The organism is Corynebacterium aurimucosum (assembly GCF_046895345.1).
In the GTDB taxonomy this organism is placed as follows: Bacteria; Actinomycetota; Actinomycetes; order Mycobacteriales; family Mycobacteriaceae; genus Corynebacterium; species Corynebacterium aurimucosum_G.
This window is the reverse complement of record NZ_CP160096.1, coordinates 511,631-568,396: the sequence shown is the minus strand read 5'-3', so window position 1 is coordinate 568,396 and position 56,766 is coordinate 511,631. Positions and strand designations below refer to the sequence as shown.

At 61.0% G+C, this 56,766-nt stretch carries 56 protein-coding genes and 1 riboswitch (2 of these 57 only partly in view); of the genes, 23 read left to right on the top strand and 33 right to left on the bottom strand.

Features of this window, described 5'->3' with window-relative positions; genetic code table 11:
- Positions 1–766 carry the 5' portion of a transcription termination factor NusA gene (nusA, locus tag ABZS45_RS02800; protein WP_412100567.1) on the bottom strand. The gene continues 251 nt to the left of window position 1, outside the view, so 766 of the gene's 1,017 nt are visible here — the first part of the coding sequence; its start codon is at positions 764–766; its stop codon lies beyond the left edge, outside the window.
- Positions 767–769: 3 nt separating this feature from the next.
- Positions 770–1,336: a ribosome maturation factor RimP gene (gene rimP / locus ABZS45_RS02795; RefSeq protein WP_070711403.1), complete on the bottom strand. Its 567-nt coding sequence runs from the start codon at positions 1,334–1,336 to the stop codon at positions 770–772.
- A gap of 37 nt (positions 1,337–1,373) precedes the next feature.
- On the opposite strand from rimP, the gene ABZS45_RS02790 reads away from it, so the two are divergent.
- Positions 1,374–2,213: a hypothetical protein gene (locus ABZS45_RS02790; RefSeq protein ID WP_070711404.1), complete on the top strand. Its 840-nt coding sequence runs from the start codon at positions 1,374–1,376 to the stop codon at positions 2,211–2,213.
- Here ABZS45_RS02790 and ABZS45_RS02785 read toward each other — a convergent pair.
- Complete coding sequence (locus ABZS45_RS02785) at positions 2,210–3,979, bottom strand: proline--tRNA ligase (protein WP_070445637.1); 1,770 nt, start codon at positions 3,977–3,979, stop codon at positions 2,210–2,212. The two genes, ABZS45_RS02790 and ABZS45_RS02785, sit on opposite strands and share 4 nt — an antisense overlap.
- Before the next feature lie 32 nt (positions 3,980–4,011).
- Between ABZS45_RS02785 and yaaA the strand changes: the two genes are divergently transcribed.
- The gene (gene yaaA, locus ABZS45_RS02780) at positions 4,012–4,734 is read left to right on the top strand and encodes a peroxide stress protein YaaA (protein ID WP_070711406.1); all 723 of its coding nucleotides are present in this window, start codon (positions 4,012–4,014) and stop codon (positions 4,732–4,734) included.
- Between the two features lie 71 nt (positions 4,735–4,805).
- Here the strand turns inward: yaaA and ABZS45_RS02775 are convergent, their stop codons facing one another.
- A complete protein-coding gene (locus ABZS45_RS02775) occupies positions 4,806–6,119 on the bottom strand; it encodes a DUF4921 family protein (protein ID WP_307891010.1) in 1,314 nt (437 codons plus the stop codon).
- Between the two features lie 51 nt (positions 6,120–6,170).
- On the opposite strand from ABZS45_RS02775, the gene ABZS45_RS02770 reads away from it, so the two are divergent.
- Positions 6,171–6,986, top strand: coding sequence for a PhzF family phenazine biosynthesis protein (locus ABZS45_RS02770; protein ID WP_144657554.1), 816 nt, complete (start codon positions 6,171–6,173; stop codon positions 6,984–6,986).
- Positions 6,979–8,367 (top strand): protein adenylyltransferase SelO family protein, encoded by a 1,389-nt coding sequence (locus ABZS45_RS02765; protein ID WP_395419819.1) that lies wholly within the window; start codon positions 6,979–6,981, stop codon positions 8,365–8,367. Before ABZS45_RS02770 ends, ABZS45_RS02765 begins: the two co-directional genes overlap by 8 nt.
- A 299-nt stretch (positions 8,368–8,666) precedes the next feature.
- On the opposite strand, the gene mqo is transcribed toward ABZS45_RS02765, so the two are convergent.
- Positions 8,667–10,169: a malate dehydrogenase (quinone) gene (gene mqo, locus ABZS45_RS02760; RefSeq protein ID WP_144657552.1), complete on the bottom strand. Its 1,503-nt coding sequence runs from the start codon at positions 10,167–10,169 to the stop codon at positions 8,667–8,669.
- 299 nt (positions 10,170–10,468) lie between these two features.
- On the opposite strand from mqo, the gene ABZS45_RS02755 reads away from it, so the two are divergent.
- The 6 genes from ABZS45_RS02755 (at position 10,469) to ABZS45_RS02730 (ending at position 15,274) form a co-directional block, all read left to right on the top strand.
- On the top strand, positions 10,469–11,470 hold the full coding sequence (locus tag ABZS45_RS02755) for an alpha/beta hydrolase (RefSeq protein WP_070718057.1): 1,002 nt from the start codon (positions 10,469–10,471) through the stop codon (positions 11,468–11,470).
- Positions 11,471–11,526: 56 nt separating this feature from the next.
- The gene (mtr, locus tag ABZS45_RS02750; RefSeq protein ID WP_070445623.1) at positions 11,527–12,912 is read left to right on the top strand and encodes a mycothione reductase; all 1,386 of its coding nucleotides are present in this window, start codon (positions 11,527–11,529) and stop codon (positions 12,910–12,912) included.
- A 341-nt stretch (positions 12,913–13,253) separates the two neighbouring features.
- Entirely contained in the window at positions 13,254–13,691 is a 438-nt protein-coding gene (locus tag ABZS45_RS02745; RefSeq protein ID WP_070445621.1) for a hypothetical protein, read from the top strand.
- Positions 13,692–13,732: 41 nt separating this feature from the next.
- Positions 13,733–14,131 (top strand): hypothetical protein, encoded by a 399-nt coding sequence (locus ABZS45_RS02740; protein ID WP_070445619.1) that lies wholly within the window; start codon positions 13,733–13,735, stop codon positions 14,129–14,131.
- Positions 14,132–14,438: 307 nt separating this feature from the next.
- Positions 14,439–14,792 carry a hypothetical protein gene (locus ABZS45_RS02735; RefSeq protein ID WP_144657550.1) on the top strand — a complete coding sequence of 118 codons (354 nt, stop codon included), beginning with the start codon at positions 14,439–14,441 and terminating at the stop codon, positions 14,790–14,792.
- A 47-nt stretch (positions 14,793–14,839) separates the two neighbouring features.
- Entirely contained in the window at positions 14,840–15,274 is a 435-nt protein-coding gene (locus tag ABZS45_RS02730; protein WP_239107479.1) for a hypothetical protein, read from the top strand.
- Between the two features lie 122 nt (positions 15,275–15,396).
- Here the strand turns inward: ABZS45_RS02730 and map are convergent, their stop codons facing one another.
- From map to dxr, 5 genes are all read right to left on the bottom strand, one after another.
- Positions 15,397–16,266: a type I methionyl aminopeptidase gene (gene map, locus ABZS45_RS02725; protein WP_070527034.1), complete on the bottom strand. Its 870-nt coding sequence runs from the start codon at positions 16,264–16,266 to the stop codon at positions 15,397–15,399.
- Between the two features lie 69 nt (positions 16,267–16,335).
- Positions 16,336–18,186, bottom strand: a complete 1,851-nt coding sequence (locus ABZS45_RS02720; protein ID WP_412100566.1) for a penicillin-binding transpeptidase domain-containing protein — start codon at positions 18,184–18,186, stop codon at positions 16,336–16,338.
- A 57-nt stretch (positions 18,187–18,243) separates the two neighbouring features.
- Positions 18,244–19,407 (bottom strand): flavodoxin-dependent (E)-4-hydroxy-3-methylbut-2-enyl-diphosphate synthase, encoded by a 1,164-nt coding sequence (ispG, locus tag ABZS45_RS02715; protein WP_070445607.1) that lies wholly within the window; start codon positions 19,405–19,407, stop codon positions 18,244–18,246.
- 77 nt (positions 19,408–19,484) lie between these two features.
- Positions 19,485–20,693 (bottom strand): M50 family metallopeptidase, encoded by a 1,209-nt coding sequence (locus ABZS45_RS02710; protein WP_412100565.1) that lies wholly within the window; start codon positions 20,691–20,693, stop codon positions 19,485–19,487.
- A 14-nt stretch (positions 20,694–20,707) separates the two neighbouring features.
- Positions 20,708–21,874, bottom strand: coding sequence for a 1-deoxy-D-xylulose-5-phosphate reductoisomerase (gene dxr, locus ABZS45_RS02705; protein ID WP_412100564.1), 1,167 nt, complete (start codon positions 21,872–21,874; stop codon positions 20,708–20,710).
- 192 nt (positions 21,875–22,066) lie between these two features.
- On the opposite strand from dxr, the gene ABZS45_RS02700 reads away from it, so the two are divergent.
- Positions 22,067–22,516 (top strand): DUF2631 domain-containing protein, encoded by a 450-nt coding sequence (locus tag ABZS45_RS02700; RefSeq protein WP_070520063.1) that lies wholly within the window; start codon positions 22,067–22,069, stop codon positions 22,514–22,516.
- Between the two features lie 89 nt (positions 22,517–22,605).
- Here the strand turns inward: ABZS45_RS02700 and ABZS45_RS02695 are convergent, their stop codons facing one another.
- The 3 genes from ABZS45_RS02695 to rlmN all read right to left on the bottom strand — a co-directional run bounded on the left by ABZS45_RS02695 (position 22,606) and on the right by rlmN (position 26,191).
- Positions 22,606–24,195, bottom strand: a complete 1,590-nt coding sequence (locus tag ABZS45_RS02695; protein ID WP_412100563.1) for an ABC transporter permease — start codon at positions 24,193–24,195, stop codon at positions 22,606–22,608.
- Positions 24,192–25,013: an ABC transporter ATP-binding protein gene (locus ABZS45_RS02690; protein WP_311520663.1), complete on the bottom strand. Its 822-nt coding sequence runs from the start codon at positions 25,011–25,013 to the stop codon at positions 24,192–24,194. Before ABZS45_RS02690 ends, ABZS45_RS02695 begins: the two co-directional genes overlap by 4 nt.
- 71 nt (positions 25,014–25,084) lie before the next feature.
- Positions 25,085–26,191, bottom strand: a complete 1,107-nt coding sequence (rlmN, locus tag ABZS45_RS02685; protein WP_070643908.1) for a 23S rRNA (adenine(2503)-C(2))-methyltransferase RlmN — start codon at positions 26,189–26,191, stop codon at positions 25,085–25,087.
- Positions 26,192–26,284: 93 nt separating this feature from the next.
- Here rlmN and ABZS45_RS02680 point away from each other — a divergent pair, with 93 nt between their 5' ends.
- Positions 26,285–26,689 (top strand): lipopolysaccharide assembly LapA domain-containing protein, encoded by a 405-nt coding sequence (locus ABZS45_RS02680; RefSeq protein WP_070729840.1) that lies wholly within the window; start codon positions 26,285–26,287, stop codon positions 26,687–26,689.
- 2 nt (positions 26,690–26,691) lie between these two features.
- On the opposite strand, the gene ABZS45_RS02675 is transcribed toward ABZS45_RS02680, so the two are convergent.
- The 5 genes from ABZS45_RS02675 to rpsB all read right to left on the bottom strand — a co-directional run bounded on the left by ABZS45_RS02675 (position 26,692) and on the right by rpsB (position 31,176).
- A complete protein-coding gene (locus ABZS45_RS02675) occupies positions 26,692–27,546 on the bottom strand; it encodes a phosphatidate cytidylyltransferase (RefSeq protein WP_174878629.1) in 855 nt (284 codons plus the stop codon).
- A 130-nt stretch (positions 27,547–27,676) separates the two neighbouring features.
- Positions 27,677–28,234 (bottom strand): ribosome recycling factor, encoded by a 558-nt coding sequence (gene frr / locus ABZS45_RS02670; protein ID WP_010190379.1) that lies wholly within the window; start codon positions 28,232–28,234, stop codon positions 27,677–27,679.
- 70 nt (positions 28,235–28,304) lie between these two features.
- Entirely contained in the window at positions 28,305–29,042 is a 738-nt protein-coding gene (gene pyrH / locus ABZS45_RS02665) for a UMP kinase (protein WP_010190380.1), read from the bottom strand.
- A gap of 245 nt (positions 29,043–29,287) precedes the next feature.
- Complete coding sequence (gene tsf / locus ABZS45_RS02660; RefSeq protein WP_070445567.1) at positions 29,288–30,100, bottom strand: translation elongation factor Ts; 813 nt, start codon at positions 30,098–30,100, stop codon at positions 29,288–29,290.
- A gap of 248 nt (positions 30,101–30,348) precedes the next feature.
- Positions 30,349–31,176 carry a 30S ribosomal protein S2 gene (gene rpsB, locus ABZS45_RS02655; RefSeq protein WP_010190382.1) on the bottom strand — a complete coding sequence of 276 codons (828 nt, stop codon included), beginning with the start codon at positions 31,174–31,176 and terminating at the stop codon, positions 30,349–30,351.
- Positions 31,177–31,570: 394 nt separating this feature from the next.
- Here rpsB and ABZS45_RS02650 point away from each other — a divergent pair, with 394 nt between their 5' ends.
- Positions 31,571–32,077 (top strand): M23 family metallopeptidase, encoded by a 507-nt coding sequence (locus ABZS45_RS02650; protein WP_070445564.1) that lies wholly within the window; start codon positions 31,571–31,573, stop codon positions 32,075–32,077.
- Here the strand turns inward: ABZS45_RS02650 and ABZS45_RS02645 are convergent.
- The 9 genes from ABZS45_RS02645 to rplS form a co-directional block, all read right to left on the bottom strand.
- A complete protein-coding gene (locus tag ABZS45_RS02645) occupies positions 32,040–32,951 on the bottom strand; it encodes a tyrosine recombinase XerC (protein ID WP_070445561.1) in 912 nt (303 codons plus the stop codon). The two genes, ABZS45_RS02650 and ABZS45_RS02645, sit on opposite strands and share 38 nt — an antisense overlap.
- Positions 32,952–32,966: 15 nt before the next feature.
- The gene (dprA, locus tag ABZS45_RS02640) at positions 32,967–34,145 is read right to left on the bottom strand and encodes a DNA-processing protein DprA (RefSeq protein WP_412100562.1); all 1,179 of its coding nucleotides are present in this window, start codon (positions 34,143–34,145) and stop codon (positions 32,967–32,969) included.
- Positions 34,142–35,665, bottom strand: coding sequence for a YifB family Mg chelatase-like AAA ATPase (locus ABZS45_RS02635; RefSeq protein ID WP_070445555.1), 1,524 nt, complete (start codon positions 35,663–35,665; stop codon positions 34,142–34,144). Before ABZS45_RS02635 ends, dprA begins: the two co-directional genes overlap by 4 nt.
- Positions 35,652–36,089, bottom strand: a complete 438-nt coding sequence (locus ABZS45_RS02630) for a YraN family protein (protein ID WP_070711420.1) — start codon at positions 36,087–36,089, stop codon at positions 35,652–35,654. The genes ABZS45_RS02635 and ABZS45_RS02630 overlap by 14 nt, the downstream gene beginning before the upstream one ends.
- A gap of 209 nt (positions 36,090–36,298) precedes the next feature.
- A complete protein-coding gene (locus tag ABZS45_RS02625; RefSeq protein WP_005528899.1) occupies positions 36,299–36,604 on the bottom strand; it encodes a DUF2469 domain-containing protein in 306 nt (101 codons plus the stop codon).
- 87 nt (positions 36,605–36,691) lie between these two features.
- Positions 36,692–37,333 carry a ribonuclease HII gene (locus ABZS45_RS02620; RefSeq protein ID WP_070445549.1) on the bottom strand — a complete coding sequence of 214 codons (642 nt, stop codon included), beginning with the start codon at positions 37,331–37,333 and terminating at the stop codon, positions 36,692–36,694.
- Between the two features lie 5 nt (positions 37,334–37,338).
- Entirely contained in the window at positions 37,339–38,040 is a 702-nt protein-coding gene (gene lepB / locus ABZS45_RS02615) for a signal peptidase I (protein ID WP_070520044.1), read from the bottom strand.
- Entirely contained in the window at positions 38,018–38,713 is a 696-nt protein-coding gene (gene lepB / locus ABZS45_RS02610) for a signal peptidase I (RefSeq protein ID WP_236659254.1), read from the bottom strand. Before lepB (ABZS45_RS02610) ends, lepB (ABZS45_RS02615) begins: the two co-directional genes overlap by 23 nt.
- A 234-nt stretch (positions 38,714–38,947) precedes the next feature.
- Positions 38,948–39,292 carry a 50S ribosomal protein L19 gene (gene rplS, locus ABZS45_RS02605; protein WP_010190405.1) on the bottom strand — a complete coding sequence of 115 codons (345 nt, stop codon included), beginning with the start codon at positions 39,290–39,292 and terminating at the stop codon, positions 38,948–38,950.
- A gap of 173 nt (positions 39,293–39,465) precedes the next feature.
- Positions 39,466–39,580: riboswitch (TPP riboswitch) on the top strand.
- On the opposite strand from rplS, the gene thiC reads away from it, so the two are divergent.
- From thiC to ABZS45_RS02575, 6 genes are all read left to right on the top strand, one after another.
- Positions 39,576–41,378, top strand: coding sequence for a phosphomethylpyrimidine synthase ThiC (gene thiC, locus ABZS45_RS02600; protein ID WP_070445541.1), 1,803 nt, complete (start codon positions 39,576–39,578; stop codon positions 41,376–41,378). Its footprint overlaps the riboswitch before it by 5 nt.
- Positions 41,371–42,021, top strand: a complete 651-nt coding sequence (locus tag ABZS45_RS02595; protein ID WP_412100561.1) for a thiamine phosphate synthase — start codon at positions 41,371–41,373, stop codon at positions 42,019–42,021. The genes thiC and ABZS45_RS02595 overlap by 8 nt, the downstream gene beginning before the upstream one ends.
- Positions 42,018–43,163: a glycine oxidase ThiO gene (gene thiO, locus ABZS45_RS02590; RefSeq protein WP_412100560.1), complete on the top strand. Its 1,146-nt coding sequence runs from the start codon at positions 42,018–42,020 to the stop codon at positions 43,161–43,163. Before ABZS45_RS02595 ends, thiO begins: the two co-directional genes overlap by 4 nt.
- A complete protein-coding gene (gene thiS / locus ABZS45_RS02585; protein ID WP_070445530.1) occupies positions 43,160–43,357 on the top strand; it encodes a sulfur carrier protein ThiS in 198 nt (65 codons plus the stop codon). Before thiO ends, thiS begins: the two co-directional genes overlap by 4 nt.
- Positions 43,358–44,137 carry a thiazole synthase gene (locus tag ABZS45_RS02580; RefSeq protein WP_412100559.1) on the top strand — a complete coding sequence of 260 codons (780 nt, stop codon included), beginning with the start codon at positions 43,358–43,360 and terminating at the stop codon, positions 44,135–44,137.
- 35 nt (positions 44,138–44,172) lie between these two features.
- A complete protein-coding gene (locus ABZS45_RS02575; RefSeq protein ID WP_412100558.1) occupies positions 44,173–45,231 on the top strand; it encodes a ThiF family adenylyltransferase in 1,059 nt (352 codons plus the stop codon).
- Here the strand turns inward: ABZS45_RS02575 and ABZS45_RS02570 are convergent.
- Positions 45,228–47,393, bottom strand: coding sequence for a YhgE/Pip family protein (locus tag ABZS45_RS02570; RefSeq protein WP_412100557.1), 2,166 nt, complete (start codon positions 47,391–47,393; stop codon positions 45,228–45,230). The genes ABZS45_RS02575 and ABZS45_RS02570 overlap by 4 nt on opposite strands.
- A 327-nt stretch (positions 47,394–47,720) precedes the next feature.
- Here ABZS45_RS02570 and ABZS45_RS02565 point away from each other — a divergent pair, with 327 nt between their 5' ends.
- Positions 47,721–48,860, top strand: a complete 1,140-nt coding sequence (locus tag ABZS45_RS02565; protein WP_412100556.1) for an HNH endonuclease signature motif containing protein — start codon at positions 47,721–47,723, stop codon at positions 48,858–48,860.
- A 258-nt stretch (positions 48,861–49,118) separates the two neighbouring features.
- Here the strand turns inward: ABZS45_RS02565 and ABZS45_RS02560 are convergent, their stop codons facing one another.
- The 4 genes from ABZS45_RS02560 to rimM are packed head-to-tail and all read right to left on the bottom strand — an operon-like array spanning position 49,119 to position 53,160.
- Positions 49,119–51,410 (bottom strand): Tex family protein, encoded by a 2,292-nt coding sequence (locus ABZS45_RS02560; protein WP_395419815.1) that lies wholly within the window; start codon positions 51,408–51,410, stop codon positions 49,119–49,121.
- A gap of 40 nt (positions 51,411–51,450) precedes the next feature.
- Complete coding sequence (locus ABZS45_RS02555) at positions 51,451–51,819, bottom strand: hypothetical protein (RefSeq protein ID WP_412100555.1); 369 nt, start codon at positions 51,817–51,819, stop codon at positions 51,451–51,453.
- A gap of 1 nt (position 51,820) precedes the next feature.
- Positions 51,821–52,663: a tRNA (guanosine(37)-N1)-methyltransferase TrmD gene (gene trmD / locus ABZS45_RS02550; protein WP_412100554.1), complete on the bottom strand. Its 843-nt coding sequence runs from the start codon at positions 52,661–52,663 to the stop codon at positions 51,821–51,823.
- Complete coding sequence (rimM, locus tag ABZS45_RS02545; protein WP_412100553.1) at positions 52,660–53,160, bottom strand: ribosome maturation factor RimM; 501 nt, start codon at positions 53,158–53,160, stop codon at positions 52,660–52,662. The genes trmD and rimM overlap by 4 nt, the downstream gene beginning before the upstream one ends.
- 33 nt (positions 53,161–53,193) lie before the next feature.
- On the opposite strand from rimM, the gene ABZS45_RS02540 reads away from it, so the two are divergent.
- Entirely contained in the window at positions 53,194–53,592 is a 399-nt protein-coding gene (locus tag ABZS45_RS02540; RefSeq protein ID WP_412100552.1) for a cupin domain-containing protein, read from the top strand.
- A 23-nt stretch (positions 53,593–53,615) separates the two neighbouring features.
- A complete protein-coding gene (locus ABZS45_RS02535; RefSeq protein ID WP_070729821.1) occupies positions 53,616–54,281 on the top strand; it encodes a TetR/AcrR family transcriptional regulator in 666 nt (221 codons plus the stop codon).
- A 59-nt stretch (positions 54,282–54,340) separates the two neighbouring features.
- Here ABZS45_RS02535 and rpsP read toward each other — a convergent pair whose 3' ends face one another.
- Complete coding sequence (gene rpsP / locus ABZS45_RS02530) at positions 54,341–54,865, bottom strand: 30S ribosomal protein S16 (protein ID WP_070445501.1); 525 nt, start codon at positions 54,863–54,865, stop codon at positions 54,341–54,343.
- Between the two features lie 294 nt (positions 54,866–55,159).
- On the opposite strand from rpsP, the gene ABZS45_RS02525 reads away from it, so the two are divergent.
- Positions 55,160–56,766: the 5' portion of an acyltransferase family protein gene (locus tag ABZS45_RS02525; RefSeq protein WP_412100551.1), read on the top strand. The gene runs 646 nt beyond the window's last position; the window shows 1,607 of its 2,253 coding nt (coding positions 1–1,607); its start codon is at positions 55,160–55,162; the stop codon falls past the right edge of the window.

The following is a 56,766-nucleotide window of genomic DNA, read 5'->3' as shown; positions in this document are numbered from 1 at the left end:
GCATCACGTTGCTGACACGAGAACCCTTCGGGCCGATACACGCACCCTTGGCGTTGAGGCCCTTGGCGTGGCCGCGAACGGAGATCTTGGAGCGATGGCCAGCCTCGCGGGCAATGGCGATAATCTCGACCGCACCGTCGGCAACCTCCGGGACCTCCAGCTCAAAGAGACCGCGAACCAGCTCGGGGTGAGTACGCGACAGCGTGATCTGCACCTTAGCGCCGTTGCGGTTCACGCCCACGACATAGGCCTTGACGCGGTCACCGTGCTCGAGCTTCTCCCCTGGCAGCTGCTCAGCAGACAACAGGAAAGCATGCTGGGAATCGTGTTCGGTGCCCAACTGCACCACAACGACGCCGCGCTTGTTGGCGTGGATATCGCGCTGGACGACACCCGACACTACCGTTCCGGTCAGCTCAGAATAGGAATCATAGGTTCGCTCAGCCTCGTTCTCGCGCAACTTGCGCAGAATGGCATCGCGGACCGCCTGCGCGCCGATGCGCCCAAAGTTGTCCGGGGTGTCGTCGTATTCGCTGATGACCTCTCCGGTCTCCGGATCACTTTCGGTCACAATGACAGTGACGGCGCCGCTGTCGGCGTCGATGTCTACGCGCGACTTCGTACCTTCCGCCTTTTTCTCAGCGGATTCTGCACGGTGGTCCAGGTAGGAATACAAAAGGGCACCCGCGATAGCTTCGAGCAGGTCCTTCACAGGTACGCCGCGCTCGCGCTGAATCGTGCGGAGTGCCTCTAGGTCAATATTCACTTGTTAGTCCTCTCGGGTTGCCGAGTTCTGCTCGGCGAAGTCGAACGTCTGCATAGCCGCCTCCAGCTCCATGGCTGAAGGCTGAGCAAATTCAATTTCTACCACTGCACGGCTCAAGTTTTCCAATCGTTCGATCTGGTAACGCACCTCCTTCTTCACCGTCGTGATAAGCGCCACGGATTCTTCGTCCTCAGACAGGGCGCCGATGCGCGCGACGCGAGTGGTTCCAGGTTCCTCGACAAGCGCATATCCGACCAGCCTTCCTTGGTTGCGGCGCCAATGGCGCGGGGCGCTCAGCGGGAAGTCCACACCTGGCGTCGACACCTCCAAGGTGTAGCCCGCGCCAAAGTTGAGGGTGCCCGCTTCCTCTTGGGCATCGAAAAGCTCGGAAATCTCCTGCGATAGTTCTTCTATGAGATCGGAGCTCGGGCGCTCATCGCCATCGATGCGAATGATGACCTGAGATTTCTTACCAGCTCGCGTGGTCTTCACGTCTTCGATGTCGAGGCCGCGTGCGACGGCGACGGGCTGCAGAATTTCGGTTAGTTGCGCGGGTGTTGGGAATGCCATGCGCTCTAGACTAGGTCACCCGGGTAGGGTCTATCGCGTGAACCGCCGAGTAGTTGTCCCCACCCTGCTTGTGTGCGCTGCCCCCTGGATGGGCGGCTGCCAAGCCACCGACGCGATCGTGGATTATTTTGGCCCCCACGCGGACCCCTCCCTCACCTCGCTTGCTCACACCGCCAGTGCGGATGCTCTCGCCTTGGAAGAACTTGATGCGGATGCCGCTGCCTTGCGCGCAGAGCAAGCTGAGCAGCTCTATGAAGAAATCGAGCGACTATGCGGACGCGATGAGGAAGGAGAGACTCCACGCTCCTGTGCGGTCGACCGTGACGTTGCCCCGCAGGATTCCGCGGACGTCTCCGCCGTGTTTGACGCCGCCTCCTCATTCTCCGAAGAGAACATCAGCAACGTTCCTGAAGAATCCCGCGCCCTTGTTCTGACACAAGCCATTGCGCTTAACGCGTGGAAGAACGAGGAGCTGGCAGACGCTCCCGAACTCACAGAACAGGACCGTGAACTCGGAGTCGAGCTCCTAAAATGGGAATACCAGCAGGTCTATGCCCTCGATTTCGCGCGCTCCTATGTGTCCCCCGACCAAGAAGATCATGTCGATGAGCTTCTGCGCATTCACGAGGACAGAATCCTGCAACTTCAGCTGCAACTGGAAAAGCTCGGTCCCGTGCCGCAGCCCGCGCCCGCATACGATTCACCGGCAGGTAGCCTGCCAAAGGACGCCGACTCAGCGCGCGCATTCATCGACGAGGTCGCACATAACGACACGCTGAAGTGGACCAATGCGGCCATCACGGCGGCACCGGCAACCCCGTGGCAGCACTGGCTTATCACGGTTGCGGCGCAATCGCACCGCTTTCATGCTGCCTAGCCGCGGATGAGTTCCGTGAGGGTCTCCACGATCTGATCGGCGGGAACTTCACGAGTCTCGCCGCCGCGGATGCGCAGCTCAATGATGCCATCAGCGAAAGCGCGGCCCAGGATGGCGATGAACGGCATACCCAAAAGCTCAGCATCCTTGAACTTCACGCCCGGGGAGACTTTGGGGCGGTCGTCGTAAAGCACCTCGATGCCCGCGCGATCCAGATCCTCCACCAGCTTCTGACCTGCCTCCAGGGCAGCGGCGTCCTTGTTCGCTACGGCCACGTGCACCTGGTACGGGGCCACGGCCACCGGCCAGTTGAGGCCCTTCTCATCGTGGCGCTGCTCTGCCAGCACGGCGAGCATGCGCGTAACACCAATGCCGTAGGAACCCATGGTCGGCACGGCGCGCTTGCCGTTCTCATCGAGAATCTGAACGTCGAAAGCCTCGGTGTACTTGCGGCCCAGCTGGAAAATGTGGCCAAGCTCAATGCCGCGCTCCAGAGTCAGAGTGCCCTGACCATTCGGTGCCGGGTCCCCTTCCTTGACCTCGGCGGCCTCGATGAACTCATCCACAGTGAAGTCACGGCCGGCCACCAGTCCGATGACGTGGCGCTGCGGGGCATCCGCACCGGTAATCCAGGAGGTACCAGAAACCACGCGCGGGTCAGCATAAATCTTCACGTCGTGGGCATTCAGGACACGCGGCCCGACATACCCCTTGACCAGGAAGGAGTTCTTCTTGAAATCCCCCTCACCGGCGAGCTCAAACTCGGCCGGCTCCAGCGAGGCCTCGAGGCGCTTTTCATCCAACTCGCGGTCACCCGGAATGAGAACGGCGGCCAGCTCCCATTCCTTCTCTTCTTCCGTGGCTGCGGGGGCGGCCACCTTGATCATCATGCACTTGAGGGTGTCCGCGGCGGTGACTTCGCGGCCGTCGACAGTAATGCCGGCACCCTTAGCCCACTCCACCAGAGACTCAATGGTCTCGGATTTCGGAGTCTCATGCTCCTGTGCCTCCGGCAGGCCGTCGAAGGGGATTTCCTCCGGAGCCTGAGTGACCACGGCCTCCACGTTGGCAGCGTAATCGCCCTCGGTGGCGCGCACGAAGGTATCTTCGCCTACCTCAGACACGGCAAGGAATTCCTCAGAGGCCGAACCGCCCATCGCACCAGAAGTGGCCTTGCAGATCGCGTAATCGATCTCCAGGCGGTCAAAGATGTTCTGGTAGGCCTTGCGGTGGCGGGCATAGGACTCATCGAGCCCCTCATCCGTCATGTCGAAGGAATAGGAATCCTTCATGGTGAACTCGCGGCCGCGCAGCACGCCCGCACGCGGGCGCTCCTCATCGCGGTACTTCGTCTGGATCTGGTACAGCGTGACCGGGAAATCCTTGTACGAGGAGTACATATCCTTCACCGCAGTGGTGAACATCTCCTCGTGGGTCGGGCCCAGCAACATGTCCGCACCCTTGCGGTCCTTCAGACGGAACAGATTATCGCCGTATTCCGTCCAGCGGTTCGACTCCTCATAAGGCTCGCGCGGCAGCAGCGCCGGGAAGAGCATCTCCTGGCCGCCGATGGCGTTCATCTCCTGACGGATAACGTCTTCAATCTTGCGCATGGCACGCAGCCCCAGTGGCAGCCAGGTGTACACACCCGGCGCGACACGGCGCACATAACCTGCGCGAACGAGAAGCTTGTGGCTGGGGACTTCGGCATCAGCCGGATCCTCACGAAGAGTGCGGAGGAAAAGCTCAGAAAGACGTGTAATCATGGTTGCTCAGTCTACATCGCTAGCATGTAGCCATGCTGATCATCCTCCCTCCTTCTGAGACCAAAGCACACGGCGGCAGCGGCGCGGCCCTGAACTGGGACGAGCTTTCCTTTCCCGCGCTGAACCCGATCCGCCGAGAAATCGCTGCAGAGTTGTCGTCCCTCGACGTCGATGAAGCGCTGGAGGTGCTCAAGCTCTCTGAGAAGTTGCGTGGGGAAGCCGAGTCCAACCGCGAGTTGGCTTCCTCCCCCACCATGCCCGCGCTGGAGCGTTTCACCGGCGTGCTCTACGACGCCCTCGACGCCCCCACCCTCCCTCCAGAAGCACGGAAGTACCTAGCCGTGGGCGATGCGCTCTTCGGGTTGCTGCGCGCCGATGACCTCATCCCGCACTACCGGCTCTCCGGTAGTACGAAACTGGGCGGGCGGACGCTGAAGTCTCAGTGGGGTACGGCGATCACGGATGAGCTACGCGCGCTTGTCGACGCTGGCGAGTTCCTCATCGACATGCGCTCGGGCACCTATCAGCAGCTGGGCAAGCTCAAGGACGCCGCCACCGTGCGCGTGGAGTCAGTGCAAGAGGATGGCTCCCGCAAGGTGGTCTCTCACTTCAACAAGCACTACAAGGGGGAGCTCGCTCGCGTACTTGCTCTCAAGGGCGAGAGCGTCTCCACCCTCGAGGATGCCGCCCGCGTAGCCCAAGAGTCGGGCATGAGCACCGAACTGCGCGGCACCGAGCTGGTGCTCGTGGTCTGATTTATCTGTTTATCAATTTATCTACGCCCGCCGATTTATCTATTTATCTGGCTCAGGCGAAGCGGGGCCATTCAAACCAATGGGTTATAGCGCAAACTATTGCGCTTGAGCTCGCACTCAGTGGCGATAGAGATGCCGGAAGCAACCTTTCCGCGCTCGCGAAGGCGGAACATGGCGTCCACGACGCGATCACGCAAACCCCACGGATCAATGGTGTTGATGTAGACCTTCGTGCCGCCCTCAAAGCCAGCCAAGGTCGATACCCTGAGCTTGAGCATGACGCGCCACGGCTGAGGCAGGTCCACGCTGGGCGGACGGTGGTGCCATTCTTCATTGCAGGCCACGTCCGGCCCCACCGCGGCGTGGGCCGCGTGAATCAGATCCGACATTCCACGTACTTCCTCCGGGTTCTGTTCCCACGGTTCACAGCGCGGTGACTTGGAGAAGATCTCCAGTGTGGGATAGCGGTGGCCAAATCCGGCGAAGAGCACCGCATAATCATTTTCTGCGATGACGAGGTTGCGCTTTGCCGCATAGCCCACAGCCCAGTCGTTGTACATGTTGGGGTGCGCACGCAGAATCGCATTTTCCTGGTGAGCGGCCATGCCCAGGGCGTCAATCGCGACGAGCTGCTTATGCAAGTGATCGAAGGACGCGCCCGCCGGTGCCAGCCAGTTCTGAAATACAGCGACATAGGAAGCATAGCGGTTGCGCTGGTAGAGCTCGCGCGTCGATTCCGCAGTGAAGGTTGTGAGCAGGAAGTGCTCATCGGGGCTCAGCGTGCCGGAGGAGGCTAGCTGACCATCATCGACGGCCCCATCCACGAAGTGCCGCGAGGAGATAATGACATCATGTCCGCCGCCGAAGAAACCATCGGCGAGGACGAGCAGAGAATCGTCGTCCAGCGCGGTATCCTTGCCCGCTGCCTTGAGTTTGGTGCGCACCACATTGAGTACGTGCAGGCGCCCAGTCTCGTCGGCCTCGTAGCTTTCCTTGTGACGAGCTAGGTCTGGGTCCATGGTGAAGCCATAGTTCTCGTGCCAATAGTCATAAGACACGATTTCAAAAAGGTTCGGAACGCGGCGAAACAGCGGCTGGGAGTTATCCAGCTCGTGGGGAAAAAGGCCGCGTTGAATCTCCCCCGAGGCCAAGATGCGGGACTTTTCCGGCGGGGTATCCAACATGCGCCCGGAGCAAAAAGCACAGCTGTGCGTCAAGGCATCGGGCCCCAGCGGCTGCGGTTCCTTTGCCGCATGCGCAAGCGGACGGTTGCCGCGTCCTGGCACGGTCCACACCTCTGTTCCGGAGAAAGGGTTGACCTGTTTGACGGTCCCATCCGCCATGGTCTGGATAGGTTCGACGCGGCTAAAAAGTGCTTCGCTCATGCTGCCCAGCGTAGACCTCCCCACCCGCCGGTGCGACTAGACTTAGGCCTCATGCAGCACCGATTCTTTGAAGTAGATGTCTTCGCCACTGGGCCGTTTACCGGTAATCCCCTCGCCGTGGTTGCGGATGCCGATGGTTTGAGCACCGAAGAAATGCAGCGTATCGCACACTGGACCAATTTCTCTGAGACGACCTTCCTGTGCTCACCTACTGATCCTGGCGCGGACTACCGCGTACGAATCTTCACCCCGCACGAAGAGTTCCCCTTCGCCGGTCACCCCACGCTGGGCAGTGCGCGCGTCGCGGCGGAGCTATTAGGAAAGAGCGGGACCCTGATTCAGGAATGCGGTGTCGGGTTAGTCACCGTGCGCCAGGAAGAGGGCCGTTTCGCCTTCGCTACCCCGCCCTTACTGCGCCACGGGGAGCTCAGTGAGGCCGAGCGCTCCGAAGCAGCCGCCGTACTCGGAATCGATGAAGAGAGCATCGTTGACTCCGGCTGGGTGGACAACGGGCCTGGCTGGCGCTTGGTCCAGCTCGAATCTGCTGAAACCGTGCGGCAGCTTCGCCCCACGCCCACCCCCGGCGTCAAGGTCGGCGTGGTCGGCCTCACCGGGGATACGGAGCCGGCCTACGAGGTTCGCGCTATCACCGGGCAATTCGAGGACCCCGTCACCGGTTCCTTCAATGGCGGAGCCGCCCAGTTCCTCCGCGCCAAGGGCGCCGTTCCTGCCCGCTATACCGCGGCACAAGGCAGCCAAATAGGACGCGATGGCCGCGTTTTTATCAACGATGACGGGGACGAGCTCTGGGTAGGCGGCAACGTCCACATTCGCGTGCGCGGAACCCTGGGGTCCCGCGATGACTAAAAAGCCCCTGCCTTTTGAGCTGCACAACGATTTTGCCCAACGCCTGCCACAGATGGTCACGGCAAGCCGCGGGGAAGAACAGCCAGCTCCACGAATCGTGGCGCTCAATGAGCACCTAGCCGCCGAGCTCGGCCTCGACCCAGACTGGCTGCGCAGCGAGGACGGAATAGAGTTCCTCCTTGGCCGTGGAGCAGTCACTCCGCACGCGATGGCCTACGCGGGCTTTCAGTTCGGGCAGTATAACCCGGCAATGGGTGACGGCCGCGCCCTCCTCTTGGGCGAAGCCACCGGCCCCACCGCCGCTCACAACCCCACGGGCCTGTGGGATCTGCATGCCAAGGGCACGGGGCCGACTCCCTACTCGCGCTATGGCTCTGATGGGCGCGGCACGCTGCGCTCAATGCTGCGTGAGTATCTCTTCTCCGAGTCGATGCATGCCCTAGGTGTGCCCACCACTCGGTCGCTGGCGGTTCTTGCCACCAGTCGCCCCATCCAGCGCCAGATGGTGGAAGAGGCAGGGGTTCTCGTGCGAGTGGCCGCGAGCCACATCCGTGTTGGTTCCTTCCACTTCGCCGCGCACTCGCAGGTGCCTGGGCTACTGCAGCGCCTTGCCGCCTACACCAGTGAACGCCACTACCCCGGCGCCGACTTCCGGGAGCTGTTCACGCACGTCATGGAGGCACAAGCCGCGACGGTCGCCGGGTGGATGCAGCTGGGCTTCATTCACGGCGTAATGAACACCGATAACACCACGTTATCGGGCGAAACCATTGACTATGGCCCCTGCGCGTTCATGGAAAGCTATGACCCCAACACCTGGTTTAGCTCTATCGATACGCAGGGACGCTACCGCTTTGGGCGCCAGCCCGACATGTTGGGCTGGAACCTTGCGCGATTGGCGGAGTCACTGCTTCCGCTTATCGACGACTCCCCTGACACCGCCCTCACCTGGGCTCAAGAGGCCATTGATACCTTTGGCGAGCGTTATGAGAGAGCGCGTCACCAGGAAGCACAGCGCTGCCTACAGATGCCCGAAGAGCTTTTCCAGGATTACAACGCTGCCCTCGTGCAGGCCGCCCCGGACCTCACACAAGCCAACCGCAGCCTTGCCAGTGCCGCGGCGGGCGAGCCTGCGGCGGCCTATGAACTCCTCAAGGATAGAAGTTTCGTTGATGCCTACTGCGCAAGTAGCCCCGACGCTGTGCTGCTCGAGCGAACCGTGCCGCGCGTGATTCCTCGGCCGCGGCTGGTCGAAAGCGCTCTGGGCGATGCCGAAGAGTTCGCCCGTCTTCTGCACGCCACCACGCATCCTTTTGATGCTGCGCCGGAGTATGAGCAGCCCGGCGGCACCGAAGGCTATCTCACCTACTGCGGAACCTAAGAACCACGAGCACAAACAGAAGCAAACACACCACCGCCCCGAGGTCTCCGTAGGAAAGGAAACGGAGTCTCGGGGCGGCGGTGCGTCTCTATCTTTCACTGCCACGCTCCCGGTCGGTTTCTCAGGCCGACCGCCCCGCGTGGCTGGGGTTCTCTCTATCTCTCTCGCATGCGCTCTCTCAAACGCACACCATCATTATGGGGCGCTGTCCTTGGTGAAGCGTTCCGGTGCACTGAACGCTTCCTGCCAATTACTGAGAATTACCTGCGAGGGAATCGCCGACGGGGCGAAGAGCGAGATTACTTGGTCTCCAGCTGCAGAGTCTTCTGCGTGTACTCCCACATCTCGTTGTAGAGCTTCTTGTCCTTGGACAGCTTAGTTCCGTAGGAAGGAATCATCTCCTGGATCTTGTCGCCCCACTGAATCATGTTCTCACCGAAGCAGCGCTCCAGTAGCTCAATCATGATGGCTGGGGTGATGGAAGCACCCGGGGAAGCGCCAAGCAGACCAGCGATGCTGCCTTCTGGGTTGTTGATGAGGGTGGTGCCGAACTCCAAGGAGCCGAACTGCGGTGCACCCGCCGGCTTAATCACCTGGACGCGCTGGCCGGCGATGACGGTCTCCCAATCAGCCGGATCCGCGCTCGGGACGTATTCCTTCAGGGTTTCAACGCGCTTATCGAAGTCCTTGAGAACCTCAGTGACCAGGTACTTGGTCAGACCAAACTCCTGTGCTGCCACGCCCAGGTAAGAGGTGATGTTGTCCGGACGGATGGACTTGAACAGGTCCAGGTAGGAGCCCTTCTTCAGGAACTTCGGGGACCAGCCGCCGTAGGGACCAAACAGCAGGCCTTCTTCACCGTCGATGACACGGGTGTCCAGGTGCGGCACGGACATCGGCGGAGCGCCCACAGCAGCCTTGCCATAAACCTTTGCGTGGTGCTGCTTGACCAGCTCCGGGTTCTTGGAGCGCAGCCACAGGCCCGAGACCGGGAAACCGGCGAAACCGGAAACCTCACGGACACCAGCCTTGCGCAACAGGTCGAGTGCGTAACCGCCGGCACCAACGAAAACAAACTTGGCGTGGACAGCCTGGTAGTCACCGGTGTGGAGGTTCTTTGCCACCACGCGCCACTTGGAACCCTCACGTTTGATATCAACGACCTCGTGGCCATAACGGATCTCGGTGCCGGCAGCCTTAGCGGCAGTGAAGAACTGCTTAGCCAGGGCGCCAAAGTTGACGTCGGTGCCCGCATCGGTCCACGAGATGGCAACCTTCTGGGAGTTGAAGTCACGGCCCTGGGACATCAGGGGCAGCTTCTCCTGGAAGGTGGCGTCATCGTCGCTGAACTGCATGTTCGGGAACATGTGGTTATCCTTCAGCGCGTCGAAACGGCGCTTCAGGTAATCCACCTGGATGGAGCCCTGTGCAAAGGACACATGCGGAACCGGGTTGATGAAGGCCTTCGGGTCCGTCAGGATGCCGTTGTTGAGCTGGTGGGACCAGAACTGGCGAGAAACCTGGAACTTCTCATTGATGTTCATAGCCTTGGAAACATCAATGCGGCCGTTCTTTTCTGGGGTGTAGTTCAGCTCGCACAGCGCGGAGTGGCCGGTACCGGCATTGTTCCACGGGGAAGAGGACTCAAGCGCAGGGCCGTCCAAACGCTCGAAGACCATCTGCGTCCAGCTGGGCTCGAGCTCACGCAGCATGGCGCCGAGGGTGGCGCTCATAATACCTGCACCAATGAGTGCGACCTCAACCTCGTCTACTACTTGTGCTGTCTTCTTATCGGAGGACACTGTACTTATTACCTCTTTGAGTCGATGTATTCGTTGTGGTCAAGTGCCCTGCGCATGTGGGTACACAGGGCGCGGTGAGAAAGCGCTCGACGATGCTAGGAAGCAAACCGGCATACAGACCCCCTACGAGAGGTCCGTCAAGCATTAATTCCACTTTACGCCCCTAAATGAGAAATAGGCATTCCTGGGAAAATAAATGCCCGAATATGAAACCACTACCCCTTTTGTGGTGCAGGACAACTGTGGCTAGCGCTCCGCCCCGCCGGACGCACCTGACTGTACGGCCTATCATGAGCTCCATGACATATGACGAACTCGAATGGTCAACAGATCTCCTCGGGCCCGATTTCCAAGCCGCCACCCTTGAACTCGGCGCCGACCCTGATGGCGAGGGCGATGTGTGCGCGACGCTCGTGCGCTACTGTCCCGACACGGATGCCCACGATGACCGCCCCGCCTTGGTGTGGGTCCATGGCATGACGGATTACTTCTTCCACGATCACGTAGCGCGCTATTTCTATGAGCTCGGCTATGCCTTTTATGCTCTCGACTTGCGCAAGTGCGGGCGCTCCCGGAGGGACGGACAAACCTGGCATTACATCAGCGATATGAAGTATTACGATGCCGACCTCAACGCGGCTCTCGACGCCCTCCCCAACCCGCGTGTCGTCATCATGGGCCACTCCACCGCCGGCACCATCATCGCACTCTGGCTTGATCGCCTTCGCCGCCAGGACCGCGAACACTTCACCCGCATCTCCGGTGTCGTCTTCAACAGCCCCTGGTTGGCCATGATGGGAATGGCGGATAAGACTTATGAGGTGCTCAAGCACGTCATCTATGCCGGCGCTGCCATCGCCCCAAAATTCCCGATTCCCGGAGGCGATCTCACTGCCTACGGGGAATCTATCCATTCCGAAGAGCAGGGCGACTGGGAATTCGACCGTCGCCTCAAGCCACTGGGCGGGCACCCGAAATACCTGGGCTGGGTAGCAGCGGTCTTCCATGGCTTCGACGCGATCCATTCCGGCCGCATCAACATGGGACTCCCTCTGCTGACCATGACTTCAGGGCGTTCCGAGCTCAATCAGCCTTATAGCGAATCCTCTAACACCGCCGATGTTGTCGTCGATGTGCGCCAGAGCCAGCGATGGGCCAAGGAGCTCAGCGCCCGTTACACGCTCCACGTTGTAAATAATGGGCGCCACGATCTCTTTCTTTCCCGCCCCGAGCCGCTGCAGGAAGCATTCTCCACCGCCGCGGAATGGTTGCGCGCCGTGGCCCCTCTTGAGACGGATTAGACTCGCCCACCTCGCGCTTTTCGGCCTGCACGGGTTGCGGCTAGGCAGCCTCTAGAATGGTCGGCATGACTTCCGCACAGCACTTTGACCTCGTCATCATCGGCACTGGGTCGGGAAATTCAATCCCCTCCCCTGAGTTCGACGATAAATCCATCGCCGTCATCGAAAAGGGAACCTTCGGCGGAACCTGTCTCAACGTGGGCTGCATCCCAACGAAGATGTACGTCTACGCTGCCGACGTGGCACTCGCCGCGCGCGAGGCAACCCGTCTTGGGCTCAGCGCCCACGTGGATGCTGTGGATTGGGACGGGATTGTGGAGCGCGTATTCCACAACCGCATTGATCAGATCGCCCGCGGCGGCGAAGAGTACCGCCGTGGCGAGGAAACGCCCAATATTACAGTCTTTGATCAACATGCTCGGTTCATCGGACCGAAAACCCTGCAAGCGGGCGATGACATCATCACCGGTGACAATATTGTTATTGCTACCGGCTCACGCCCTGTACTGCCCGAACCCTATGCCAGCTCTTCCGTGCCGGTCCACACCAACGAGGACATCATGCGGCTTGAGAAGCAGCCGCGTAGCCTCATCGTGGTCGGTGGCGGCTACATCGCCATGGAATTTGCCCACGTCTTCGACGGCCTGGGGACGGAAGTGACCGTGGTCAACCGCTCGGAGAAGTTCCTCCGGTTCCTTGACGAAGACTTAAGCTCCCGGTTCAACGACATCGCACGCGAACGTTTCGACGTACGCATTGGCACCGCCACAGCACTAGAGGAAACCGCAGACGGTGTACGCCTCACCTTGGATAACGGTGATGTCGTGGAGGCGGAAGCCATCCTCGTGGCCACCGGCCGCCAGCCCAACGGCGATCAGATGGATCTTTCTACCAGCGGTATTGAAATGCACGAGGACGGGCGCATCAAGGTCGACGAGTTTGGTCGCACGACCTGCGAGGGCGTGTGGGCGCTCGGCGATGTCTCCTCTCCTTACATGCTCAAGCACGTAGCCAATGCGGAGCAACGAGCGGTACAGCACAATCTGTTGCATCCTGAAGACCTCCGTCCCATGCCGCACGAGCACATCCCCGCTGCCATTTTCACCCACCCGCAAATTGCGACGGTGGGACTTACTGAGGCACAAGCCCGCGAAGAGGGCTATGACGTCACGGTGAAGGTGCAGAACTTTGGCGACGTTGCCTATGGATGGGCTATGGAAGACTCAACAGGCATCTGCAAGCTCGTGGCCGATCGTGCCACCGGCAAGCTCCTCGGCGCCCACATCATGGGCCCACAAGCGTCCACTCTTATACAGCAGTTGATCACTGCCATGGTCTACGACCTTGATATACGCGAGTTCGCTCGCTCGCAATACTGGATCCACCCGGCACTGCCAGAAGTAGTGGAAAACGCAGTTTTGGGACTAGAGTGGCAGGAGTGAAAGTTACATCGGATTGAGTGATCTTTTTCACATTGCGATTAAACTAATTTCACCAAAAGCCCTGAACCGCACTACAAGCACTTTTTAACACCAACAACATCTGTCAGCACCCTTTCAGAATTTCACCCATTTTGGGGGTGATAGCCGTGAGGGCTTAAAAGAAGACTCAAACTGACGTGCATTTTGCCTGACCGTTGGCTAGGTTAATTACAGACACCGGAACGAGCCGATACTCTCTACCGGCTCAGTGTGTTTTGGGGATACCAAAATAATCCCTATCCCTGTAAATCAAAGCCTCCTACTCTGGAGGCTTTGCACGTACGACTCTAAGGACTTTTGATATGCGTATCCGCAATGCAGCCATCGCCGGCGCTACTGCTCTCGCTGTTGCTTTCGGCGGCTCCACCGTCGCTTTCGCTGAGGACGCCAACGGCTCCGCTCAGGAGAACACCAACTCTTCCGCTTCCACCGACAACGGCTCCTCCTCCGCTGAGGACAACACCAACTCCGAGGCTTCCCTGTCCTCCAAGATTGGTGACTGGTTCTACGTTAATGAGAACGACAACAAGGGCACTGCGGCTGACGGCCGCGCCATCTTCGGCTCCTCCAAGCACGAGAACTGCGATGCTGACGAGACCGAGGAAGAGTGCACCACTCTCGGCGACCAGCCGGCTTGGGCCAAGGCTTTCTACGGCCTGGGCATCGCTAGCGCCATCGCTTCCGTAGCTGGCTTCATCGGCGTTGTGTACAACTTCTTCGTCCACGGCCCGTCCTTCTAAGACGTCTCCCTTACACACTTTTTCCGAAAGGTTTAAATTTCATGCGTAACTTCCGCACCGCTGCCGTTGCCGCTGCAACCGCCGCTTCCGTTGCTTTCGCCGGCACCTCCGTTGCCTTCGCTGCAGAGGACAACGAGACCGAGAACACCTCCTCTTCCAACCTGTCCTCCGCATACGACAAGGTCAAGGAAGACGACTCCGACGAGACCCTGTCCTCCAAGTGGGGCACCGCTACCGAGAAGGACAGGAAGGTCACCGGCGAGGACCTCTTCGGCAAGAAGCGCGCCGAGGATAACCCGCAGTGGGCTGAGATCTGGCGTGGCGGCACCTACGCTGCCCTCGGCACCGCAATTGCAGGCGCCCTGTTCGCTGCCTACAACTTCGCTGTGTACAACAACATCGTTCCGGCACACGTGCTGGACCCGATTTTCCGCCGCTAATTAAGTTGCGGGTACGCTGACTGACTCAGCGCACTTCATTAGCGCCCATCCTCGTGTCATGAGGGTGGGCGCTTTTGCATGCCTAGGCACCGATGAACTGTGGAAATACTTTCGCTCTCTTATTCCTTGCTGAGCGAATTGCTACAGTGGTGTGCCCGACAGGGGGATTTAACGTGCTCAAGTAGTAATCACCTAAGAGTGGTGCCGTTCCAGTGAATCCTGCCAATGTTTACGCTAGAATCGCTCAAGTGACTTGGGGCACCCTATAGTTACTCCAGTTCCTACGAGGTTTAAAAGGATTCACACTATGCGCATTCGCAAGGCCACCATTGCCGGTGCTACCGCTCTCGCTGTTGCATTCGGCGGCACCACCGTTGCTTCCGCTGCAGAGGGTAGCAGCAACGATTCCGCTACCAACTCTTCCGCAACCGCTGGTGAGCAGCAGGGCACCCAGAAGGCTGGCGGCTCCTCCGCACTGGGCAAGGCGCTCGAGGCTGACAAGGAAGCCAACGGCCAGAACATCTTCGGCCAGAACTCTTCTATCTCCACCGAGCCGAAGTGGGCACAGGCTCTTGCTGGCATCGGCATCGTCGCCACCATCATCACCATCGCTGGTGGTCTGGTTGGCCCGGCACTGAACTACCTCAAGTTCGGCATGTAGTTCTCCCCTTCCCCTTCTAACCCACTTTTTGAAAGGCTTTACTCAAGATGCGTAAATTCCGCACCGCCGCCGTTGCTGCTGCAACCGCCGTCACCGTCGCCTTCGCTGGCACCACCGTTGCTTCCGCCGCTGAGGCCGTTGAGGGCTCCGGCCTGACTGACGCGCAGGTTCAGGAGGAGCTGCAGAAGGATGCTACTTCCTCCGAGATGTCTTCCGCACTCTCTTCTGAGGGCGACGGCTCCCTCTCCTCCAAGCTGGGCGGCGTGACCGACGGCAACATCACCGGTAATGGTGCTGACGCCTTCGGCTCCACCAAGAACCCGTCCCAGGTTCCGCAGTGGCTGGACCTCTGGCGTGGTGGCACCATCGCTATGGTTGCCGCTGCTGCTGTTTCCTCCGCTGTTGCTGCCTACAACTACGCTGTGTACTCCGGCGTTATCCCGGACTACGTTGGCCAGGCCATCAAGAACGTCTCTTTCTAGTTCACGCTTTTACTGGCAGTACAAAGCCCTCCGCCCCACCGTGTACCGCACGGGAGGTGGAGGGCTTTGTTTCTTTTTGGCAATGTTTAGGCGCCTAGCGCTTAAACGCCTGCGCTTAAACGCTAGGCCTCATCCGGCAGGGTGAGGATCTCGTTGCCGTCATCGGTGATCACGATGGTGTGCTCGAACTGAGCGGTGAACTTTCCATCCGTGTTCTGGACGGTCCAGCCGTTATCCCAAATCTCATAATCCAGCGAGCCCAGGTTAATCATCGGCTCGATGGTCAAGGTCATTCCAGGCTCGAGGATGTCTCGGTAGGTCATGGAATCGTAGTGCAGCACAACCAACCCGTTATGGAAGGTAGGGCCTACGCCGTGCCCGGTAAAGTCAGTGACCACGTTGTAGCCAAAGCGGTGAGCATAAGACTCGATGACGCGTCCGATGACATTAATCTCACGGCCCGGCTTAGCGGCCTTAATGCCGCGCATCATCGCTTCCTTGGTGCGCTCTACCAGCAACTTGTGTTCCTCGGTGACGTTGCCGGCAAGGAAAGTAGCGTTGGTATCGCCGTGGACACCATTCTTGAACGCAGTGACATCGATATTGACAATGTCACCGTCCTCAATCACCGTGGTATCCGGGATGCCGTGGCAGACAATCTCATTGAGGGAAACACAGCAGGATTTCGGGAAACCCAGGTATCCCAGCGTCGACGGGTATGCGCCGTGGTCACACATGTACTCGTGCGCAACGCGGTCAATCTCATCCGTGGTCACACCGGGAGCCACAGCCTTTCCCGCCTCCTGAAGGGCGTTGGCGGCAATCCGGGAGGCCTCACGCATGGCCTCAATAACCTCCGGGGTCTGCACGAATGGCTCGCCCTGAGCTTCCTGAACCGTGTCCTTCCACACGTACTCGGGGCGCTCAATATCCTTCGGTACCTTGCGGATTGGGGTATCTTTTTCTTGTTTCAGCATCGCGCGCTTAGTCATAACTACTCATGGTAGCCCTCTTCCCCAGCACCCGACAAAGAGCACCATTGGCGCGCTTATGAGCGCGCGCTACTGCTCTTGTGCGGGAGCAACCTCGCCGTGGCCTTCCGCGCGGAGGGCGTCCAGACGCTGCAAGAAATTATCAGTGATGTTGACCGAAATGGTCGAGCCACCACCCAAAACGACGAGTGTTGCGAACGCAATGTCATCATCCCGGAATCCGGTGAACCAGGCGTGCGAGCCGCCGTTGATTTCCGCCTCACCGGTCTTGCCGTAGACGGTCCCCTGGGCCTGCATTCCTGCGGCGGTACCGCTCGCCACTACTTGGCGCATCATGTCGCGGACTTGAGCCAGGGTTTCCTCGCTGGGCGCGGGGACCTCCTCGGAAACCTTGGTTTCGCGTGACTCGATGAGCGTTGGCGTCGGGGTCTTGCCTGCCGCAACTGTCGAAGAGACAAGGGCCATGCCAAAGGGAGACACAAGGTCCAGGCCCTGACCATAGCCAGCTTCCGTGCGCTCCAGAGGAGTCTCGCCCTCGGGGACGGAGCCGGTGAGCGTCGACAGCCCCGGCACCTCATAGTCGATGCCCAGTCCGTATTGCTTGCCCACATCGCGCAGCTCTCCCTTCGGCAGGTCCGTCGAGATCTGCGCGAAGGTGGTGTTACAAGATTGCGCGAAGGCTTGGCGCAGCGGCACCGAGCCGAGGGAGAAACCGTTGTAGTTGGTCACGGTTCGCCCATACAGGTCCATGGTTCCGGGGCACGGCACGATGGAGTCTGGCGAAAGGCCTTGCTTGTCGACGCCCGCCGAGGCCGTAATGATCTTAAACACCGATCCGGGAGGGAACTGTCCTTGGAGGGCAATATCGCCCTTCTTATCCGCTTCTGGAGTTTGGGCCACAGCAAGTATCTCGCCCGTCGAGGGGCGCATGGCCACGATCATGGCCTCGTACTCGGGGCGCAGATTGACCGCTTCTTGAGCGGCACGCTGGACGTCGTAGTCCAGCGAAACTTTGACGGAAGGGGCTGCCTCGGGTTCGTGATACTCGACGTCGGAAAGCGCGGCGCCGTGCTCGTTGACTACCGAGACGGACCAACCATTCTTGCCGTCTACGTCTTCGGAGACCAGAGAACGCACGCGGGCGAGGATATCTGGGGCCAAACCAGTATCGCGCGTAATGAGCGCCGGTTCCTCGTTAAAGCGAATCCCCTTCTGGTTCTCCAGGACTGGGCGCAGCCGCGCTGCCTGAGCCTCATTGAGCATGGTGACCGAATAAGCGCCATCAACCTCTTCAAGATTCTTGGCAAGCTCTCCGGAATCAATTTCGGGGAAGGAATCATCCTCCCGGTGCGCCTGGCTCAGCGCGCCGGATACTTTCGCGGCGACGGGGCGGGGATCGTCGACGGCGTCGGTGTCGACGACGAGCCGGTATTGCAAGCCCGGAGACATGAGTTCCACCCCATCGGAGGAGACAACGCCTGCGCGCTTCGGCGCGATCGAACGCAGCTCAAGATGCTGGTGCGCGCCGAGATCGGGATGAATGATGCTGGGCTGCCAGCGCACGGTCCAATCCTTATCCTTGCGCGTCAAGGCCATGGACGTGTCATAGCGCAAGGAACGATTGCGCGGCAGGGCCCACGTCACTGAATAGTGCGCAGTCGCCTTGGCTTCCTCCTGTTCAACGTCGGTCAATTCAACGTCGAGGCCCTCTGCTTGCAGGCCCGCGAAGGTTGCGTCGAGAGTGTTCGTGGCGGTGGTGCTGTCATCAACGAGCTGCGCCAAGTCCTCATTGTTGCGGGTTTCCATGTCTTCTAGGAATTGCTCAGCAACTGGGCGTGCGGACACCGGCTTGGGGGTACATCCCACCAAGGACGACGCCGCGATGCTTGCCGCACCGAGCAGCGCCACGAACTTCTTCATGATTGGGCAGCGTAGCAGCCAAGGGCGGCCTGACGGCCGCCCCACACCGCAGGTGAACTACTTGGTAACGCGAACCTCAGCCTTGGCGCCTTCCACGGCTTCCAAGCCCTGCTCTTCTGCCAGACGCATTGCCTCTTCGATGAGCGTTTCCACAATCTTGGATTCAGGAACGGTCTTGATGACCTCACCCTTAACGAAGATCTGGCCCTTGCCGTTACCGGAAGCTACACCGAGGTCCGCGTCGCGGGCCTCGCCCGGACCGTTCACCACGCAGCCCATGACGGCCACGCGCAGCGGGAATTCCATACCGTCGAGGCCCTCGGTGACCTCGTTAGCCAGCTTGTAGACGTCCACCTGTGCGCGACCACAGGACGGGCAGGAGACAATCTCCAGCTTACGCGGGCGCAAGTTGAGGGACTGTAGAATCTGGTCGCCAACCTTGATCTCCTCGACCGGATCCGCCGACAAGGACACGCGGATGGTGTCACCGATGCCTTCGGCAAGAAGGGCGCCGAAAGCGACCGAAGACTTGATGGTGCCCTGGAATGCGGGGCCGGCCTCGGTAACACCGAGGTGCAGTGGGTAGTCACACTGAGCGGCGAGCTGGCGGTAGGCCTCCACCATGACGACCGGGTCATTGTGCTTCACAGAAATGGCGATATCGCCATAGCCGTGCTCCTCAAAGAGGCCAGCCTCCCACAGTGCGGATTCAACAAGAGCCTCCGGGGTAGCCTTGCCGTACTTTTCCATGATGCGCTTGTCCAAAGAACCGGCGTTGACACCAATGCGAATCGGAATGCCAGCATCGCCGGCGGCCTTCGCAACCTCCTTGACGCGGCCATCGAATTCCTTGATGTTGCCCGGGTTGACGCGTACCGCAGCACAGCCGGCATCGATGGCGGCAAAGATGTACTTGGGCTGGAAGTGGATATCTGCAATCACCGGGATCGGGGACTTCTGCGCAATCGCTGGCAAAGCCTCCGCATCAACCGTCTTTGGGCAGGCAACGCGAACGATATCGCAGCCGCTGGCGGTCAGCTGTGCAATCTGCTGAAGGGTAGCGTTGACGTCGTGCGTCTTCGTTGTGGTCATCGACTGCACGGAGATGGGGTGGTCAGAGCCCACGCCAACCTGGCCAACCATGAGCTGACGCGTCTTGCGGCGCGGCGCCAAGGTGGGAGGTGGGCCGTCGGGAATACCAAGACCAATAGGGGTCGACATGTGTGCTCCTTGCTAATTGGGTTTTAACGCCCCTACTCTAGCACCGCGCACGACAGCGGGAGCAGGCAGCTAGATCACTAGCCAAACAGCCGAATTGGGTTGACCACGTCCGCAATCATGATGAGCGCACCCACCGCCATCAGAACAAAAGCCAGCGCATAGGTCACCGGCATGAGCTTGGTGTAATCCGCCGGCCCCTTCGGTTCCTTGCCCATAAGACGGCGCAGGGCATCACGAATCTTCTCGTAGAAAATGACGGCGATGTGACCGCCGTCAAAAGGCGGAAGCGGAATGAGGTTGAACAGCGCGAGGAAGAAATTGAGGGTGGCCAGCATCATAAAGAAGGAGGACCACAGACTGCGCTCCACCAGCTCGCCACCCACGCGGGAGGCACCCACCACGGACATGGGCCCGTTGACATCACGCTCCTGCCCGAAAATAGAAGCCACCACACCCGGAATCTTTGCCGGGAATTGGGCAATGCCCTGGACGGTGGCGTTCAAGGCATTTCCCGAATAACGAGCGGTGGCCGGGATAGCGTCGACAAAGGAGTAGGTCTCCCTGATATCGATAATCTGGTTGGTCATGCCGATGGCGCCGACCTTCACCAGCTGCCCCTCCGCGTTGAGCCGGGTCACTGTGGCAAGCGTGATATCGAAATCACGCGGTGCACCATCCCGCTCGACCGTAAGGGTGACGGTGTCACCGGGGTAGTTCATGACGGTATCGCGAAGCTGCGCGAAGGAGTCCATAGTTTCGCTGTTGAGCGCGACAACGATATCCCCTGGTTCCACACCCGCTTCGCCGGCTGGGCCCAGCCCCTGGCAGGGTTCTAATTCGCCCTCGGCATTCTGATTCGCGGCACAGGAGACCTCCCCTACGCGCGGGCGAACATCCGCGTCTGGGTTGGGTAAGCCCGTGGTCATTGCGATCATCAACAGGATAATGAATCCCAACAGCAGGTTGACTGTGATACCACCGGCCAGCACGATGATGCGCTGCCACGCCGGCTTTTTGTACATGGCATAGGGCGCTTCTTCCTCCGTGAGGAATTCATCCTGCGCCGTCATGCCCGCGATATCGCAAAAGCCACCTACCGGAAATGCTGCAAGGCCGTATTCGGTGTGGCCACGCGTAAAGGACGCAACGCGTGGACCGAAACCGATGAAATAGCGGCGCACACGCATACCGAAGGCACGAGCGGTAAACATGTGACCGGCCTCGTGCAGGGCAACAGTGATGCCGATCCCCAAGGCGAAGAGAACTATGCCGAGGACATTTGCCATAAATCAGGGGCTTTCTAACGAGCGAGCGAATCCACCATCGCGTTGGCGCGACGGCGGGCCTCACCTTCCACGGCGAGGACATCATCGACGCTAGAGGGTACACCAGCGAACTCTGAGGCCTGCCCCACGACGTGGCTAACCACGTCCACAATTTCCGGGAAGTGAATACGGCCCGCCAGGAAAGCGGCTGCCGCCTCCTCGTTCGCGGCGTTATATACGGCAGCGTGGGTGCCTCCGGCAGCGGCCACCTCACGGGCAAGGCGGACGGCTGGGAAGGCTTCGTCATCGAGCGGCTCGAAGCGCCACTCATGTGCGGTGGAAAAGTCCAGCGCCGGCTGCGCACCTGGCACGCGGTACGGCCAGTCCAGCGCCAAGGAGATCGGCAGCTTCATCGACGGTGGGGAGCATTGTGCAATCGTGCAGCCATCGGTGAAGGTGGCCATGGAATGCACGATGGATTGGGGGTGGACGGTGACGTCAATGAGGTCCGGGTGGACGTCGAAAAGCAGCGTCGCCTCGATGAGCTCCAGCCCCTTATTCACCAAAGTCGCCGAATTCAGGGTGTTCATCTGCCCCATCGACCACGTCGGGTGCTGTGCTGCCTGCTGTGGGGTGACATCCCACATCTCCTCGCGGGTCCACCCGCGGAAAGGACCACCGGAGGCGGTGAGTACGAGGCGCTCAAGCTCCACGCCGCTGCCTGCGCGCAGGCACTGCGCCATGGCGGAATGCTCGGAATCCACCGGGATGATCTGGCCCTCCCCCGCCAAGCGGGTCACGATGGAACCACCGGCAACGAGGGATTCTTTGTTCGCCAACGCCAATAGTTCGCCCTTCTCCAAGGTGGCGATGGTGGAGGCCAAGCCCATGGAGCCCACAAGCGCGTTGAGGACCTTATCGGCGTCCACCGCCTTGACCAGCTCCTCAGCAGAGTCTGGGCCCGAGAGCACGGTGCCACCGAGGGCGTCGGAAACGGTGCGTGCCGCATCGGGCTTGGCGACGGCCACGTGGTCAAACGAAAGGTTGAGGGCACGAGCCTGCTCAATGACGAGCTGCGGGTTGGAACCGCCGGCGGCGATACCCACGACTGTGAACTTATCTGGGTTATCCGCGATAACGTCCAGAGCCTGGGTGCCAATCGAGCCTGTAGAGCCGAGAATAAGAATGCGTTGGGTACTCACCCTTTCAACCCTAGCTGGTCAACCCAAGCAAGAGTCGTGAGCGCTGCACTAGCGATAGTCGGGGGTGTTTAATCGCGGTTATCGGCAGGATCATTTAAACTACTACACAGAATAACTGGCATTTTTCGTGCGCTCGCTCGAATCAATGAGTTCTAAGCAGGGCGAGCTGCATGTACACGCAAAGGAGAGCAAGTGTCTTCCCACAAGCCGGCATCGCAGGTTTTCGACGGCGTATCCACCGATGACGTCCCGTCCGCAGGTTTTGGCTGGTCCCGCATCAGCCGCTCGGGCGTACAGATCGCTGGTTGGACGTCCGTCGTGTTCCTGCTTGCTTATAACTTTGGTAACCACAAGGGCCACGTGGAGACGATTTGGCTCTTCGCCCTGGCAATCCTGATTGCCCTTGGTTTGGTCATTTACGCTCTGCAGCCAAAGCTCTCCCAGGTACGCACCCTGACCGCCCGTAACAAGCCGGTAGGCCACGAGGAGCCGGACTGGGCATATGAGCAGAAGACTGTTCACAACGTCTACGCCTCCCTGACCGATGATGAGCTGCGCGCCCTCAACATTGAGCCCTCCCGCGTTGCTCACCTCCGCGGTGTTTCCGAAGGCCGCCACGCTGCCAAGCCGGTGACCAACTAAAGCTTCTTCGCTTTAAACGAAGCTCCCTCTCCTACCAGTTCAAGGTTTGAACTGGTAGGAGAGGGAGCTTTTTCTATCTGTCCTGCCCCCTAACTCACATAGCGATTCACCGTGGCATAGATTTCCGGCGTCCGCTCTTGTGCCCTGTTTCCGGCGAACCGCCAGACACCGGCGTAGACAAGAGCCGGAACCAGCAGCGAAACTATCATTGCGACAAACAACAGCGACCCACCTCGCTCGTAAGCGAGGACAGAGATCACAATGCCGGGAAGCGCGGGCACCCACACCAACAGCATGCCGACAAACGCAGTGAGGAAAGCACCAGCAGAATAGCCAGACTTATCGTTCCACCGGTTCTGCCCAGGAGCGGACAAGGGATAAGGGTTCAGCACGGTCAGGCCCAAGCCCACCGCCGCCGTAGAGATAAACACACCTACGGCCACAGCTGTGCACAACAAGCCCAAGGTGAAGTTCTCACTAAAGACAAGAACCACTACGGCAAGCAGAACGAACCCAAGAAAAGGAATAGTCACGTGTGCGAGGTGGCGCGCATGAAGGATGGTGCGTGGGGCAACCGGCGCCACCATGTGGACCCAATTCGATGGCCCATCGAAGCCATAATCATTAGCCAAGAGCGAAGAGAGCACGATGGCGCTGAAACAGAGCATAAAATAGGCGGTGAAATCATCGCCCCGCCACAACTGATAGAGCGTCAGCACACCAAACAGAGGCATCATATACAGCATGCCCGTTTGCCGCTTATCACGGGTGAGATAACGCAACGCGCGGGTATATTCCATCGCCGCAGGGCTGGAATAAGACCACGCGCCCAGCTCCAACTTGGATACCCCCTTTCCTGTCACCTCGCTGGCTACGTCACCACCTGCTCCCGGATTGCGCATGAGGCCGGATATCTGACGCGACCACATCCAACCCAGTAGGCCAAGGCTGGCCGCCGCGATGAGCAGTTGGGCTAGGGCGGTGAGGAAGTGGCCGTCGGCAAGCGCGAGCGCCCACCCCACCCCTGCACCAAACGGTGTCCAGGCGCTGATCGCGCCCACGGTGTGAAGCGGCGGCAAGGACTCCAGAACGCTCTGCGCCTGCAGCATGCCAAAGACCAGGAGACCCATAACCACCATTGCCGCAATTTGGGTGCGGGATTTCTGGGAATCTGCGATGGCGGAGGCCACTTGACCAAGGCAATCGCCGAAGATGATGGTCGTCGCGCACGATAAAACCATGCCGACGACGAAGGGCACTGCAGCCCACCCTGGCCCCGTCAGAATTAGAAAAACACTTCCGATGACCGCATACACCAGGGAAAAGATGACCGACATGATGGCGCGGGTGGTCAGCAGACCTGACAAGAAAAGGCCCGGAAGAACCTCGCGGGGAGTCAGAGGAAGGGCTCCTAAGGTTGTCGGACTCAGTTGGTTCTCCCCCGCCGGCATGAAGAGAGCGAGAAGTACGTAGATGAGCATGCCGCCTGCCACCCCGACGGTCAGCGCTTGATAACCGTGGCCCGGGGTGGTGATATCGGAATGCACCATGAGTGCAAGAGAAATGAGACCGATTGCCCCGTAGATCAGCATCATGAGTCCCATGATGAGCGTCGCCGGGTTGGAGGCAACGCTGCGCCACCACAGGGTGCGGTGAAGTCTGAACAGAGTAGACGTCATTCGCGCTCACCCGCCGACGGGGAGCGCAGCCATCCAAACTTCGAGGCGTCCAGATCCCGTCCGCCGACGGCAGCGATAAATAGATCGCTCAGGCTTTGGCCCTGGCGGACATCGTCAACGTGTCCCGCAGTGATGACTTGGCCGCCGTTGATGATGGCGACGTGATCACACAGCCCCTCGACGAGCTCCATGACGTGTGAAGACAAAATGACTGTTCCGCCACGCGAGGCATAGGCGCGCAGCATCTGCTGGATGAGGCGTCCAGAGACCGGATCCACTGCTTCCAGCGGCTCATCCAAGATGAGCACCTCTGGGTTGTGCAGGACGGCTCCTGCTAAGAGGATCTTCTTGGTCATGCCGGCGGAATAATCCGCGATGCGCTTATCGGCGGCATCGGAGAGGGAGAGGGCGTCGAGAAGCTCCTGCGCACGGCGCAGCGACTCGGTGCGCTCCAGTTTGTGCAAAGCACCGAGGTAGTGCAAATACTCCGCGCCCGTGAGGCGATCAAAGACCGGTGCCCCATCCATGAGCAACCCCATGGCCTGCTTGGCGGGAATGGGCTCATCCCACACATTGTGACCGGCAATGAAGCTCTGGCCCGAATCGGGGCGCTGGAGACCACAGGCCATGGTCAGCATCGTGGTCTTGCCCGCACCGTTGGGCCCCACTATCCCGTAGATGGATCCGCGTGGAACATCCAGGTTGAGGCTATTGACAGCGATCTGAGAACCAAAGGACTTGCGCAGATCGCGCACAGCCAGAGCTTGGGTGCGCGGATCAACGGCTAAGTCCTCTCGATAAGGATGAGTCATAAGCATTAACGGTATCAAGAACCATTAATGCTTTGTCCTCCGGCAAAACTATCGTTAGGAAACTGTAAGCAAAGCCCTTAAGCGGTCTCGCGCTCATCAGCGGCAAGCTGGCCACAAGCCGCAGCGATTTCATCCCCCTTGGTATCGCGCACGGTGCACGGCACGCCTTGCGCGATGACGCGGCGAACGAACTCGTCCTGGCGCGCCTTCGGGGCAGCGTCCCACTCCGAGCCCGGTGTGGGGTTGAGCGGAATGACGTTGACGTGGACCTTAGAGCCCAGTGCCGCATGCAGCTTCCGGCCCAGCATGTCGGCGCGGAAATCCTGATCGTTCTTATCGCGGATCAACGCATACTCGATGGACACGCGGCGGCCGGACTTATCGGCGTAGTACTTAGCAGCATCGAGCACTTCTTCAACCGGCCAGCGGTTGTTAACCGGCACGAGGGTATCGCGCAGTTCGTCGTCCGGGGTGTGCAGGGAGACTGCGAGGGTGCAGGATAAATCCTCATCCGCGAGCTTACGGATGGCCGGTGCCAAGCCGACCGTGGACACCGTGACATTGCGCTGGGAAAGGCCGAAACCGGTGAGGTCAGAGCCGGTTATCTGGCGCACTGCATGGACCACGCGCTTGTAGTTGGCCAGCGGCTCGCCCATACCCATGAAGACAACGTTGCTTAGGCGCCCGCCTTCTTCTTCCATGAGGCGAGCAGCGTGCCTAAACTGCTCCACGATTTCCGCGGTGGACAGGTTGCGATCCAAACCTCCCTGGCCGGTGGCGCAGAATGGGCAGGCCATGCCGCAGCCAGCCTGGGAGGAGATACACAGGGTGGCGCGACCTGGGTAGCGCATGAGCACGGACTCCAACAGGGTGCCATCGTGCAAACGCCACAGGGACTTGGTGGTTTCCCCATCGTCGGTGGAGGTTTGCCGAATGGGCTCCATGAGCGTGGGGAACAAACGCTCCTGGACCGCCTCGCGGGCGGCGGCCGGGATATCCGTCATCTCGGAAACATCGGCGGTGTGGTGGACGTAGTAGTGCTTGGCCAGCTGCTTTGCCCGGAACTTGGGCAGGCCAAGTTCCGCGAGCACCTCAATGCGCTCGGCCTGGGTCAAGTCCGCGAAGTGCTTCGGGGGTAGCCCGCGGCGCGGAGCGGAGAAATTCAGTTTCAGTGGTTCAGCCATGGTAGAGCCCATTTTCCACGTTTTCGGCCACATTATCCAATCTAAGCTCTGCTGGAGTGGCGAAAGTGACATCTCACCCTATTTAATAGATACATGACGAATCCAGAAAACTCCCCTGAGGAATTCCGTACCACCACCCCGGCTGAGGAGCCGCTGACTGATTACACCGCGGAAGCCCCCGCCACCGAAGGCTCAGTAGAGCCAGTTCCCACCACGCCGGATTATGAGAACAAGAATGATGGCAAGGTGAAGGGCTCCTTCGCTGCCAGCACGTGGATTGCCCTGATCGTGGGCTTCCTGCTGCTCATCGTCCTCATCATCTTCATCCTGCAGAACCAACACCAGGTACCGCTGAACTTCCTTAACTGGTCCGTCCAGTTCCCGGCGGGCGTCACCTACCTCATCTGCGCCATCGCCGGTGCCCTTATCATGGCCCTCGTCGGCGGCTGGCGCATGTTCGAGCTGCGCCGCCAGGTACGCAAGCAGGCTCGCCGCTAAACCTAAGGTGCAAGGGTGGTGAGGAAACTCATCGCCACCCAGGTCACCATCGCGGAGGGCAGCATGCCGTCCAAACGGTCCATGATGCCGCCGTGCCCCGGCAACAAGGCGGACATATCTTTGATTCCCAGTTCGCGCTTGAACTGGGATTCCACTAAGTCACCGAGAGTGGCGCAGAAAACCAGCCCCAAGCCCATCAGCGCGCCTACCCACGGCTTGTGGTGAAGAAGGAATGCGAAAGAAAGCGCACCGGTCAGGGTGCCGAAGACTACGGATCCGGCAAAGCCTTCCCACGATTTTTTAGGGCTCACCGCAGGTGCCATGGGGTGCGAGCCAAACATCACGCCGGCGATGAAACCACCGGTGTCTGAGGCGACCACGCAGAGCATAAACACGACAATCGACGCCGCCCCCGAAGCAAACGGCGTTTCCACCCGTGAGAGCATCGCGGCAAACGTGCCGAACAAGGGGATCCACGTCAGCACGAAGATACCCATCGACATATCGCGAAGATAGTTAATCGGCGGGCGGTGCCTGCCGTTATGGAAGAGGCGCCCAAACATGAGGGCTAGGACTGCCACCACATACACCGCAACAAGGCCCGGGGCATTAAGAAACCACGAGACCCAGAGCATTGCCTGGCCCAGAACAATCAGCAGGGTGCGTGGGACATAGTAGGAGTGCTCCCGCAACCGAGTCAGCACTTCCCACATGCCCAAGCCCACCGCGGCAGCGACGACGAGGTACCACACAAGAGGCCCAGCCCACACCGCGAAGACGACGAGCGCGCCTAGGCCGACGCCGACGGCAATTGCCGCGGGCATGTCTCGCCCCGCAGAATTCTTGGGTTTGGGCATCCGACTCGAGTGCTCAGTGCTCACGCATGCTCCTCATCTCATCGTGGGTGGTCTGGCTCTACACAGAAAAGACCGCCGTGCTGGCCGGTGCCTGGCGCGGCGGCAAATCAAAGCTCTAAAAGTGCGGAGGCTAGACCTCCATGAGCTCCTCTTCCTTATTGGCGACGAGCTTGTCCACCTGCTCGATGTAGCCGGAGGTAATCTTTTCCATCTCCTTCTCGGCAGCGATAACCTCGTCCTCGCCGGCGTCACCATCCTTCTGCAGCTTCTTGAGCTGCTCCATCGCACGGCGACGGATATTACGGATAGCAATCTTGCCGTCCTCGCCCTTGCTCTTGGCCATCTTGACCATGTCGCGGCGGCGTTCCTCAGTGAGCTGCGGGATGGTCACGCGCAGCACCTGGCCGTCATTGGTCGGGTTCACGCCCAGATCCGAGTTACGGATTGCGTTCTCAATCTCGTTCATCACGGACTGCTCATAAGGCTTGATAAGCAGCATGCGCGGCTCTGGTACCGAGATGGTGGCCATCTGGGTAATCGGGGTCGGCACACCGTAGTACTCAGCAACCAGGCCGTTAAACATAGCCGGGTTGGCACGGCCAGTGCGGATGGTGAGCAGCTGCTCACGGGTGTGCTCAACCGAAGCGGTCATGTGCTCTTCAGCTTCGAGCTGGATCTCGTCGATCATGAGGGTTACAACTCCCTTGAAATAGTCAAAAGTACTGGGAAAGAATTTAGCAGGTCGCGGCCTATTTGTACTAGGACTGGACCAGCGTGCCGATCTGCTCGCCGTTGACAGCGCGCTTGATATTGCCTTCCGTGAGGAGGTTGAAGACCAAAATCGGCATATTGTTGTCCATGCACAGGCTAAATGCCGTGGCATCAGCCACCTTGAGGTTCTTCTCAATGACCTCGCGCGGGGTGATTTCGGAGTACAGCTCCGCGTCCGGGTTGGTGCGCGGGTCGGCAGAGTAGACGCCGTCGACAGCCTTGGCCAGGAAGAGGACCTCCGCACCGATCTCCAGGGCGCGCTGCGCGGCGGTGGTGTCGGTGGAGAAATACGGCATGCCCATACCGGCACCGAAGATAACTACGCGGCCCTTCTCCAGGTGGCGGTCGGCGCGCAGCGGCAGGTAAGGCTCCGCAATCTGCGCCATGTTGATGGAAGTCTGCACGCGGCAGTCAATGCCTTGCTGCTTGAGGAAGTCCTGCAGCGCCAGGGAGTTCATGACGGTGCCCAACATGCCCATGTAGTCAGAGCGGGCGCGGTCCATGCCACGCTGCGAAAGCTCGGCACCGCGGAAGAAGTTACCGCCACCGATAACGACGGCGATTTCAGTCCCCTGCTTCGCCACCTCGGCGATTTGGCGGGCAACATTTTCTACAACATCAGGATCGATGCCGACCTTTCCACCGCCGAACATCTCACCGCCCAGTTTGAGCATGACTCGCTTGTATCCGGTTCGCTTCGGTTCAGGGGTAGTCACGGTCTTCATCGTCTCCTTCACGCATGGCGACGCTTCAGTTAAGCGCTTGAATAATTCTGTTCCATCTTAACCATAGGAAGGCGCTGTCATATATTCAGCTGCGTGCGGCCCCCACCCTCAGGGGCGGGGACAAAACGGCGAACTCCCTCCCCCAAGTTTCTTCCACCGAGCACGCAGCCCTGGGGAGAAAGAGGAGGAGGGAGCACTCGCAGTCACGGGGCTCTACACCCGGACTGCACGAGTCTCAGGAAGGCTTAGGCGCCAACCTCGTAGCGGACGAAACCGGTGATGGTGGTGCCGGCCTCGTCTGCGACCTGCTTAACGGTCTTCTTGGAGTCAGACAGAGAAGCCTGCTCAAGCAGAACCACGGACTTGTAGAAGCCGTTGAGGCGGCCTTCCACGATCTTCGGCAGGGCTGCCTCTGGCTTGCCCTCCTCGCGGGTGGTGGCCTCAGCGATCTCGCGCTCCTTCTCCACGATCTCAGCCGGAACGTCCTCGCGGGTGAGGTACTCAGCGTTCATTGCTGCAATCTGCAGTGCGACTGCGTGAGCGCCCTCTGCGTTGCCCTCGTAGGACACCAGGACACCCACTGCCGGCGGCAGGTCAGCGGAACGCTGGTGCAGGTACACAGCTACGTTGTCACCCTCGATGGTGACAGCGCGACGAGCCTGCAGCTTCTCGCCGGTCTTTGCGGACTCTTCGTCAACGACCTCGGAAACCTTCTTGCCGTCGATCTCCAGGTTGTTGAGCTCCTCACCGGAGTTGACCTTGGCCTCACCGGCAGCCTCAGCGATCTTGGTAGCGAAGGACTTGAAAGCCTCGTTCTTGGCCACGAAGTCGGTCTCGCAGTTGATTTCCACCATCGTGTTGCCGGACACGGCGATCAGGCCCTCGGTAGCCTCACGCTCAGCGCGCTTGGACACGTTCTTTGCGCCCTTGATGCGCAGGTACTCAACGGCCTTGTCGTAGTCACCCTGGGACTCGTCGAGAGCCTTCTTGCAATCGAGCATGCCGGCGCCGGTGGCCTCACGCAATGCCTTTACGTCTGCAGCAGTGTAGTTCGCCATAGTTGGAGCGATCCTCCTTGGAATTAAACGGTATTCGTTGAAACAGCGTAGCCGAATCACTACCACCACGTCGCGTTGAGGGGGTGGTAGTTTTTCGCCCACTCCCCCAGCGGAGGGAAACCTCTGCGTGGTGTTTCAACCCTCTAGTGTGTCACGTGCCTTAACGAGCTAAGAAAAACACGTGAGAAAAAGCCCCCATCGCCGCGGACACTGTGGGCCGTGCGGTACGGGGGCTTAAGGTATGCAGATTACTCTGCGGACTTCTCGGCGTCCTCAGACTTCTCTGCGGAAGCCGGGTCAGACGCAGCGGCAGCCTCAGCAGCGTCGCGGGCGTCCTTCTCAGCGGTGTCGCCGGCAGCTTCCTTGGCCTGAGCAAGCTGGCGCTCCTCGCGGGCCTTCTTGCCCTCGTCCACAGCGGTGGCGATGATGCCGGAGAGCAGCTTGGTGGCGCGGATAGCGTCGTCGTTGCCCGGAATCGGAAAGTCAACCTCATCCGGATCACAGTTGGTGTCCAGGATGGCAACGACCGGGATGTTAAGCTTCTGAGCTTCCTTGACCGCGATGTGCTCCTTGTTGGTGTCAACAATCCACAGTGCGGACGGAGCCTTGGTCATATCGGAGATACCGCCCAGGACGCGCTCCAGCTTGGTGCGCTCACGGGTCAGCATCAGAACTTCCTTCTTGGTGCGGCCCTTGTAGCCGTCCTCAGCTGCATCCATAGCCTGCAGCTCCTTCATGCGCTTCAGGCGCTTGGAGACAGTCTGGAAGTTGGTGAGCATACCGCCGAGCCAGCGGTGGTTCACGTACGGCATACCAACGCGGGAAGCCTCTTCAGCAACGGCTTCCTGAGCCTGCTTCTTAGTACCAACGAAGAGAATGGTGCCGCCGTGTGCGACGGTTTCCTTGACGAACTCGAAGGCCTCATCGATGTAGGTCAGCGTCTGCTGCAGGTCGATGATGTAGATGCCGTTACGGTCGGTGAAGATGAAGCGCTTCATCTTCGGGTTCCAGCGACGGGTCTGGTGACCGAAGTGGACGCCAGCGTCGAGGAGCTCGCGCATGGTTACGACTGCCATGTTTCGCTCGCTTTCTATATATTGTTTCGGTTTTGCAAGATTGTGCGGTGTTTTATTCCGCACCCTAGCAACGAAGGCCCTGGCTAACACCCCATTATCCTGGGGACCACGTCAACCACGGACTGTCCCTTCCTTAACCCAGGAAGCGACTACTTCGCCGCGCGTAGTCAATCCATGCGGAACCCTTCCGGGCATTAAACACAGACTGCTGTGGGCTAGCTTAGTACTGCACACGCGCTGATTCCAAACGGCGCGACTGTTTAATCGCCGCCGATTTGTTGACAGCCACACGAAACTTTCCCCTGGCGCACCATGGGTTACTTCTTTAACGCATTATCCACAGGTCGACCGCACGCTCTTCCCTCGGGCCGCGCTCACGCGCAGGCTTGAGGTCATGCGTCACCGTCTACTTTGTTTATCTGCCCTGCTATGCCTCTGGGCTGCGCTTGGCGACGTCCCCCTTGCCGCCGCCTTCGTCGACCCCACCACTGGGGAACCGGTTGCTTCGCGTGTCTTGCGCGGCTTCGAACCTCCTGAGAAGCGGTGGATGGCCGGGCATCGCGGTGTGGATCTGGACCTACCCGTCGGCGGTAAGGTGCGTGCCGCTGGCGACGGCGTTGTGTATTTCGCCGGCGCCATAGCGGGCAAACCGGCCCTTTCGATTGCTCATGGCAACGGTCTGCGCACCACCTATCAACCGGTGTTTGCGCGGGTTAAGAAAGGTGACCAGGTGCAGGAAGGAGACATCATCGGAACGCTCGCGCCGTCCGTGGATGGCTATCCGGGGCTGCACTGGGGAGCGATTGAGGGCCGCGAGGACTACATCAACCCACTGGATCTCCTCGGCGAACCTGTCATTCGCCTCAAGCCCGCGGGTGGGAGCGAGCGTAGACGTCCTTAAGGCGCTGGGCGGAGACGTGAGTGTAGACCTGCGTGGTCTGCAGCGACGAGTGACCAAGCAGCTCTTGCACGATGCGCAGATCCGCTCCACCCTCGAGCAAATGCGTAGCCGCCGAGTGGCGCAAACCGTGCGGGGTTAACCCCGGTGTCCCCGTCACTTGGGCGGCGCGTTCGACGACGCGGCGGACCTGACGCGCGTCGATGCGCCCGCCGCGCGTGCCCACAAACACCGCTTCCGTATCGCCAGCAAGCTCGGGGCGCCCTGTCTTCAGCCAAGCGCAGAGCGCATCATGAGCTGCATCCCCGAAAGGGACAACGCGCTGTTTATTGCCCTTACCGGTCACGCGGGCAGTGCGGCGGGACAGGTCGATATCGCCGACGTCGAGGCCGACGAGCTCAGCCACACGCACACCGGTGGCGTAGAGAAATTCAAGCATGGCGCTATCGCGTAAGAAGTGGACCTCATCGGTGGAGACGGCATTGCCCATCAACTCCCCCGCTGCGGTGGGTGACATCACGGTGGGCAGGTGCTTGCCCACCTTGGGCGTGGCGAGGCGCTGCGCCACATCCGATTGTAAATAGCCTTCGCGCGCGGCCCACGTGGAAAAAGCGCGCACCGCGGCGGTGCGGCGCGCCAGGGTGGAGCGGGACTTGCCTTCAGCAACGGCGTGGGCCAACCATTCGCGCAGTGAGTTCAGAGTAAATGCTGCGAATTCCGGGACGTCCGTTGCCAACAGGCGCAAGTCAGAGCAATAGCCGCGGACGGTCGCTTCGGAGCGGCCGCGAACGATGCGCTGGTATTCTGCGAAATCCTCGATCGCTTCCTCCAGCTGTCCCCCCACGTGCCGCTCGCTACTGCCACTTTCACCACTCATGTCCCACGAGTGTACTCAGGTGCGCTGCCACATCGCGCCCGAGCGGGTGATCACCCCCATCTTTTGCATGGCCACGAGCAAGTGAATAGTCAGCGCTACCCGCATTCCTGCGGCCGCCGCAATATCTTCTGCGCTCGCGCCTTCCTCCGCGCTTTCCGGCGGAGTGGAGTCATATACCCGAAGCTCATTGCGGGACAGACGCTGCACCGCAGTCGGCTGAAACTCCAGTTCATATTGGCCGGCCACGTCCACCTCGCCCGCCTTGCCAACCAAACCCCGCACTTCATCCGCAGAGGCCACCAACTGAGCCCGCCCATCCTGGATACGTTGATGGCAACCCAAGGACCCAGATGTGGTGATGGGTCCTGGCACTGCCATGGCAACCCTGCCCAGCGCTTCCGCCCAGTTCAACGTGTTGAGCGCACCAGAGCGGAATCCGGCTTCGACCACCACGGTACCGCTCGTCATCCCCGCCACAAGGCGGTTGCGAGATAGAAAGCGAAAACGCTGCGGCCGCGTGCCCGGCGCGAACTCTGACACGATGCATCCCTTCTCAGCGATTCTGTCAAAGAGCCTTGCATTGCGCGCTGGGTAAGAAATGTCGATGCCGCAGGCCGCTACTGCTACCGTTAGGCCTCCTGTATCCAGCGCGGCTTCGTGGACTGCTGTATCGACGCCCACCGCCCCGCCGGAAACCACAGTCCATTGGTGGGAGGCAAGGCCGCTAGCCAGAAGTGAGCCGGCTTCCCAGCCATATCGGCTCACCGCACGCGTCCCCACCAGCGCCACCGATTGGGATACCGTTTCGCGCAGGTTCCCTCCACGGACCCACAGGCTGTGAGGAGGAAACGCTTGGTCATCAAATGTTGCTGGGGCTTCCACCATTCCTTGGTGGTAGAAGCCAAAGGCTCGCGATAACTCTTCTCCCGGCCACTCCGCATCCGCGGGTGTGATCAGTCGAGCCCCCACCGCTTCCGCGGCGGCGAGGTCTTCTTCTTGCCGCAGCCAATCGCGCCGCGAAGCCGTCGCCTGCCGCAAGGGGCCGATCCATTCCTCGCCCTTGTAGATTCCCCGGGCGATCTCCTCAGCCGGGTACTGGCTCAGCAGCCCGTGGAGGGTTGGTGAGGGGCCCTCCACAACGCGGTTAAGGTAGGCCCACGTGTGCCGGGTACTCGATAGATTGAGCTCGCTCATGCTGCCAGCCTTTCGATGGTTCCGGCGCCGCGGAGATCCAACGCCCGACTGACATGGTCCAGCTCGGGGCGTGCGGAGCCGTCGAGGTCTGCCAAGGTCCATGCCAGACGCAGTACCCGATCTACTCCGCGTTGGCTCAGCTCACCTTCCGCTAGATAGGCAGCAAGCATAATCATCGCAGACTCCGCCGCCGGGCGGTGGCGCCTCAAATAGGAAGCGGACACGGCACCATTGACCACGCTCCCCAACCCGTCAGCCTCCCAGCGCGCTTTCATCCGTTCCCGGGCGGCAGCCACGCGCTGCGCTATATCCGCTGAGCTTTCCTCCCCTTCGGCATGAAGCACTGCGGATTGCCCCGATAGCGACACGATGATGTCGAGGCGGTCCCGCAGCGGCCCTGAAAGGTTCGACAGATAATTCATTCTGTCTGCCGCACGGCACTCGCAGCGCGCTGGTTCTTCGGCACCACACCGGCAGGGGTTCGCGGCTAGTACCAGTTGGAATTGTGCGGGGAAGATGACTTCTCTGCTCGCTCGCGTCAGGCGCACCTGTCCTTCTTCTAAAGGGGCGCGCAGGCTATCGAGAACCTGCGCTGGAACCTCACTGACTTCATCGAGGAAGAGCACACCATGGTGGGCTAGGCTCACCGCGCCTGGCCGCGGGCGCCCCGAGCCGCCACCGATCAGCGCGGCCCTTGTTACCGAAGCATGCGGTGCGATGAAGGGAGCGCGAGAAACGGCGGTACCAACGTCCCCGGCCACCGAGTGGATGGCTGTGGCTTCTACCGCCTGCTCCATGCTCAAGCGCGGCAGAATGCCCGGCAAGCGCGAGGCAATCATCGACTTTCCAGAGCCGGGCGGTCCCACCATCATCACGTGGTGACCGCCGGCGGCAGCGACTTCCGCCGCCCACTTGGCTTCTTTCTGGCCAGCGACTTCGCTGAAGTCTGCGACCTGTTCGCGGGCAGGCGCTGCCGCGTGTGCGATGAGATGTGCATCCGGCAGACAATCCCTCCCGCACGCCCAGGCAAAAGCATCCCACAGGGTTTCGGCCACGAGGACTGTCATTCCGGGCACCAATGCCGCCTCGGCCGCATTTCCCACAGGAATGATGAGGGTGTCATAGCCTTGCGAGCGTGCGGCCAGGATCGCCGGGATGATGCCAGAAACTGGGCGCACGTGCCCGTCCAATCCCAGCTCGCCGAGGACGAGCGCCCCGCTGAGCCGACTCTTCTCACTCTGCCCGGCCGCTAAGATTGCCAAGGCCATCGGGAGGTCAAAGTGAGCCCCGGCTTTAGGCAGCGACGCCGGTGACATGGACACCACGACCTTCGTCTTAGGCCATGACAAATGCGAATTGCTCACCGCGGTGCGGATGCGGTCTCGCGACTCGGAGATCGCTGCATCCCCCAGGCCCACAACGTGAACTCCGGGAAGTCCGGGGCCAACGTTGGCCTCCACTGTGACCACCCGGGCCAGGACTCCATCTAGCGCTATCGTGTCGCATCTACCGAGAGCCATGATCAACTCCCTGGAAATATTCCACTTCGAAGGCTTCCCCAGAGTGTGCCCCGGTGGCCACGAGTCCAAGCACGTCAAAACGAAGCTTGCTTAATGTCTGGTTTTCACTCCGCGCAGTACTCAGCCACTGCGCGGCTGCTTTGCGCAGGCGCTTTAGCTTGCGTGGGGTTACCGCCTCCGCGACTCCAAAGTTGCGGGTAGCCCGAGTCTTAACTTCGCAAAAGACAATGGTCCCATCGCTCTCGCGCACAACGAGATCGAGCTCGCCCACGCGGTAGTGAACGTTTGCGGCGATAACCTGCGCCCCGCGTGCGCGGTAAAAGTCAGCAGCGAATTTCTCCCCTGCTTTTCCTAGTGCATCCGCGGGGCGAATGGTCTGCCCCACGGTCGGCGAATGCAGAGAGGCTGCTAGATTTCTTGTCACTATGGTGCTCCTTGGAATTGAACGTGTACACAACACGCCGTAAGCACGACACAAGAAAATCCCCGTGCCGCACACCCCTTACGGCACTTCCAGAACACCCCACACAACAGTCCGGTGGCGAGGGCTTCTTCCCTCGCCACCGCAAATCTGTGGATAACTAGTCCGGGGTCACCTCGATAGCGTTTCCCCGCACTCCTTTACCTAGAACTCTATTCAGGGAGAACAAAGTCCGGCTTGTCCAGCTCCTCAATATTGACGTCCTTGTAAGTGATCACACGGACATAGCGCACAAAGCGCGCCGAGCGGTACATGTCCCACACCCAGGCATCCGACATGCGGACCTCGTAGTAGACATCCGGGCCGGAGGTATGCGGGATGAGCTCCACCGCATTGGCCAGGTAAAACCTGCGTTCGGTTTCTACCACATAGGAGAATTGGCTGACCACATCGCGATATTCGCGGTACAGCGACAGCTCGACTTCAGCCTCGTAGTTATCGAGTTCCTCAGCGCTCACGGTGTGCTTCTCCTTCGCTCACAATTACCCGGGATCACGGTGTCACAGATTGAGCACAAGCTTAGTTCGCACTTGCTGCCTAAGCCTTCAGGCGCGCGCGAGGAATCGTGCATGAGCTTCAGCAACATTGCGATAGCTCATACGGTGCTCAGGCGTCGCCCCCAGCTGGGCGATGGCATCCTGATGCACAGCTGTGCCATAGCCCTTATGGGTTTCCAGAGCATAGCCTGGGTAGTGCTTCGCCACATCCACCATGAGACGGTCCCGGGAAACTTTGGCCAAAACACTAGCCGCAGCGATGCAACGTGCGGCGGTATCGCCGGCGATGATCGGCAGCTGCGGGGTGGGCAGGCCGGGGACGAAGAGGGCGTCGCTCAGCACATAGCCCGGGCGGATCCCCAGCTGCGCCACCGCACGGCGCATTCCTGACAGGTTGGCATGCTGAATGCCAAAGGCATCGATATCCTTCGCGCCTATGTGCACCACTGACCAGGCCAGCGCACGGCGTTTGATCACCGGCTCCAACTTTTCCCGGGCCGCCGGCGTGAGCTTCTTCGAATCATCAAGCCGCTCCAAGCCGGGCAGGATACGATCCGGCAAAATACACGCGGCGATAGTTATTGGCCCGCAGCAAGCTCCGCGCCCAGCTTCATCCACCCCGGCAACAGGCCCCAACCCTGCTTTGGAGAGCGCGACCTCATAGGTTCTCTTCTGTTTTAGACGGCGCATAGCGGTTAGAGGGGCATGTCCTCGATAGTGTGCGCACGGCTAATCGGAACCACCACGGCAGCGACCTTCCCGCGCACGTTCTCCACTGGAACGGTGCCCTGGAGCTTATCGCCTAGGTGCGCGCGCGAATCCAAAGAGTTTGTGCGGTTGTCCCCCATCACCCACAGGTGCCCCTCGGGAACGGTGACGGGCCCAAAGTACGCGCCGCCACAGGCCTGCGATCCCACCCGCTCATCGACAGGTATCTCCGGCGGATCGAGGACAAAGTCCTGGTTGGTGGGTTGGCCGTCCACCATGACGGCCGGATCGCCCTCCTGGCACGACACGGTCTGACCCCCGGTGGCAATGACCCGTTTGACCAGAATGTTATCGCCGTTGGGAGCCAGCCCCACAACAGCCGCCATATTTTGGATGCCGCGGAGAAACACATTGTGGGAACGCTTGACCTCAAAAGACGTGTTCCACGATTCCGGACCGGCAAAGACCACAACCTCTCCCGGGCGCGGATCGCTGAAGTAATAGCTCACCTTCTGCACCGCGATGCGGTCATTCGTACACCCCGGGCAGCCATGCAGGGTGGGCTCCATGGAAGAAGACGGGATGAGATACAGCCTTCCCACGAAGGCCTGAATCAACGCCAGCGCCACGAAGGTGACAGCCAGCGCCGAAAGAACATCGCGAACTCTAGGACTGGATGTCCGGGTCATCGACTCCACCAATACGGTTGAAGGGGAAGAAGATGAACATGACCTTGCCGCGAACATTCTCCAGGGGGATTGTTCCTTGGTACTCATCCTGCATGTGATAGCGCGAGTCCGCGGAGGCCGTGCGATTATCTCCCATCACCCAGATATTGCCCTCCGGCACGGTCACGGGGCCAAAGTACGCGCCGCCGCAGGCATAGGAACCGGTGGTTTCATCAACGCGATAGGTCGGTGGATCCTGCACATAATCCTGTTCAATGGGCTTGCCGTCCACCATGACTGCCGGATCCCCTTCTTGGCAGGACACCGTCTGGCCACCGGTGGCAACAACGCGCTTGACCAGAGTGTTCTCATCGGGCGGGGTGAGCGACACATAGCTCAGGGCATCCTGAATGCGGTGGATCACTGGGTTATCGGAACGCGGGGACACCCAGTTGCTATCCCAGTCCGGGGTGCCCTTGAATACCACGACATCACCGGGTTCCGGGCTCTTATCGCCGTAGTAGGAAACCTTTTCGGTAAAGATCCGGTCGTTATTGCAGCCTTCGCAACCATGCAATGTCGGCTCCATGGAGCCGGAGGGGATCACGTACTGCCGGCCTACAAAGTTCTGGAAAATGCCGACGACTGCGAGCACGGAGACCACTACGAGGGCAGTCTCCAGCAACCAGGGCATCTGCTTCTTTTCTTCAGCTGGGGGCGCCGCGCTTTCCGACGCCTCTCTCCCAACCCCCTGGGAACTTTCAGTAATGTCGTTTTCTTTTTCCACGGGCTAAATCCTAGCAATGTGTCTTGCCCTCACGGACCTTGTGGCCCCGCGCGGCGCACGCTAAAAGGAGAAGGCAAAAGGAAAGCCCTCCGCCTTTCCTCGCGGTGAGGATAAAGGCGAAGGGCTGTGATGCGCTGTAAATTAGCGGCGCTCCTTGATGCGGGCCTTCTTGCCGCGCAGGTCGCGCAGGTAGTACAGCTTGGCGCGGCGGACACGGCCGCGGCGGACTACCTCGATGGAGGCAATGTTCGGGGAGTGAACCGGGAAGGTACGCTCAACGCCGATACCGAAGGAGACCTTACGCACGGTGAAGGTTTCGCGGATGCCGTCGCCCTGACGACGGATGCAGACACCCTTGAAGAGCTGGGTACGCTCGGTGGTGCCCTCGATGACCTTGACGTTGACGTCAAGGGTATCGCCCGGGCGGAAGGACGGGATATCGTCGCGCAGCGAAGCTGCATCAACCTTGTCAATGAGGTTTGCCATTGGTGTTTTCCTTTTCAGTTTAAGACAGAGGACCCTAGCGCCGCCTCGCGGCAGCTGACCGGTTCGTGCCTATTACACAGAACATCGTTATCTTTCCACACCCCACCCCGGAAGAACAAATTCCGTCAAACGCCTGACATCTCCTCATTGCTGGCTCTAAGGTGGGTGGCGCACTGATACCCCACGGGTGCCCACGGGAAGTGGGCTGAGAGTGGCGCTGATACCGCGCCTGCACCGTTCGAACCTGTCTGGTTAGCACCAGCGAAGGAAGAGAGGAGCAGCCATGACGGCTACCCATAACCCCATCCAGTCCACCAACTCCGGCGAGATCCACCCCAAGCACTCCTACTCCCCCATCCGGGAGAATGGCCTGGAGGTACCGGAGACCGAGATCCAGCTGGATGATTCCCCTACCGGCCCCAATGAGCCCTTCCGTATCTACCGCACACGTGGCCCGGAGTGTGAGCCCGAAGTCGGTCTGCCGGCACTGCGCGCCGAATGGATTGCGGAGCGCGGGGACGTTGAGGAATATGAGGGCCGCGCACGCAACCTCGCTGACGATGGCCGCTCGGCCGAGCGCCGCGGTGCGGCTTCCCAGGAGTGGAAGGGGGAGCGTCGCCAACCGCTGCGTTCTAAGGAAGGCAAGCGCGTTACCCAGATGCACTATGCACGCCAGGGCATCATCACCAAGGAGATGGAGTTCGTGGCCCTACGCGAGCACTGCGACCCAGAGTTCGTGCGCTCCGAAATCGCCCGTGGCCGCGCCATCCTGCCTAATAACGTCAACCACCCCGAGTCGGAGCCGATGATCATCGGTCGGAAGTTCCTCACCAAAATCAACGCCAATATTGGCAACTCCGCGGTGACCTCCTCCATCGCCGAGGAGGTATCCAAGCTACGCTGGGCCACCCGCTGGGGCGCGGATACCGTCATGGACCTCTCCACCGGTGACGACATCCACACCACCCGCGAGTGGATCCTGCGCAACTCTCCGGTTCCTATCGGCACCGTGCCCATCTACCAGGCGCTGGAGAAGGTCAATGGTGTCGCGGAAGACCTGACATGGGAGATTTTCCGCGATACCGTCATCGAACAGTGCGAGCAGGGCGTGGACTACATGACCGTGCACGCCGGCGTGCTTTTGCCCTACGTGCCGCTGACCACGAACCGCGTCACCGGCATTGTTTCCCGCGGCGGCTCCATCATGGCAGGCTGGTGCCTGGCGCACCACAAGGAGTCCTTCCTCTACGAGAACTTCGACGAACTCTGTGAGATTTTCGCGCGCTACGACGTCGCTTTCTCCCTCGGCGATGGTCTGCGCCCCGGCTCCTTGGCGGATGCTAACGACACCGCCCAATTCGCTGAACTCAAAACCATCGGTGAGCTCACCCGGCGCGCCTGGGAGTATGACGTCCAGGTCATGGTGGAAGGCCCAGGACACGTCCCGCTCAACATGATTCAGGAAAACAACGAGCTCGAGCAGGACTGGGCCTCGGATGCTCCCTTCTACACGCTGGGCCCGCTGGTTACGGATATCGCACCGGGCTATGACCACATCACCTCCGCCATTGGTGCGGCACACATCGCCATGGGTGGTACGGCCATGCTGTGCTACGTCACGCCGAAGGAACACTTGGGGCTTCCCAACCGCGATGATGTGAAGACCGGCGTGATTACCTACAAGCTTGCGGCCCATGCAGCCGACGTGGCCAAGGGCCACCCAGGTGCGCGCGCTTGGGATGATGCGATGAGTAAGGCCCGCTTCGAATTCCGCTGGCACGACCAGTTCGCGCTCTCCCTCGACCCAGACACCGCGCAGGCCTACCACGATGAGACCCTGCCTGCGGAGCCGGCGAAGACCGCCCACTTCTGTTCCATGTGCGGCCCGAAGTTCTGCTCTATGCGCATCAGCCAGGACATCCGGGATACCTTCTCCGACTCCCTTGGTATGCCAAGTTTTCCGGGTAAGGACGCCGTTGATCCGGAGGTCGTGGCAGCTGCCCGTGCCGGTGAGAAACAGATGTCGGAAGAGTTCAAGGCCCAAGGTTCGCAGCTCTATCAGGAGGAAGAAACCGCGCATGCCTGATCTTCGCTGCTACTTCGTCACGGGCGCGGGCACGCCTGCGGAGATCGTGCGCATCGCTGCGGCAGCAGCGCGAGGCGGTGCCGGGGTCGTGCAGGTGCGCTCCAAGCCAATTTCTGCCCGCGACCTTTTCTATTTAGGCCGCGACGTGGCCCGCGCGGTGGCGAAGGCTAACCCAGAAACACGCGTGCTTATCGACGACCGCGTAGACGTCGCCGCCGCCCTACGCCACGCCGGCGAGCCGGTGCATGGCGTGCATGTCGGCCAAGATGATCTACCCGTCGCCGCTGCCCGCGCGTTGTTGGGTCCGGACGCGATTATCGGTCTGACCACCGGCACCCGCGAATTGGTCGAGGCCGCCAATGACGCCGCAGATGTCATTGACTACATCGGTTGCGGCCCGTTCCGCGCGACTCCGACGAAGGACTCCGGCCGCACGCCTTTAGGACTTCACGCCTACCCGGAATTGATGAAGCTCTCCCGCGTGCCACTCGTAGCCATCGGGGATGTCACCGCTGAGGATGCAGCCGATCTTGCGGCAACTGGTGTGGCCGGACTAGCCGTCGTGCGCGGCATCATGAATGCCGAGGACCCAGAAGCTTATTGCCGCGCGCTGCTGTCCGGTTTTGACGAAGGTGCGCGATGAGTACTAGCTCTGATTCTTCAGTCATCGTCGTCGGCGCGGGCGTCATCGGTCTGGCCACCGCCGTGGAGTTGGCCGCGCGGGGCTTTAAGGTCACTGTCTTGGACCCGGCACCGGCCTCTGGGGCTTCGCACTATGCCGGGGGCATGCTCGCCCCCGCCGCGGAGGTGGTCTACCAACAGGATCCACTCTTCCCGCTGATGCGTGCCTCCGGCGCGTGGTACCCGAAGCTTATCGATCTCGTGGCTCAGCACACCGAGGTCCCAACTGGCTACCGCGCCGAAGGTACCCTCGTCGTCGCCGCTGACCGTGCGGATGCTCAGCACCTCACCGAGCTGGCTGACTATCAATCCCTCCACGGCATGGAGGTCGAGCGCATCACCGTGCGCGAAGCCCGGCGCGCCGAACCTTTGCTCTCGCCACGTCTGGCTGCTGCGGTGAGTATTCCGGGTGACACGCAGGTTTTCCCCCGCCAGTGGACAGCTGCACTGCTCAGCGCAGCCCAAGCACTCGGTGTGCGTTTCTTCCGCACGGCAGCACAGTCGATCAATGCTGACACGGGCATGGTCACCACGGCCGTCGGCGAGTTCGAAGCTGAACAGGTGGTACTCGCTGCAGGCCTGGGAGCACGCGACATCGAGTGGGCTGCATCAGCCGGGCTCGAAGAATCTCCGCTACACCTGCGCCCGGTATACGGCGATATCCTGCGCCTGCGCGTACCGGACGAGCTCCAGCCTCTGCTCACCCGCGTGGTGCGCGGCTTCGTGGAGGACCGCCCCATCTACCTCATCCCCCGCGGCGACGGCACCTTGGCGGTTGGCGCTACAACCCGCGAGGATCCTCTTGCCACGGCCCAGGCCGGCGGTGTCTACGCGCTGCTTCGCGACGCCATCCGTGTGCTGCCCGCCGTCGAAGAGTGCGAATTCCTCGAGGCCAGCGCGGGTGCCCGCCCCGGCACGCCAGACGATTTGCCGTACCTCGGCCGCGTCAGCGACAAGCTCGTCATCTCCACCGGCTATTTCCGCCACGGCATTCTGCTCACGGCCCTGGCCGCGCGCTGTACACGCGAGCTCATCGAAGGCACCGAATCCAGCATCGATCTCACCGCTTGTGATCCTCTACGTCACCTCAAGGAGCAGCCATGATCCTCATCCTCAACGGCCAGCCCACTGACACCTCAGCGACGACCATCACCGAATTGTTGGACGAGCAGAACATCGCCGCCGACGGCACCGCCGTGGCCGTGTCCGAACAAGTCGTACCCCGCTCGCAGTGGGAGTCCACCCCACTCACTGAAGGCGCAACCGTGGAAATCCTCACCGCAGTCCAAGGAGGTTAAATGCTCACCATCGCCGAGACCACCTTTTCTTCCCACCTCATCATGGGCACCGGTGGGGCCACGAGCCACGACGCCCTGGAGCGCGCGCTCGTCGCCTCCGGAACCGAGCTGACTACCGTGGCCATGCGCCGCCACGCTGGTACCCGTGATGGTGAGAGTGTCTTCGATCTGCTGCGCCGGTTGGACATCGCCCTACTCCCCAACACCGCCGGGTGTCGCACCGCGCGCGAGGCCGTGCTCACCGCCCGCATGGCCCGCGAGGCGCTGGGGACCTCCTGGGTCAAGGTCGAGGTCATCGCCGACGAACATACGCTGCTGCCCGATGTCGTGGAAACCCTCGACGCCACCGAGCTGCTGAGCGCCGAAGGGTTCACCGTCCTGGCCTACACCAGCGACGATCCCGTAGCCGCCCAGCGCCTCGAAGACGCCGGAGCGGCAGCCGTCATGCCTCTCGGAGCCCCCATCGGCACTGGTCTGGGAATCCTCAATCCCCACAACCTCGAGCTCATCTGCTCACGTGCCTCGGTGCCCGTGCTTGTCGACGCCGGCATCGGCACCGCCTCCGATGCCACCCTCGCCATGGAGCTGGGCTGCTCCGGCGTGCTTCTCGCCAGCGCGGTCAACCGCTGCCAGGATCCCGAGGCCATGGCCACCGCCATGCGCCACGCCGTCGAAGCCGGCCGCCTAGCCCGGAGTGCAGGGCGCATTCCGCAGCGCGAACACGCCCAGGCATCCTCCACCTTCGAGGGCCTAGCCTCCTGGGCCGACCACGTTCTCTAGACCTGTGGCATTGATCGCCGCCGCACAAGGGACCTATGCTCAGCAAAGATGAACTCGCCCGCACCGCGCGCCAACGCCTTCTCCCCGGATTCGGTGACGCGGCCCAGGAGCGCCTCAATGCCGCGCACGTGCTCGTCGTGGGCGCCGGTGGGCTGGGCTGCCCGGCCCTCCAGCAGCTGGCGGCGGCTGGCATCGGGCGAATCACGATTATTGATTCCGATACCGTCGATATCAGCAACCTGCACAGGCAGGTGCTGTTTGGTGTAGGGGACCTCGGCAAGCCCAAGGCCGAGGTAGCCGCCGCGCGCGCCCGCGAGCTTGCCCCCGAGCTCACCATCACCGCGCTTAAAGAACGCCTCGGCTCCTCCACCGTCCTCGACCTGTGTTCCGAGGCCGACCTCGTCCTCGACGGCTCAGATACCTTCGATACGAAGTATCTCGTCGCTGATGCCTGCGAGCTCACCTCTACCCCACTGGCCTGGGGAACCGTGCTGCGCTACGGCGGGCAAGCCGCGCTGTGGCACTCCGGGAATGCATGTGCTGACGGGCGCGGGGTGGGCTTTCGCGATCTCTTCCCCGCCCCGCCTAGTGGCGAGGCTCTCGAGTGCTCCACAGCGGGGGTCCTGGGGGCTACGACATCGGTCATCGCGGGGCTCATGGCCACCGCGGCGGTCGCCATACTCGGCGCACTCCCAGGTCATCGGGACATGGTCGGGCGCGTAACCTCCTACGACGCGCTCCCCGGTAGCTTCCGCACACTGCGGGTGGGCGCCGATCCCGACCGCCCCCTCGTTACTGCCCTACCTGGCCGGCACACCCCGCCGCCGGAGCTTGTCACCGGCCGCGCTGCCCTCCTCGATATCTCCGAGGAGCCCAACTTTCCTTATGCCGCGGTGACACTGCCCTGGCATACCGTCACCGATGATGATTCCGTGCGCCGAGCACTATCCGCCTGCGCATCCGAACTGGTCTACGTGGCCTGCGCCTCCGGTGGGCGCAGTGCTGGCTTTGTCCTGCGCTACGCCGATCTCGCCGCGGACATGGGCATCGAATTGCGCAACCTGCCCGGTGGGCTCGCAGCACACGATTTCTAGGCACCAGCCACCGCCGGCGTGCGGAAGAGATGCTCGTCGAGGATGCGCGCCGTGCCGTGGTGACGAGCCCGGAAAATCACGCAGGAAGCCACCAGTGCCAGAGCGGTCACGATGAACAGCACCGCGATACCGGCCCAGAACGTCCCATCGTGGATGCCGTCGGTAGCGCGGGTAAAGGCGTTTTTCGCATAAGACATCGGGTGGAAAGGATGCAGCAAACTCAGCGGGCGCGGAATGGCCGCCACCGGCCACACGCCGCCGAAGACCATGACGCCTAGGGCAAAAGCACCGACGGCGAAGACGGCACCAATCTTGCGGCCGAAGGTTACGAGGAAGAACTGGTAGGTCGCCGCACCCACGGCCGCGATGGCGGCGATGACGAGCAACATCATCGGCCAGCTGGCAGGACTCCAGCCCATGGTGGAGGACATCAGCCCCATGAACGCCAAGACCAGGAAGTTCAGGCCCGCCACCACGCCGAAGGCCGCGAGGATGCCACGTACCGGGCTCGTAACTGCCTCGCCGCGGCGGCCCAGGTAATACGGCAGCGTCATCGCCAGAAGCAGCATGACGAGGAAGCCGAAGACCAGAACGAAGAGCAAAGAGGCGCCGCCCGTGATGTTCTTCTCGGTCGGGTCAACCGGGCTGACCACCGTCTGTACAGGGTGAAGGTTGGAGGAGGTGAAGTTGATGGGCACGGCCATGTTCTGTGCGGACGTATCCGGCTGGCTAATGGAGGGGGCTTTGGCGGCACCGTCGGCAAGCTTGGTTGCCAACTCATTGGAGCCCGCCTTGAGCTGGTCCATGCCATCCTTCAGCTCCGTGCCACCGGCGGCCAGCTGGCTCGTGCCGTCCTTCAGCGTGCCGGTTCCCTCGTGCAGGCGGGAAGCACCGTCCTGCAGCTGGGCAGCGCCGTTGCTAAGCTCGCCGACGCCTGCCCGTAACTGCTGCGAGCCATCGGACAAGCGGTGCGCGCCGTCATTGAGAGCCATCATGCCGCCGAGATACTCCGAGTTGGGATCGGACAGGTTGTAGTAGAGCTGGCCGGTGCCGTCAGAGAGTTTTTCCAGTTGCGCCACCATATTTCCGCTGGCGGCCGGGTCCAGCTTCGAGACCAGGGAATAGAGTTGGTCGGCTTGCTGGTGCATGCCGAGGCCGCGGAGGACGTCGACAAGCTGCAGCAGCGCCGGGGCTACGGCCTGCGCCTGCTTGAGCACCGGGATAAGCATGCCCGTCAGTTGGTTGACGCCGCCATCGATCTGGCCCGCACCATCCGCTAGGCGGCCGGTGCCGGCAAGGAGCTTGTCGGAACCGTCGGCAAGCTGGGCGGCGCCATCATCGAGCTGCGCGGCACCATCGCTCAAGCGCCCTACTCCGTCATTCAGGCGGTTCGTGCCGTCCAGCAGCTGGCCCGTACCGTTGTTGAGATCGCCCGCGCCGGCGTCCAGCTTGGCGATTCCCTCGACCGCGCGCCCGCCGCCTTCCTGCAGCTTGCCTGCACCCTCATCGAGCCGACCTGCGCCCTCGGCCGCGGCTCCCAGACCATCGCTGAGTTTATTCAGCCCCTCAATAACCTGGTCGGCGTATTTCTTGGAAATCGCATTCTCCACGCTGGTCTGCACCTGCGGGATGAGGCTGGAAGAAATCACCGAGCCGTTCGTGCCATAGTAGTCATTCGTGGCGAAATGAATCTCCGGTTTCACTGGTTTATCGCTGATGATGGTGACGGCCTGCTCCGAGAAGTTCTTCGGGATGGTCACGACCATGAGGTACTTGCCCTTGAGGAGCCCCTCATCCCCGTCGCCCTTGCTGACTTCGGCGAAATTCAGATACTGCGTCTCCATTAGGCCTTCCACGACCTGATCGCCGTAGTTAGTGTAGGTGCCCTGCTTCTCGACGCCCGCGTCCTCATTCACCACCGCCAAATCAATGTTGCGCATGTACTTAGAGGGGTCCCACATGGCCCACATCATGGTGCCCGCGATGACGATGGGTGCTACGAGAAGGAAAACGATGAGCACGCGCGACAAGGTACTCGTGGGGCGCCAATCGAGGACGCGGTGCCACCCCATCGCCTCACTGTCGTGGCCTGCTGCGCTCCCCTTAGCTGCCTTGCCAGGCGAAGAAGCATTCTTCCGGCTTTCTTCCGTCTCACGGCGCATTCCCGCCTCCTCATGGTTTTAGCTCTGGCCCGCTTATAGCCTTCTGCCCAGGACTTTCAGAGGAAGTACAACGATAAGCGGGACCACTAGTTCATTTGTTTCACCAAACATACCACCTAATATGTTGGCTCTGTAAACTTATCGCTATTCGTGTCATTGCACCCCATGCCGTTACTCCCGCGTGAGCTCCGAATTACGACCTGGTGACTGCGTTTGGCCGTGTGGGTGCTAGTTACTCCCGTGTGAGCTCCGAGTTACAAGGCACATGAACAGGGCGTTTCCCCCTCCGGTTGCGAGGCCTTAAGGCCTGTTTTAGGCTCTGTGCCCATGGGGGATATTGAGACCTACATCCGCCTTCGTAACTCGGGGATTGCGCTGGTGGAAGCAGCAACCAGCACACCCGAAAGCTTGCGCGCGCTGGGCGCCTCACGCGGCGATGCGGCAGAGCTGGCGTCACTTCATGCCATCTATTTCGGCGATACCCGCTTCACCGGCAAGCAGCGCACCGCCCGCCAAGCAGCCCGACGCCAAGGCCACGACCTGGCCACACTAAGCCTCATTGAGTCCTACGCCGCCAAACTGAAGAAGCAACTCGACGTCTGGAATATGCGCGTCACACTTGCATCCACACCTTCAGAACGGATTCCTTCAGTGGCGGCGGAACGTTTGAAAGAACTCAAACCGAAACGCGTGCCGTCGCCTGGGGTGCGCCTTACCTACCGCAAGAACGGCCCGTACTCGCTCACGGTTACCGACTCCGCGCTGAACATCTCCACCATGCGCAGCACGCTGGAGTCCATTAACCCCACTGACCTCCTGGACGCCACCCGTCAGGTCTTCTTTAAAGAAGGTGTGGGGTCTCGGCCGGCGGTGGGAACGAACGTCGTGATAACACTCGATGAGCTCGACAAAATCGTCCGTCATGACGGCGATGACATCGAACTCGAGCTCACCAACGGCGGGCGCATGAGCGGCGCGGAGTTTCTCACCTACAAGTTCGCCGAAACTGGCTACGCCACACTGGTCCACCCCACTATCGGCCCGGTGTGGCTGCACCGTCTTTCGCGCTTTGCCAGCCTCGAGCAACGCATCATGGCCAGCGCGGAGCACCCCACCTGCGCGATCGAAGACTGCAATAAACCGGCGGACTACTGCCAGGTCCACCACATCATCCCTTGGCAAGCGGGCGGAGAAACCAACCCGCCCAACCTGACCATGTTGTGCGCTTATCACAACGGTATTAACGACGATGACCCCACCAGCCCAACCGGCCGAGGCTATGTCTTTCGGCTGAGAGGAACCGTTGACTATATCCCGCCCTGGGGAACACCGATTACCGGGCAGCCGGCCTACCAAGAAGCCATAAACCGGCAGGCCACGAGCCCGACGCGCACTCCTCCAGGCCAACCACCCGATCCGCCGGACCCACACCCATCACCACCCAGCACTGTGTCGCCGCCCGGATAGTCTTCGCGGCAGCTTAGCCGCACACGTCCACACCCCGAACCGGCTCCCCACCAGCACGGAATGTCCTCTTAACACGGCGGACTCAGCCCTGCGCCACGCGGAAACCTCAGATTTCTTGAGGCCCTCCGCGTCTTTGGCGATCGCTCCATCCCACGGGCGTGTCCAATGCACCGTCCGTGCAGAACAGCCCGCCGAAAAACTCACAAACTCCCAACCGTTTGAACGGTCAGGGGTTTGTGGCGCGTGACTAGATGAGCTTTAAAAGCCGGCTTTCTTGAGGGCATCGGCCATCGAGCCACCGCCGCCGCGGTCCGCGCGGCCACGCCCTCCGTTGCGCCGGCCGGAACGGCCGCCTCGCCCCTCGGAACGCCCGCCGCCGTTGCGGCGCTTGGGGGCGGGCTGGCCGGGTTCGTCGTCAAGCCGCAGCGACAAACCAATGCGCTGGCGCTCCACGTCGACCTCCATGACCTTGACCTTCACCACTTGGCCCGAACGGACCACATCATGCGGGTCAGAGACGAACTTGTGGCTCATCGCGGACACATGCACAAGCCCGTCCTGGTGCACGCCAACGTCGATGAAGGCACCAAAGGCCGCAACGTTGGTCACGGTGCCCTCCAGAATCATGCCCGGTTTCAAGTCCGAGACCTTGTCTACGCCTTCCTTGAAGGTAGCCGTCTTGAATTCTGGGCGCGGGTCGCGGCCAGGTTTGTCCAGCTCCGCAATGATATCCGTCACCGTCGGCACACCGAAGGTATCGTCAGCAAAGTCCGCCGGCGACAGCTTCGTCAACACGCGCGAATTGCCGATGAGCTCCGAAACCCCCAGCCCGGTCTTCTCCGCGATGCGCGCCACCACCGGGTAGGCCTCCGGGTGCACGGCCGAGGCATCGAGCGGGTCCTTACCTCCATTGATGCGCAAGAAGCCAGCCGCCTGTTCGAAGGCCTTCGGCCCCAAGCGCGGCACCTTCTTCAGCTCCTTGCGTGAAGCAAACGTGCCATTCTCATCGCGATAGGCCACGATGTTGGCCGCAATCGTGGAGTTCACTCCGGCCACGCGCTCCAGCAACGGAGCCGAGGCGGTATTAAGGTCCACGCCGACGCCATTCACGGCATCCTCCACCACACCATCGAGGGTGCGGGCGAGCGCGACCTGGTTGACATCGTGCTGATACTGCCCCACGCCGATGGCCTTCGGGTCAATCTTCACCAGCTCCGCCAGCGGGTCCTGCAGGCGGCGCGCGATGGACACCGCGCCGCGCAGGGAGACGTCCATGTCGGGGAACTCATCGGCCGCCAGCTGCGAAGCCGAATACACCGATGCACCGGCTTCCGAGACCACGACCGGGTTCGGCCGCTTCCCACCCGCCTGCGCGATGAGGTCCGCGACTTCACCGGCGAGCTTCTCCGTCTCACGCGAAGCGGTGCCATTACCAATCGCCATGAGGTCCACCGAATGAGCCGCGCTTAACGACGCCAACTCCCTCACCGCCTCAGCCCACTTCTGCTGCGGCTGGTGCGGGTAGACGATGGTGGTGGCAAGGACCTTGCCCGTCGGGTCGACGACCGCGCACTTGACGCCATTACGGTAACCCGGGTCCAAGCCCAGCGTCGCGCGCTGGCCCGCCGGGGCGGCCAGCAGAACATCGCGCAAGTTGGTAGCGAAGACCTTGAGCGCTCCTTCCTCGGCCTTCTCCTTGAGACGCATGCGCACGTCGAGGCCCGAGGAGATGGAGAGTTTGGTGCGCCAGCCCCAGTGGACGGCGTCGGCAAGCCAGCGTGAGGTGGCAACGTCCAAGTCGAAGCGCTCCGCAATCATGCCCTCATACATGGCGTCATCGCCGGCATCGAGGTTGAGCTGCAGCACGCCTTCGTTCTCACCACGCAACAGCGCCAGGATGCGGTGCGAGGGAAGCTTGTCGAAAGGCTCAGAGAACTCGAAGTAGTCCTTGAACTTCGCGCCCTCGGTTTCCTTGCCTTCCACCACACCGGCATTCATGGAACCGCTGGTGTACATGCGCTCGCGCACTTCGCCGACGAGGTCCGCGTCCAGTGCAAAACGGTCCACCAAGATAGCGCGAGCACCCTCGAGGGCTTTCTTCGCTTCCTCGAAGCCTTCAGTGAGGTACTCCCCTGCCAGCTCGGCCGGATCCGCCGAAGGATTCTCAATGAGTTTGTCCGTCAGCGGCTCAAGTCCTGCCTCGCGCGCGATATCCGCCTTGGTTTTGCGGCGCTTCTTATACGGCAGGTACAGATCCTCTAGGCGCGCCTTGGTTTCGCAGCCTTGAATGAGGGCACGCAACTCGTCGGTCAGCTTGCCCTGCTCCTCAATGGCGGCGAGCACCGTTTCCTTGCGCTCCTCCAGTTCCCGCAGGTAGGTCGAGCGTTCCTCGATGATACGCAGCTGCGAGTCATCCAGCCCGCCGGTGGCTTCCTTGCGGTAACGGGCGATGAACGGAACGGTGTTACCCTCCGCCATGAGCTTGAGGGCGGCTTCGACAAACTGCTCTTTGACGCCTAGCTCTCCAGCGATGGTGGCTGCGATATTCACAAAACCTCTTTATGGGTCGGGGACTTAAGACCTTCTCACCCTATACCCCGCCCTGCCACGCGCAGGAAGTGCCCAGCCCAAACTCGGTGTGACCAATCTCTGAGGTCCCGTACCACAATGTGTGCGGCGGCAAACAGTCCGCGACGGCCGCGGTGACCTTCGTCAGCGGTAAATCTGAAGAGCCGTTGACGATGACCCTCCACACGTGCTCACCCACCAGTGGCTGACCGTGCTTATCCATGTACTCGTTGACCAGAATGTTGTCGGGTTCGCAGGTAAATGACACGACCTCGGCGTTGATGTCCTGTGGCTCGACTCCGCCTTCACGCAAACGCTGCGGCATATTTTCGAGGACCTTGTTCCATTCAGCTTCGGTCATAAGTATTGACAAGTCAGTGCTCACGTCCATCTCAATCCTCCTTTAAGGTTTCCAGGTAGGCGCGATCGGCGTCACTTAGCTCCGCTGCATCCAGCAACTCTGGGCGGCGCTGCCACGTCCGCGCCAGCGACTGCTCGCGGCGCCACCGGTCCACACGGGCGTGGTCACCGGAGGTCAGCACGTCCGGAACCTGAAGGCCGCGCCACTCGCGCGGCTTGGTGTAGCTGGGCCCCTCCAGCAGGCCATCGGAGAAGGAATCTTCTTCGTGCGAGCGCCGGTTCCCCAACACACCAGGAATGAGGCGCACGACGGCTTCAGCAATGACGAGAACAGCTACCTCGCCGCCGATGAGCACGTAGTCGCCAATGGAGACCTCACGTACGCGGTAACGGTGCTGCGCATCGTCGACGACGCGCTGGTCGATGCCCTCGTAGCGCCCGCACGCAAACACAATATGCTCCTCCGCGGACCAAGCTTGCGCATCGGCCTGAGTAAAAGGCTCTCCCGCGGGTGTCGGCACGATAAGGAGCGGTTTGTCCGAATTCTCACTTTCACCATAGGAGCGCGCCTCCACGCCATGGATATCGTCGTGGCGCGGTTTACTCAGGTGCGGCAGAGCGCTCTGCAGGTCCTGGGTGGAGGCGGTGCCGGAGGAGACGTCGTCAAGCGCGGGCCCCCACACCTCAGGCTTCATGACCATCCCGGGGCCACCGCCATAGGGAGAATCATCGACGGATTTGTGCACGTCGGTGGCCCACTGGCGCAGGTCATGCACGCCCACCGCGAGCTTCCCCTGCTCGATGGCCTTACCCAACAGCGCGTGGCGCAGCGGGTCGAGATACTCCGGAAAAATGGTGAGAACGTCAATCCTCATAGGTCGAGCAACCCTTCCGGCGGGGTGATGGTGCAGGTCCCCGCCTCCAGATCGATCTCCGGCACGATCTCCTCCACGAAGGGCACGAGCGCTTCTTTGCCTTCGGTGAGCGTGACTTCTAGGAGGGACTGCGTCGGTCCGTGCGTCACGCCGGTCACCTCACCCACCTCTTTGCCCTCAAGGAGGACGCGCAGGCCTTCCAACTCGTAGTCATAGAAGCCGTCGTCTTCTGGGTCATCCAGAGGTTCGGCGAAGAACTGGGTGCCACGCAGGGAATCCGCGGCCGTGCGGTCTGGGATTTCCTTAAACGTGATGAGCAGGCGTCCCTTGTGGGCGCGCACCGCTGCAATGGTGAGCTCATGTTCCTTCTTACCTTGCTTACCGTGAAGGACCTCGCCGACGGCGAATCGGGTCTCAGGGGAATCGGTGGTCACCTCGACGGAGACCTCGCCTTTAATGCCGTGGGATTTCACCACGCGACCAATGAGTAGTTCCATGCCTGCTAGCTTAACGGGCTACGCTGGGGCGGCGTGACTGAGCTTCCCATCAATGATGCAACCACCTTTGGCGACGCCTCCCACAACAGCGCCGCCCTCGCAACGCTGAATCTGCTCGATGAGGCCCCCGAGCCGCACCCCACACGCCCCAGACCAGCCGTTAAGAGGGTCCTCAGTGCCGACGGCACAAACCTCATCCTCTTCTCCTTCCTGCCTGGACAAGACCTACCTGATCACAAGGCCGCACACCCCATCACCGTGCAGGTGCTCCGGGGATCGGTGATTTTTAGTTGCGAGGAACAGGATGAGGTGCTCGCTCCCGGACGCATAGTGCACCTTCCGGCGTACGTGCCGCATGCGGTGACATGTAGCGAGGAACCTGCACTCATGCTGCTCACCATGTTGACACCACACACTAGCGCGAATGTATAGACTTTTAGTACTATTCTTATAGTGTGAGTAGTTCGAAGCCGTATCACCATGGAAATTTGCATGAAGAGATCCTCCAGGAGGCCATCAAGCTTGGCCGGGAGGGAGGACCGGAGGCGGTGACGATTCGCGCCGCAACGCGCGCGGTCGGTGTCTCCCCTACTGCCGCCTACCGCCACTTCAAGGATCAAGCCGCGCTTCTCGATGCCGTCGCGGACGTCGCCACCTACGAACTCATTACCAAGCTCAGCGAGGCCTTCGAAGAGACGGAAGGCACCATCGTCGACAAGATGATGGCGGCTGGTTTTGCCTACTACCACTACGCCTTGGAGGAGCAGAACTTCTTCGAGTGCATGATGGCCACGAGCGGTTTTGATATTCCAGCTGGACTCGCGGCCGCGGCCGAGGGCCCCAGCGAGGACCTACGCGTGCAGGCCACATTCAATTTCTACGGCTACATGGAGCAGTATGCGCGCTCCATCGGACAGGAACCCAGTAAGCAACACATGATGCAGAATTGCCTGGCCGGCTGGTCCACTGTGCACGGTTTCACAGTCTTGTGCCTCAGCGGTCATTTGCGGTCGCTACCGGAGGAAAAGGTGGAAACCTTGGCGCAATCGGTCATAGCCTCCGCTGTCCGCGGCTTGGACTTCGACAATCCCCTGGAAGCGCACCACCCCGGGCGATCCTAAGCACTAAAAATCCCCGCGACCGACAGGTCAGCGGGGATAATCTTTTAGCCGAGTAGAAATTACTCTGCGGACTCCTCAGCCTCAGCGGAGTCGGCCTCTTCAGCCTTAGCGGCCTCTTCCTCGGCCTTAGCAGCCTCAGCGGCAGCGGCTTCCTCAGCAGCCTTCTCGGCGGCAGCCTTAGCCTCAGCCTCTTCCTTGGCCTTGCGCTTCTTCTCGGTGATGGCCTCGATGGTCGGGCCGTTGTTGGCCTCAGCCAGAGCAGCGTTGAAGAGGTCCAGCTTGGACGGCTTCTCCTCAGCAACCTTCAGGGTGCCCTCTGCACCCGGCAGACCCTTAAACTTCTGCCAGTCACCGGTCACCTTGAGCAGTGCGAGAACCGGCTCGGTCGGCTGTGCACCGACACCCAGCCAGTACTGAGCGCGCTCGGAATCGATCTGGATCAGGGACGGCTCCTGCTTCGGCTGGTAGATACCGATGTTCTCGATAGCCTTGCCGGAGCGACGGGTGCGTGCATCAGCGACGATAACGCGGTACTCAGCGTTGCGGATCTTGCCCATACGCTGCAGCTTGATCTTAACGGCCATGATTGGCTCCTTTTCTAGTCACCGGGCAGTTCAGACACGCGCCGCTCGGTGGCGCGCCGGTTCAACCCTTGGATTTATCCTGCGCGTGACGTGCCGGCCGTCCGTAGGCGGTACCGGCGTTACGCAGAGATGAAGTTTTATGTGTCCTCCACGCTGTGCGTGAACAACCCCACCAACTTTAGCGGAACCCACACAAGATAGGAAATCCCCCTTAGCTCTTGCAGAGTTAGGCCTTACCCCGCGAAGGGGGTAGTCTGTAATGCGGTTATTTCGACGCCACACACTCCTCTTTTTATGAATAAACAAGCCCCCTCTACATTCCGCTACCGTTACGACCTTGACGGCCTCCGCGGCATCGCGATCGCCTTGGTTGTTCTGTACCACGTCTTCGTTGGTCGTGTCTCAGGTGGCGTCGATGTCTTCCTCCTGCTTTCTGGATACTTCTTCTTAGGCTCGCAGCTGCGCTATGCCGCACGGCCGAATGCCTCCTTGAACCCGTGGTGGCCCATCTGGCGCACGCTCCGCCGGCTGGTGCCTTCCCTCGTGCTCGTCATCGGCGTGAGCTATGTGCTTGTCCGGCTCTTCGCCCCGAAGCTTTTAAACACGGAGTTGACCAAGCAGATCACTGCGACGGTCTTCTACTACCAGAACTGGGAATTAGCACGGCAGAACGCTGACTACGCAGCCGCTTCAGCAACAACGTCACCACTGCAGCACATGTGGTCCATGGCTGTGCAGGGGCAGTTCTACCTGCTGGGTATCTTCTTCGCTCTCGGCCTGGCCGCTTTCATGCGCCTGCGCCCCAAGAACACGGGCCTACGAGAACAGCGTTTCTCTTCCATTAATTCCATCGCGGGCCCGATCCTCCTCGTAGTCACCGTCGTTTCTTTTGCCTATGCATCCCGCGACGGCCTCTTTGGCACCCCGGAAAACTACTATTCCACATGGTCGCGCGCCTGGGAGCTAACTTTGGGCGCGGTGCTCGTTATCTATGGTTCGCACCTGCGCATGCCGCAGCGCCTGTCCAACCCCGCCACGGCTCTCGGCTTGGCGGCTCTGGCTGGTACCGGCCTGCTTATTTCCGATAGCTTGGCCTTCCCTGGGCCGCTGTCTCTTCTGCCCATCGGCGGTGCAGTACTCATCATCATTGGTTCCGGCGGGTCTTTCTCACGGGTGCTCACCACCCGGGTTTCTCGCTGGCTCGGTGATATCGCCTACCCGCTCTACCTGTGGCATTGGCCGCTGCTCATCATTTCCATCGCCGCCCTCGGCCTTGACACCCCTCCGTGGTGGCTCGGGGCCATCATCATCGTGGTGTCGCTGGGCTTGGCGGACCTGACGCATCGTTTCGTCGAGAAGCCCCTGCGCCAGCACCGCAAACGCCCGCTTGCCGACGACCTCCCCGTCCACCGCGGCCTCGCCGACCTTCGCACTCGCACCGGCACTCTGCGGGGCGTTGGCGGAGTCCTCGTTGCCGCCTGCACCGTTGCGCTCGTGGCCGTTCAACCGCTGTGGCTGCGCAGCCTGCAGGAAGCGAACCACGAAATGCTCGACCCGAAGCTCTACCCAGGAGCGACGACCTTCGTCGAGAACATCACGCCGCCTGAGAACGTAGAGATCAAGCCTGACCCGATTCTCGCGCGCGGCATTCAGCCGCCAGTCGCCGACAACTGGTGCTTCATCCCGGAGCAAGAGCCAACGGACTACTTCATCGAGACCCAGAAGGACGGCGTGACGCCGTGCATCTTCGGTGATGTCAACTCCGATGTCGAGGTCTACCTGGTAGGCGGTTCGCACGCGGAGCAGTATTCTTCGGCCCTGGATCACTTGGGCCGCGAGATGGGTTTCAAGCTGGTTCCGCTCACCCGCGTGGGTTGCCCCATCGAGCTCGGCGATGAACT

Coding starts and splice junctions, on each gene's coding strand:
- rimP (WP_070711403.1), bottom strand. CDS start 1,336: ATGGCATTCCCAACACCCGCGCAACTAACCGAAATTCTGCAGCCCGTC.
- ABZS45_RS02785 (WP_070445637.1), bottom strand. CDS start 3,979: ATGATTACACGTCTTTCTGAGCTTTTCCTCCGCACTCTTCGTGAGGAT.
- yaaA (WP_070711406.1), top strand. CDS start 4,012: ATGCTGATCATCCTCCCTCCTTCTGAGACCAAAGCACACGGCGGCAGC.
- ABZS45_RS02775 (WP_307891010.1), bottom strand. CDS start 6,119: ATGAGCGAAGCACTTTTTAGCCGCGTCGAACCTATCCAGACCATGGCG.
- ABZS45_RS02770 (WP_144657554.1), top strand. CDS start 6,171: ATGCAGCACCGATTCTTTGAAGTAGATGTCTTCGCCACTGGGCCGTTT.
- ABZS45_RS02765 (WP_395419819.1), top strand. CDS start 6,979: ATGACTAAAAAGCCCCTGCCTTTTGAGCTGCACAACGATTTTGCCCAA.
- ABZS45_RS02755 (WP_070718057.1), top strand. CDS start 10,469: ATGACATATGACGAACTCGAATGGTCAACAGATCTCCTCGGGCCCGAT.
- mtr (WP_070445623.1), top strand. CDS start 11,527: ATGGTCGGCATGACTTCCGCACAGCACTTTGACCTCGTCATCATCGGC.
- ABZS45_RS02745 (WP_070445621.1), top strand. CDS start 13,254: ATGCGTATCCGCAATGCAGCCATCGCCGGCGCTACTGCTCTCGCTGTT.
- ABZS45_RS02740 (WP_070445619.1), top strand. CDS start 13,733: ATGCGTAACTTCCGCACCGCTGCCGTTGCCGCTGCAACCGCCGCTTCC.
- ABZS45_RS02735 (WP_144657550.1), top strand. CDS start 14,439: ATGCGCATTCGCAAGGCCACCATTGCCGGTGCTACCGCTCTCGCTGTT.
- ABZS45_RS02730 (WP_239107479.1), top strand. CDS start 14,840: ATGCGTAAATTCCGCACCGCCGCCGTTGCTGCTGCAACCGCCGTCACC.
- map (WP_070527034.1), bottom strand. CDS start 16,266: ATGACTAAGCGCGCGATGCTGAAACAAGAAAAAGATACCCCAATCCGC.
- ABZS45_RS02720 (WP_412100566.1), bottom strand. CDS start 18,186: ATGAAGAAGTTCGTGGCGCTGCTCGGTGCGGCAAGCATCGCGGCGTCG.
- ispG (WP_070445607.1), bottom strand. CDS start 19,407: ATGTCGACCCCTATTGGTCTTGGTATTCCCGACGGCCCACCTCCCACC.
- ABZS45_RS02710 (WP_412100565.1), bottom strand. CDS start 20,693: ATGGCAAATGTCCTCGGCATAGTTCTCTTCGCCTTGGGGATCGGCATC.
- ABZS45_RS02695 (WP_412100563.1), bottom strand. CDS start 24,195: ATGACGTCTACTCTGTTCAGACTTCACCGCACCCTGTGGTGGCGCAGC.
- ABZS45_RS02690 (WP_311520663.1), bottom strand. CDS start 25,013: ATGCTTATGACTCATCCTTATCGAGAGGACTTAGCCGTTGATCCGCGC.
- rlmN (WP_070643908.1), bottom strand. CDS start 26,191: ATGGCTGAACCACTGAAACTGAATTTCTCCGCTCCGCGCCGCGGGCTA.
- ABZS45_RS02680 (WP_070729840.1), top strand. CDS start 26,285: ATGACGAATCCAGAAAACTCCCCTGAGGAATTCCGTACCACCACCCCG.
- ABZS45_RS02675 (WP_174878629.1), bottom strand. CDS start 27,546: ATGCCCAAACCCAAGAATTCTGCGGGGCGAGACATGCCCGCGGCAATT.
- frr (WP_010190379.1), bottom strand. CDS start 28,234: ATGATCGACGAGATCCAGCTCGAAGCTGAAGAGCACATGACCGCTTCG.
- pyrH (WP_010190380.1), bottom strand. CDS start 29,042: ATGAAGACCGTGACTACCCCTGAACCGAAGCGAACCGGATACAAGCGA.
- tsf (WP_070445567.1), bottom strand. CDS start 30,100: ATGGCGAACTACACTGCTGCAGACGTAAAGGCATTGCGTGAGGCCACC.
- rpsB (WP_010190382.1), bottom strand. CDS start 31,176: ATGGCAGTCGTAACCATGCGCGAGCTCCTCGACGCTGGCGTCCACTTC.
- ABZS45_RS02650 (WP_070445564.1), top strand. CDS start 31,571: ATGCGTCACCGTCTACTTTGTTTATCTGCCCTGCTATGCCTCTGGGCT.
- ABZS45_RS02645 (WP_070445561.1), bottom strand. CDS start 32,951: ATGAGTGGTGAAAGTGGCAGTAGCGAGCGGCACGTGGGGGGACAGCTG.
- dprA (WP_412100562.1), bottom strand. CDS start 34,145: ATGAGCGAGCTCAATCTATCGAGTACCCGGCACACGTGGGCCTACCTT.
- ABZS45_RS02635 (WP_070445555.1), bottom strand. CDS start 35,665: ATGGCTCTCGGTAGATGCGACACGATAGCGCTAGATGGAGTCCTGGCC.
- ABZS45_RS02620 (WP_070445549.1), bottom strand. CDS start 37,333: ATGCGCCGTCTAAAACAGAAGAGAACCTATGAGGTCGCGCTCTCCAAA.
- lepB (WP_070520044.1), bottom strand. CDS start 38,040: ATGACCCGGACATCCAGTCCTAGAGTTCGCGATGTTCTTTCGGCGCTG.
- lepB (WP_236659254.1), bottom strand. CDS start 38,713: ATGCCCTGGTTGCTGGAGACTGCCCTCGTAGTGGTCTCCGTGCTCGCA.
- rplS (WP_010190405.1), bottom strand. CDS start 39,292: ATGGCAAACCTCATTGACAAGGTTGATGCAGCTTCGCTGCGCGACGAT.
- thiC (WP_070445541.1), top strand. CDS start 39,576: ATGACGGCTACCCATAACCCCATCCAGTCCACCAACTCCGGCGAGATC.
- ABZS45_RS02595 (WP_412100561.1), top strand. CDS start 41,371: ATGCCTGATCTTCGCTGCTACTTCGTCACGGGCGCGGGCACGCCTGCG.
- thiO (WP_412100560.1), top strand. CDS start 42,018: ATGAGTACTAGCTCTGATTCTTCAGTCATCGTCGTCGGCGCGGGCGTC.
- thiS (WP_070445530.1), top strand. CDS start 43,160: ATGATCCTCATCCTCAACGGCCAGCCCACTGACACCTCAGCGACGACC.
- ABZS45_RS02580 (WP_412100559.1), top strand. CDS start 43,358: ATGCTCACCATCGCCGAGACCACCTTTTCTTCCCACCTCATCATGGGC.
- ABZS45_RS02575 (WP_412100558.1), top strand. CDS start 44,173: ATGCTCAGCAAAGATGAACTCGCCCGCACCGCGCGCCAACGCCTTCTC.
- ABZS45_RS02570 (WP_412100557.1), bottom strand. CDS start 47,393: ATGCGCCGTGAGACGGAAGAAAGCCGGAAGAATGCTTCTTCGCCTGGC.
- ABZS45_RS02565 (WP_412100556.1), top strand. CDS start 47,721: ATGGGGGATATTGAGACCTACATCCGCCTTCGTAACTCGGGGATTGCG.
- ABZS45_RS02555 (WP_412100555.1), bottom strand. CDS start 51,819: ATGGACGTGAGCACTGACTTGTCAATACTTATGACCGAAGCTGAATGG.
- trmD (WP_412100554.1), bottom strand. CDS start 52,663: ATGAGGATTGACGTTCTCACCATTTTTCCGGAGTATCTCGACCCGCTG.
- rimM (WP_412100553.1), bottom strand. CDS start 53,160: ATGGAACTACTCATTGGTCGCGTGGTGAAATCCCACGGCATTAAAGGC.
- rpsP (WP_070445501.1), bottom strand. CDS start 54,865: ATGGCCGTTAAGATCAAGCTGCAGCGTATGGGCAAGATCCGCAACGCT.